This is a genomic window from Streptomyces sp. NPDC091280 (assembly GCF_044768565.1).
Lineage (GTDB): Bacteria > Actinomycetota > Actinomycetes > Streptomycetales > Streptomycetaceae > Streptomyces.
Map to the genome: position 1 here is coordinate 122007 of NZ_JBIVUZ010000021.1, position 44068 is coordinate 166074.

Genomic DNA, 44068 nt, shown 5'->3' on the forward strand with positions numbered 1-44068 from the left:
GTGGCCGGCCTGACCGCGGCGCTGCGCTGCGAGGCGGCGGGCCTGCGCACGGTCGTCGTCACCAAGGCCCGCCTCGACGACGGCTCCACCCGCTGGGCCCAGGGCGGTGTCGCCGCGGCCCTGGGGGAGGGCGACACCCCCGAACAGCACCTGGACGACACCCTGGTGGCGGGCGCGGGCCTGTGCGACGAGGAAGCCGTACGGATCCTCGTCACCGAGGGCCCCGACGCCGTACGGCGGCTCATCGAGACCGGCGCCCACTTCGACGAGTCCTCCGAAGGAGGACTGGAGCTGACCCGTGAGGGCGGCCACCACCGGCGCCGGATCGCGCACGCCGGCGGGGACGCGACCGGCGCCGAGATCTCCCGGGCACTCGTCGAGGCCGTACGCGCGCGCGGGCTGCGCACCATCGAGAACGCGCTCGTGCTGGACCTCCTGACGGACGCCGACGGGCGTACGGCGGGCGTGAGCCTGCACGTCATGGGCGAGGGGCAGCACGACGGGGTGGGCGCCGTGCACGCGCCCGCAGTGGTCCTCGCGACCGGCGGCATGGGGCAGGTCTTCTCCGCCACCACCAACCCGTCCGTGTCGACCGGCGACGGCGTCGCGCTCGCCCTCCGCGCGGGCGCCGAGGTCTCCGACCTGGAGTTCGTGCAGTTCCACCCGACCGTGCTGTTCCTGGGCGCCGACGCGGAGGGCCAGCAGCCCCTGGTCTCCGAGGCGGTGCGCGGCGAGGGCGCCCACCTGGTCGACGCCGACGGCGTGCGCTTCATGGTGGGCCAGCACGAACTGGCCGAGCTGGCGCCCCGGGACATCGTCGCCAAGGGCATCATGCGGCGCATGCAGGAGCAGGACGCCGAGCACATGTTCCTCGACGCCCGGCACTTCGGCGCCGACATGTGGGAGCACCGCTTCCCGACGATCCTCGCCGCCTGCCGCAGCCACGGCATCGACCCGGTCACCGAGCCCGTCCCGGTCGCCCCGGCCGCCCACTACGCCTCCGGAGGCGTCCGCACCGACTCCCGGGGCCGTACGACCGTCCCCGGCCTGTACGCGTGCGGCGAGGTCGCCTGCACCGGGGTGCACGGCGCGAACCGGCTCGCCTCCAACTCCCTCCTCGAAGGCCTCGTCTACGCCGAGCGGATCGTCGCCGACATCACCGCCGGCCAGGCCGAGAACACCCTCCACGCGCGCGTGCCCGAACCGGTCCCGCACCCCCAGAAGCCCGCGCACCCGCTGCTCGCCCCCGAGACCCGCTTCGCGATCCAGCGGATCATGACCGAGGGCGCGGGCGTCCTGCGCTCCGCCGACTCCCTCGCCAGGGCCGCCGGACAGCTCCAGCAGCTGCACACCGACGCCCGCGACGCGCTCGACGAGAACGGCAAGACCGCCGAGCCCGGCGTCGACACCTGGGAGGCCACCAACCTCCTGTGCGTGGCCCGCGTCCTGGTCACCGCCGCCGCCCGGCGCGAGGAGACCCGGGGCTGCCACTGGCGCGAGGACCACGCCGAGCGCGACGACAGCGTCTGGCGCCGCCACATCGTCGTACGGCTGAATCCCGACCGCTCGCTGGCCGTGCGCACCACGGACACCGCAGACTTCCCCCCGACCCGGCAGCACCGTCCCCAGGAGCAGTGACAGAAGTGAGCACCGACGACCTTCCCCTCGCCGACAGCGGCGGCTGCGGCGACGGCTGTGCCTGTGGCGCGGGCGCCGACGCGGAGTACCTGGAGTGCGGCCTGGACCCCGCGCTCGCCGAGCTCCTGGCCGACGCCGGCCTCGACCCCGTGGAGGTCGAGGACATCGCCAACGTCGCCCTCCAGGAGGACCTGGCCGGCGGTGTCGACGTGACGACCGTGGCGACCATCCCCGAAGGGGCCGTCGCCACCGCCGACTTCACCGCGCGGGAGGCCGGTGTGGTGGCGGGCCTCAGGGTCGCCGAGGCGGTGATCTCCGTGGTGTGCGCCGACGAGTTCGAGGTCGAGCGGCACGCCGAGGACGGCGACCGCGTGGAGGCCGGGCAGAAGCTCCTGTCGGTCACCACGCGCACGCGCGACCTGCTGACCGCCGAGCGCAGCGCGCTCAACCTCCTGTGCCGCCTCTCCGGCATCGCGACCGCCACGCGCGCGTGGGCGGACGCCCTGGAGGGCACGAGGACCAAGGTCCGCGACACGCGCAAGACGACGCCGGGCCTGCGCTCCCTGGAGAAGTACGCGGTCCGCTGCGGCGGCGGGGTCAACCACCGCATGTCCCTGTCGGACGCGGCCCTCGTCAAGGACAACCACGTGGTCGCCGCCGGCGGCGTCGCCCAGGCCTTCGAGGCCGTGCGGGAGGCCTTCCCGGACGTGGCGATCGAGGTCGAGGTCGACACCCTGCACCAGCTCCGCGAGGTCCTGGACGCGGGCGCCGACCTGATCCTGCTGGACAACTTCACACCCGGGGAGTGCGCCGAGGCCGTCGGCATCGTGCACGGCCGCGCCGCCCTGGAGGCCTCCGGACGGCTCACCCTGGACAACGCCAAGGTGTACGCCGACACCGGGGTCGACTACCTCGCCGTGGGCGCCCTGACCCACTCCGCGCCGATCCTGGACATCGGCCTCGACCTCCGTGAGGCGCAGTAGTCATGCTCCTCACGATCGACGTCGGCAACACGCACACCGTCTTGGGCCTGTTCGACGGCGAGGACATCGTCGAGCACTGGCGGATCTCCACCGACGCGCGCCGCACGGCCGACGAACTCGCCGTCCTCCTCCAGGGCCTGATGGGCATGCACCCGCTCCTCGGAGAGGAGCTGGGCGACGGCATCGACGGCATCGCGATCTGCGCCACCGTGCCGTCCGTCCTGCACGAACTGCGCGAGGTGACCCGCCGCTACTACGGAGACGTGCCCGCGGTCCTCGTCGAGCCCGGCGTCAAGACCGGCGTGCCGATCCTGACCGACAACCCCAAGGAGGTCGGCGCGGACCGCATCATCAACGCGGTCGCCGCCGTCGAGCTCTACGGCGGCCCCGCGATCGTCGTCGACTTCGGTACGGCGACCACGTTCGACGCGGTCTCCGCGCGCGGCGAGTACGTCGGCGGTGTCATCTCCCCCGGGATCGAGATCTCGGTCGAGGCGCTCGGCGTCAAGGGCGCCCAGCTGCGCAAGATCGAGGTGGCCCGGCCGCGCAGTGTGATCGGCAAGAACACCGTCGAGGCGATGCAGTCGGGCATCGTCTACGGGTTCGCGGGCCAGGTCGACGGAGTCGTCACCCGGATGGCCAAGGAACTGGCCGACGACCCGGAGGACGTGACGGTGATCGCGACCGGCGGCCTCGCCCCCATGGTCCTCGGCGAGGCGTCGGTGATCGACGAGCACGAGCCCTGGCTGACCCTGATCGGCCTGCGCCTGGTCTACGAACGCAACGTGTCGCGGATGTGACCGCACCCCCCCGTGCCGGGCCGAACCTCCCGGCACGGGTCCGCGTGCGCCGAAGCGGTCCGTGCCCGTGCCGCGTGGAAACCTCCGCGCCACACCCGTCCCCCTATGTCGAATTTGTCTGATTAGCGCGTATCGTCGCCGCATGCCCACGCCATACGGATCCCGCGGCGGCATGGCGTTCGGTGCGGAGGAGCTGCGTGTGCTCCGCCGCGCCCTCGCTCTCGCCCTCCAGCCCCGAACCGCCTCCGCCGAGGACGTCAAGGACTGCCTCCGGCTCGCCGAATCGCTCGACGAAGCGGTACGCGAGGGGGTCCGGCTGCGCGCCTTCCTGGTCGCCGACCTCGCCCGGTACCGCGCCGCCCTGCCCGGCACCACCGCCGGCTACCTCACGCTCCTGGAGGAGGCGCTCGGCGCCGGGTACCGCCCGGACGTCGACGACCTCTCGGCTCTGCGCGCGCTGCGCGGGAACCCGGCCGCCGCGACCCTCCTCGACCGCTGCCTCTCGCTCGCCGAACAGGACGTGCGCGCCCGCCTGGCCCGCCGTACGGCCGTCCGTCCCGCGCCGACCGTCCCCGCGTCCCGCACCCGCCTCCTGGCGCTCCCTGGAGGCCGCTCCGGCGGTGTTTGCGCGACGGGCGGAGATCCGGTCGGCGAGGACGCCAAGGAGCCCGTACGCAAGCCCGTGGAGCGTCCGGCGCCCACCCCCGCGCCCGCCGCCCCGAAGCCGTCGCGGCCGATCCCCACTCCGGGCGAGGTCTTCCCCCGGCGTAAACCGGCACCGCCCCCCGCGAACCCGCCCCAGCAGCTCGCCGCCGGCTGAACCGACCCCGCCCCCTCCGCTCCAGGGTCCGTGGCTACTCTGGGGGGCATGGACTATGTCTCCGCGCTCGTGCCCCCGGTCGTCATGGCCGTGTTCTTCATCGGACTGATCCGGGTCATCGTGAAGACCCAGGGCGGGGCCATGAAGGCCAAGGAGGACGCGGCCGTCGACGCCGCCATCGCGCGCGCGGAGAGCGCCCGCCAGGCCTCCTCCACGACCGACGCCTGAACCCACCGGTTCGCCCGGCGCCTTCAAGGGCGTACGACTCCCGCACGCGGCCGCGTGCTTTCCGAGTCGTACGCCCTTTTTGTTCCTTTTCCACTATGGTTCTGAGCTGTGCCTCGCCCATTGGGAGAACTCGAAGACTCGGTCATGACGCGGGTGTGGAAGTGGAACCGCCCGGTGACCGTTCGAGAAGTCCTGGAAGACCTTCAGCAGGAACGGTCGATCGCGTACACCACGGTGATGACCGTTTTGGACAATCTTCATCAGAAGGGCTGGGTGCGTCGCGAGGCGGAAGGCCGGGCGTATCGATATGAGGCCGTCTCCACACGCGCCGCCTACTCGGCGGCCCTGATGAACGACGCCTGGTCCCAGAGCGACAACCCCGCCGCCGCTCTCGTCGCCTTCTTCGGGATGATGAGCGACGAACAGCGCGAGGCCCTGCGCAGCGCCGTACGCATCGTCCAGGGACCGGAAACACCCGAACCCGCGGATCGCGTCGAGAACCCCGGCTCCGCGCCCTCGGGCGGCGGGCGATAGCGTCCGCTCATGTCAGCAGAGCACCCAGAAGTCACCGCGAAAGCCATCACCGTCCGGCGGGCCCGGACCGGTGATGTCCCGGCGGTGCGCCGACTCCTTGACGCCTACGTTCGCGGTCGCATCCTGCTCGACAAAGCGACCGTGACTCTTTACGAGGACATACAGGAGTTCTGGGTCGCCGAACGCGACGACAACGCGGAGGTCGTCGGCTGCGGTGCACTGCACGTCATGTGGGAAGACCTGGCGGAAGTCCGCACTCTCGCCGTGAAGCCCGGGTTGAAGGGCGCCGGCGTAGGTCATCAGTTGCTGGAGAAGTTGCTGCACACGGCCCGTTGGCTAGGTGTTCGTCGCGTTTTCTGTCTCACCTTCGAAGTGGACTTCTTCTCCAAGCACGGCTTCGTGGAGATCGGTGAGACACCCGTCGACACCGATGTCTACGCGGAGCTGTTGCGTTCCTATGACGAGGGTGTGGCGGAGTTCCTGGGTCTCGAACGAGTGAAACCGAACACCTTGGGCAACAGCCGGATGCTTCTGCATCTGTGATCGCCGCGCTCAATTCGGCCCGGACGCCCTGCCCAGGTTCCCTATGTCCGAAACGCGCATCTTTCCGGACCTGGCGGTCACTCGGTCTCTCCCAGGGGTTTGTGTTTTTCCAGCAAAAGCGGTTTGCTTTCCGACGTAGTGCAGTACTGCATATAACAGGGGACGGCGAAACGGCGGACGCCGCAGACCCCAGGCCCGCAAGTTATCGATGAAAGGAAATCCGGTGGCACAGAAGGTTCAGGTCCTTCTTGTCGACGACCTCGACGGCGGCGAGGCGGACGAGACGGTGACGTTCGCACTGGACGGCAAGACCTACGAGATCGATCTCACCACCGCGAATGCGGACAAGCTCCGTGGTCTTCTCGACGCTTACGTGAAGGGCGGACGCCGTACCGGTGGCCGTGCTTCGGGTGGCCGTGGAAAGGCGCGCGCCGCTACCGGTGGCAGCCAGGACACCGCGCAGATTCGCGCGTGGGCCAAGGAGAACGGCTACGAGGTCAACGACCGGGGCCGTGTTCCCGCGTCCATTCGCGAGGCCTACGAGAAGGCCAACGGCTGAGCGCACGAGCGCCGCAGCCGGACCCGGTGGCACTGTGTGGCCACCGTGTCCACCAGTCGTACGAGATCAGGGGCGCCCCCAACGCCCCCCACGGCCGACAGTGTCGGCAGCGAGGCCTCGACCTCGCATCCCGGCTCGGGGGGCCGCAGCCATACGGCGGCCCCCTGCACGGGATCCGGACGGCCCACGGGAAGCGACTTCCCCGGGTGCCCCTTCGCGGGCCCCGCGCCGGAGAGCGGTGGCACGTCCGACGGCCCCGCCCCGGGTACCGGCGGCGCCTCCATGTGCCCGCCCTCGCCGAGCGCCACCAGATCCAGCGCCGGCGCCAGAGCGCCCCACTCCAGCCAGTCCAGCAGTCCCGGCAGCTCCTCCGCGCTGCCCGCGGCCACCAGCAGCCGCATCCGGTCGCCCCGCACGGCCACCGGGGAATCCGGCCCCAGCCGCCACAGCGCCGCGACACCGGCCTCGACCGGCACGTCCAGGACGTCGAAACGCAGCCCCGTGACGAGCCGCAACGGCTCTCCGGGCACCGTCCGCCACCCGAGTTCGTTCTCGTACCAGTGCCGCCGCCGGTCGACCGGACCGGGCGGACGACGGGGGGAGGGGACCGTGGTGACCGGGGGGACTGTGCCAACCATGCCAAGCGCAACCGCCGAAACGGCCCGAGAGTTACGCTGGGCGTTCTGGCGATTGCGTAGGGTGCCGGAAATGGGGGCGTTCTGGGGCGCCGGACCGCGCAAGGTTGTTCGCCCGTAGCGGAGGGAACCGGTGCGCTCGGCATGGAGTGTCAGTCCGTACGGGTAAGACAATCCCTAGTGGGAGGGGGCGACACGCAGAAAAGGCCGTCTCACGTTCGCCATCGGCGTACTCATGGAGAGGGTAACTGCCTGGCCTGCGGGAACATCGTCTCGCACCATCAGGTTGGAGCAGATGTCGGCGTTCGGGTTCAGGAGGCAGTGTTGGTTCTCGGTCCGGTGTCGGCAGTTGGAATGAGCGGTCCCCGCTTGCGGGACTAAGCTGCGGAAGGACAGGGAGGGGAGCGTCCCCTTACTGCCTGACCGCTCTGAGGAGCGATTAACGATGTTCGAGAGGTTCACCGACCGCGCGCGGCGGGTTGTCGTCCTGGCTCAGGAAGAAGCCCGGATGCTCAACCACAACTACATCGGCACCGAGCACATCCTCCTGGGCCTGATCCACGAGGGTGAGGGTGTCGCCGCAAAGGCCCTGGAGAGCCTCGGCATTTCGCTTGAGGCGGTCCGCCAGCAGGTTGAGGAGATCATCGGACAGGGCCAGCAGGCGCCGTCCGGTCACATCCCCTTCACTCCCCGTGCCAAGAAGGTCCTGGAGCTGTCGCTCCGCGAGGCCCTTCAGCTGGGCCACAACTACATCGGCACGGAGCACATCCTGCTCGGCCTGATCCGTGAGGGCGAGGGCGTCGCCGCCCAGGTCCTGGTCAAGCTGGGCGCTGATCTCAACCGGGTGCGGCAGCAGGTGATCCAGCTGCTCTCCGGTTACCAGGGCAAGGAGACCGCCACCGCCGGCGGCCCTGCGGAGGGCACCCCCTCGACGTCCCTGGTCCTCGACCAGTTCGGCCGGAACCTCACCCAGGCCGCCCGCGAGTCCAAGCTCGACCCGGTCATCGGGCGCGAGAAGGAGATCGAGCGGGTCATGCAGGTGCTGTCCCGCCGCACCAAGAACAACCCGGTCCTGATCGGTGAGCCCGGCGTCGGCAAGACCGCCGTCGTCGAGGGCCTCGCCCAGGCCATCGTCAAGGGCGAGGTGCCCGAGACCCTCAAGGACAAGCACCTCTACACCCTGGACCTCGGCGCGCTGGTCGCCGGCTCCCGCTACCGCGGTGACTTCGAGGAGCGCCTGAAGAAGGTCCTCAAGGAGATCCGCACCCGCGGCGACATCATCCTGTTCATCGACGAGCTGCACACGCTGGTCGGTGCGGGTGCCGCCGAGGGCGCCATCGACGCCGCTTCGATCCTGAAGCCGATGCTGGCCCGCGGTGAGCTCCAGACCATCGGCGCCACCACCCTGGACGAGTACCGCAAGCACCTGGAGAAGGACGCGGCCCTGGAGCGCCGCTTCCAGCCCATCCAGGTCGCCGAGCCCTCGCTCCCGCACACCATCGAGATCCTCAAGGGTCTGCGCGACCGCTACGAGGCCCACCACCGTGTCTCCATCACGGACGAGGCCCTCGTGCAGGCCGCCACGCTGGCCGACCGGTACATCTCGGACCGCTTCCTCCCGGACAAGGCGATCGACCTGATCGACGAGGCCGGCTCCCGGATGCGCATCCGCCGGATGACCGCGCCGCCGGACCTCCGCGAGTTCGACGAGAAGATCGCCGGCGTCCGCCGCGACAAGGAGTCCGCGATCGACTCGCAGGACTTCGAGAAGGCCGCCTCCCTCCGCGACAAGGAGAAGCAGCTCCTGGCCGCCAAGGCCAAGCGGGAGAAGGAGTGGAAGGCCGGCGACATGGACGTCGTCGCCGAGGTCGACGGCGAGCTGATCGCCGAGGTCCTCGCGACCGCCACCGGCATCCCGGTCTTCAAGCTCACCGAGGAGGAGTCCAGCCGTCTCCTCCGCATGGAGGACGAGCTCCACAAGCGGGTCATCGGCCAGAAGGACGCCGTCAAGGCGCTCTCCAAGGCGATCCGTCGTACGCGTGCGGGCCTCAAGGACCCGAAGCGTCCCGGTGGTTCGTTCATCTTCGCCGGCCCGTCCGGTGTCGGTAAGACGGAGCTGTCCAAGGCGCTGGCGGAGTTCCTCTTCGGTGACGAGGACGCGCTGATCTCCCTCGACATGTCGGAGTTCAGCGAGAAGCACACGGTCTCCCGGCTCTTCGGTTCGCCCCCCGGATACGTGGGCTACGAAGAGGGCGGTCAGCTGACGGAGAAGGTCCGCCGCAAGCCGTTCTCGGTCGTCCTCTTCGACGAGGTCGAGAAGGCCCACCCGGACATCTTCAACAGCCTTCTCCAGATCCTGGAGGACGGTCGCCTGACCGACTCCCAGGGCCGGGTCGTGGACTTCAAGAACACGGTCATCATCATGACGACCAACCTCGGCACCCGGGACATCTCCAAGGGCTTCAACCTCGGCTTCGCGGCCACGGGTGACACGAAGTCCAACTACGAGCGCATGAAGAACAAGGTCTCGGACGAGCTCAAGCAGCACTTCCGCCCCGAGTTCCTCAACCGCGTGGACGACGTCGTCGTCTTCCCGCAGCTCACCCAGGACGACATCCTCCAGATCGTCGACCTGATGGTCGGCAAGGTGGACGAGCGCCTCAAGGACCGGGACATGGGCATCGAGCTCTCCCAGGCCGCCAAGGAGCTCCTCTCCAAGAAGGGTTACGACCCCGTCCTGGGCGCGCGTCCGCTGCGGCGCACGATCCAGCGCGAGATCGAGGACACCCTCTCGGAGAAGATCCTCTTCGGTGAGCTGCGTCCCGGTCACATCGTGGTCGTCGACACGGAGGGCGAGGGCGAGACCAAGACCTTCACCTTCCGGGGCGAGGAGAAGTCGGCACTGCCCGACGCCCCGCCGATCGAGGACGCGGCGGCCGGCGGTGCGGGCCCGAATCTGAGCAAGGAGGCGTAGCCCTTCGGGGATACGTCGGGGAAGGGGCCGGTGCGTGAAGGCATCGGCCCCTTCCGTGTGCTCAGGGCTGGTACAGGGTGACCCGCGCGCCGGGGAAGAGGTCGGCGTACATGTCGATGGGGAACTCGCCGTCGTTCGGGTTGACGGTCACCGTGCGCAGGCCGGGGAGTCGGGCACTGAGGGTGCGGACGTGGTGCTGGGCCATGTACCGGTCCGGGAGGCGGAGCGATGTGATGGAGGGCAGTTCCGGCATCGAGTCCAGGGCGTCGTAGGCGGGGAACGTGCTCAGAACGAGGTTTTGGAGGGCGGGCAGGCTGTTCACCTGCTGCCAGTCCGTGTCGTTCAGAGTGTCGCCGACCCCGTCGAGACTGAGTGTGGTGAGGGTCGGCCAATGCCCCAGACCTCGCAGGCCGGTGGCGGCCAGCGTCTCCGGGCCCAGGTACAGGTATTGCAGAGGCGAGTCCAGAGGCAGGTGATCGGGCAGGCTCCCGCCCGGGAACTGATGGTTCACGGAGAGTCGGCTCAGGCCGTGCAGAACCCGTAGGCCCGACGGGTCTTCGATCTCGCCGAACGACAGGTCGGTGAGAGGCAGTTCGGAGAGGCTGCCGAGGTCCCGGGCCTCGAAACAGTCGCGCAGCGACAGCCGGTTCAGGAACCGGAAGGCACGCAGGTCGTAGAGGCTCTTCACGTCATGGTTGCCTGCGAGCGTCAGGACTTCGAGCGAGTCCGGATCCACGACGGCGTCCACGATCCTGTTCAGCCCGTGCGACCCGGTGACCGACAGTCTGTGCCACGGGCGCATCACGCGCAGGGCGGCCAGTTGTTCCGGTGACGCGCACCCCAGGAACAGATCGTCCCGGAGCAGTTGGTCGAGCACCTCGACCGCGTACTCCTCGGTGTCGAACCGCTCCCAGGTGCCGGCGAGTTGACGCCGTACACCGAGGTCCGGATGGGCGCGGAAGCGGCGCAGTACGGCCAGTGCGCCCGCGGGTTCCTCGGCGCCCAGGACCGACGCGGTGACCGTGACGGCCCGCGCCTCCTCGTCCGTCAGCCCGTCCGGGCCCGGTAGCAACTCCAGGACCAGCGGGCCCGCCTCCGCCACCGCGTGCGCGTCCCGCGTCGAACGCGGCGGAATCAGCGCGGCTGCCCGTTCCTCCACCTCCGCCCGTACCCCCGGATCCAACGCGGTCGCGTGCTCCAGGCAGGCCAGTGCCAGCAGTGTCAGGCGGGGTTCGTCGCGGGACAGCAACTGCCTTAGCAGTACGACCCGTTCGCGTGGGCGGGCGTGGGCCACGCCCATGCGGATCACGTCCTCCCACTGGGTGTCGTCCGCGCGGCTGGTGAGGACGTCGAGGTGGCCCTCCTCGACGGCGTAGCGCGCGCCCAGGTAGTCCTGGAAGGTGCGGTGGACGAAGTCCAGTACGCCGTCGGCGGGTTGGCGCAGCAGGCCGCTTCTCAGGAGGAGGTCCCGCAGTACCGTCCGGGCGTCGCCCTGCCCCGCGACCGTGGGCAGGCATCGTTCGACGATCCCCTCGGCCGTCTCCTCGTCCATCTCTGTGCGACCGCTCAACACCAGGGCGTACGCGAGGCGTTGGAGGATCTCCAGCTGGGCCTCCTCGCCCAGTTCGGTGCCCTCCAGGGTGTCCATGCCCCGCTCCCGGTCCCGGCGGGTGAGCAGCATCGTGAGGGCGGCGTCGTACAACTCCTTGCGGCCCGTGGGGAGATAGCCGCGGCGTTCGCGGTGCAGGGCGCAGATCAGGCCGCACATCAGGGGGTTGGTGGCGAGGCGGGCCAGGTCGCGTTTGGTGCGGAGGGAGTCCAGGAGCGGGATCTCGTACTCCGGGGCCTGGGCCGCCGCGTGCCAGCGCTCGACGAAGGTCTTCACCTCGGGGCGGCGCATGGGGGCCAGGGTCAGTTCGTGGAAGCCCTCGGAGGCCAGCCAGTCGGGGCGTACGGCGGTGGGGCGGGAGGTGAGGAGCCAGCGGTTGCCGGGGAAGGCGCGGATCAGGGACAGCAGCCAGTCGCGGGTGCGGTGGCGGTCGGCGGACGGGATCTCGTCCAGGCCGTCGACCAGGACCAGGGCCCGGCCGGCGGTCAGGACGCGTTCGGTCCAGCCGTCCGGCGGGGACAACGGGCAGCCCACCGCCGTCAGGAAGGCCGCCGGGGCGGGGAGTTGGCCGGTGCGGATCAGTGTGCGCAGGGGGAGGACGTACGGGATGCGGTCGCCGTCCCGTGCCGCCGTCACCGCGAGCCACTGCACCAGCGTCGTCTTGCCGGAACCCGCGTCGCCGCGCAGGAGGACCCGGTCGTAGGCGAGCAGGGCTTCCTCGGCGGGGAGTTGGCGGGTGACGGCGGCCGTGTCCGCGCGGTCGTCGGGGAAGGCCCGGTCGTCCGTCGCCTCCAGGCTCAGATACGCCACTTCGAGCGGCCAGCGGTCCGGGGAGTCGCGCAGGTCGATGCCGTAGATGGTGATGTGGTTGTGGCGTTCGGCGACGTACGGGAGGTAGCGGCGTTCGAAGCTTCGGTCCTCGGCGCCGGGGCGTGGGCTGCGGGCGATCAACTCGTCGATCCGGGCGATGAGTTCGGCCTGGGCGCGGGTCTGCTCGACGAGGGTGCGGGCCACGAAGGTGGAGCGGCGGGTGAAGAACTCCAGGATCTGGAGGCAGGACCACTCGGTCGCCGAGTCGAGGAAGTAGCGGGCGTCGGTGGAGAGTCCGTCGGGGGCCGGGGCGTTGTGTCCCAACTGCCGTGCCAGTTCGCGGTGTCCGAGTCGTACGGCCTGGACGTCGTCCATGTCGAGGTCGCCGAGGGCGAGCAGGCGGCGGGCCAACGCGTCGGCCACGGCGGTCCGTTCGGCGGAGCGGAAGGGGTGCTCGCCGGGGGAGTCCATCGCCCGCTCGACGAAGTGCTCGGCGAGCTTGCGGACGTCCTTCTCGCCCAGCACGCGCTTCTCGCCCTTGAAGGAGACGAGGGAGGAGAGCCGGACCGGTCTGTCGGTCAGTCCCGCGCCGGGACCGTCCGCGACGAACAGCCGTTTCACCAGCGGTGCGATCAGGCTGGACGCCAGTTTGCCGCCGAGTACCGCGGGCTCCATCCGCCACCCTCCCCCGAGTTCCGTGAGCGGATGGAGCCTAACCGGTCGTCGGCCGGTCGCTCACCGGTCTCTACGACAACTGACCGTTGTAGTCCGGCAGTTTGAACGTCTTCTCGGCGTGGCCGCCCGACAGGTCGGTGGCGCTGTTGCCGATGTTCGCGATGATCGTGTAGCCCTTGTTCTCGATGTCGACCCGCTGGGCGGTCTTGTACGTGGCGACGTCCTTGAACAGGTCGAAGAGGCCGCGGACGTAGAGGCCGTCGACGTCGTAGCCGTCGTGTTCGAGGTTGTACTCGGTGGGGAGGTAGATGATCCCCGGGCGGGCCGTGACGAAGAACAGCGAAACCCCGTGCTCCTGGGCGTACTTGGCGACCGCGAGGACCGGCTTGTTGGCGGGCTGGGGCCAGCTGAAGCCGAAGTCGGTCTCCAGGGTGGTGTTGTCGATGTCGAAGACGATCGCCTGCTTCTCGCCGGGCTTCGTGGCCGCGATGCGCTGCTTGAGGTACGGCAGGGCCTGGTCCATGACCGCCTGGCAGTCGGTCTGCCAGGTCGCGTAGTCCACCGTGGCGCTCGCGGTGGCCGCGCTCGTCGTCGCGGCCTCGGCGGGGACGGTCAGCGCCGCGAGGGCGGCGGCGGTCACGGCGACGGTGGCGGTACGGCGGGCCCAGGGGCGTCGTCTCGTCATGGGGGTGGGGGTTCCTCTCACGTCGTCTGTGCGGTGCCGGTGCGGAAGGCATGCTCGCGGGCGAGGGTGGCGTGAGGGGAACCGTAAGGTTACTGGACGGTAGGTGTATAGGGGTCTGCGTCACATTCCCGCGGTCGGCGAGCGCCCCGCCCGGTGACAAGCCGCACAGGCGATTCCGGCCCTACTAGGGCGAGTAGTCGTACGCCGGAATTCGGGCAAATAGTGCTTTTCGTTTGGAACCAGATGGGCGATTTTGCCGTCAGGTGGGTGATTCATGGTGAACGGGCGCTCTGTCAAGAAGCGGGAAGTTTTGTGCTGAAGTACTAGCTTCCGTCGTAGAACGGGTGTTTGGGGGTTCGTGGGGGCCGGGGTTACCAATGGACGTGTCATCCGGTGGCCGTCCGTGCGCCGGGTGGCTTTTCTGTCCCCGTCCCCGTGAGGTTCCGATGTTCCAGCGCTCCACGTCCCGCTCTTCCCGTACGACTCCGCTCCGCACCCGGGTGGCCGTCCTGGCCGTCGGGCTGGGGGCCACCGCCGTGCTGGGCACCGGGGTCGCGAGCGCCGCCACCGCGAGTGTCGCGCCGAAGGCGGTCAGCGCCAAGACCGCCGCCTCCTGGGTCGACCCGGTCAAGAAGTACACGCTCTCCGCGAGCTTCGCCCAGGCCGGCGGCCTGTGGCAGTCCACCCACAGCGGGCAGGACTTCGCCGTGGCCAGCGGCACCGAGGTCGTGGCCGCGCACGGCGGCACCGTCGTCAAGGCCGGCGCCAACGGTGCCGGTGACGGGGCCGCGTACGGCAACGCCATCGTCATCAAGCACGGCAACGGCACCTACTCGCAGTACGCCCACCTCTCGCGCATAGACGTGAAGGTCGGCCAGGTCGTCAGCACCGGTCAGCACATCGCCCTGTCCGGCAACACCGGCAACTCCACGGGCCCGCACCTGCACTTCGAGATCCGTACGACCGCCAACTACGGCTCGGCCGTCGACCCGGTCGCGTTCCTGCGCGGCAAGGGCGTGACCGTCTAGGAGCCTTCCGGTACGGCTCTTTCCGGTACGGACCCTTCCGGAACGGACTCCTCCCGTGCGGGCCGCGCGCCCGCGTGGGCCTGGGTGATCATGTCGGTGGCGACCTCCAGGACGGCCTTGCGCTTGTCCTCGGGGTCGCCTTCGAGGTCCTGTACGGCGAACATGCCGGCGTGCAGCGTGAAGATCGCGCTGAGCGAGCGGACCTGGTCGACCAGGCTGGAGTCCGGGTCGATGACGATCTCCCGCAGACCGCGCATACGGTCCTTGAAGCGTTCGCCGATGCGCAGGTCCCGTACCGTCGCCTGGTTCTCCTGCATGAAGCGGAACAGCGGGGACGCGCCGTCCAGCGCGTCGCCGTAGCGCCGTACGATCTCCTGCTTGGTCTCCAGGGTGTGCGGCTGGTCGCGGCCCCACTCGATCAGGTCCTCGATGGGCTTGGTGAGGTCGTCGAAGATGCTGACCAGGATCTCTTCCTTGGTCTTGAAGTGGTAGTAGAGAGCCGCCTTGGTGACGTCCAGGTGCTCGGCGATCTCGCGCAGCGAGGTCTTCTCGTAGCCCTGCTCGGCGAAGAGTTCGAGCGCGACGTCCTGGATGCGCTGGCGGGTGTCTCCGCGACGTTGCCGCTTGGTGCCGTCCATGGTGCCGCCCATTCGTCTCATGCTCCAGCAAACTTACTTGACGCCCGGCTAGTTACGGGTCTACCTTCCCCAGTGTAGTCAACTAGCCGGGCGGCAAGTAAGTGGCCGGACGGTAGCGATATGCGGCGGGTTCTAGGGGAGTGGGAACGATGGCGGACACACAGAAGGTCGACACCGGGCCGGAGGAGACCGAGAAGCAGCCCAAGAGCGTGCGGGTCGTCCTGCTCGCCCTGATGATCACCATGATGCTCGCGATGCTCGACAACATGATCGTGGGCACGGCCATGCCGACGATCGTCGGCGAGCTGGGCGGGCTTGAGCACCTCTCGTGGGTCGTCACGGCCTACACGCTCGCCACCGCCAGCTCGACTCCCCTGTGGGGCAAGCTCGGTGACATGTACGGGCGCAAGGGCGCCTTCATGACCTCGATCGTGATCTTCCTCTTCGGTTCCGCGCTCAGCGGCATGGCCCAGAACATGGGGCAGCTGATCGGCTTCCGCGCCATCCAGGGCCTCGGCGCCGGCGGTCTGATGGTCGGCGTCATGGCGATCATCGGCGACCTCATCCCGCCGCGTGAGCGGGGCAAGTACCAGGGCATGATGGCCGGCGTCATGGCGCTCGCGATGATCGGCGGACCGCTGGTCGGCGGCACCATCACCGACAACTGGGGCTGGCGCTGGTCCTTCTACATCAACCTGCCGCTCGGTGTGATCGCGCTCGCCGCCATCAGCGCCGTACTGCACCTGCCGAAGAAGCGCTCGCAGGCGCGGATCGACTACCTGGGCGCCGGGCTGCTCACCGTCGGCATCACCTCCATCGTGCTCGTCACCACGTGGGGCGGCTCGCAGTACGCCTGGACCTCCGTACGGATCATGGAGCTGATCGCGCTCGGTGTGGCCGCGCTCATCGGGTTCGTGTTCTGGCAGACCAAGGCCACCGAGCCGGTCGTACCGCTGCACATCTTCCGCAGCCGCAACTTCACCCTGATGGCGCTCATCGGCTTCATCACCGGCTTCGTGATGTTCGGCGCGACCCTGTTCCTCCCGCTGTACCAGCAGTCCGTGCAGGGCGCGTCCGCGACCAACTCCGGGCTGCTGCTCCTGCCGATGCTCGGCGCGATGCTCGTGACCTCCATGGTCGCGGGGCGGGTGACCACCAACACCGGCCGCTACAAGGTGTTTCCGGTCACCGGAAGCGTGCTGATGGGCGTCGGTCTGTACCTGCTGTCGACCATGGACACCGACACGACCCGGTTCATGTCCGGTGTGTACATGGCCGTCGTCGGGCTCGGCATGGGCTGCCTGATGCAGATCACCATGCTGGTCGCGCAGAACAGCGTCGAGATGAAGGACATGGGCGTCGCGTCCTCCACGAGCACGCTGTCGCGGACGCTCGGTTCGTCGTTCGGTGTCGCGATCATGGGCGCGCTGTTCAACAACCGGGTGCAGGACGTCATGAGCCAGCGGGCCGGGGCGCTCGGCTCCAAGGTGACCGAGCAGTCCGCGCAGCTGGACGCGAAGAGCCTGGCGAAGCTGCCGGCGCTGGCGCGCGAGGCGTACCAGCACGCGGTGTCGGCCGGCATCCACTCCGCGTTCCTGCTGGGCGCCGTGGTGACGGTGCTGGCGCTGGTGGCGGCGGTGTTCGTCAAGGAGGTCCCGCTGAAGGGCGCGGGCCCGAAGGCCGAGGGTTCCGGCGAGGGCGTCGCGGAGAAGCTGCCGATCGTCGAGGCCGTCTGAACCGGCCGCAGTGAGCTGAAGGTCCCCCGGTGGGTGTCCGCCCCGGGGGGCCTTCGTGTTTTTCCGGTGTGGGGCGTGCGCGGTGTGGGGCGTGCGTGGGGTGCGCGGGGCGTGCGCGGTATGCGGGGTGTGGTCTGGGGTCTGGGGTACCTCGTCGTCTGTCGTCCGTCGCCGGCCGTGGGTCGTCGGCGGACCCGTTGTCAGTGGGCCGTGCCACCATCGGTCGCATGGACAAAATGCGGCAGTTGCGTCTCGCGAAGGACGCCATGGACCGCGACTGGGCCGAGCCGGAACTCGACCTGGGCGCGGTGGCCGCGCATGCCGGATATTCGCGGTACCACTTCATCCGCGCCTTCAAGGAGGCCTACGGCGAGACGCCGGGCCAGTATCTGATCCATCGCCGTATCGAGCGGGCCGAGGAGATGCTCCGCTGCGCCGATCTCTCGGTCACGGAGATCTGCCATCTCGTCGGCTTCAGCAGCCTCGGTACGTTCTCGGCCCGCTTCAAGGCACGGACCGGGCTGTCTCCGAGCGAGTACCGGAGCGAACACGTGGGCCGCGGGGCCGCCCTCATCCCCGGGTGCTACGCGATGCTCTGGGCCGGCGGTTTTCCCTCCGCAACTTCGAAGAAGCGTGCCGCCGCCCGCCCTGCCTACGGTGAGGAAGGGGCACCGGAATCCACTCCGATGCCGATCCCGATCCCGAACCCGATCCCGACCTCGACCTCGTCCGACAGGAGAGCGGAGCCATGATCCAAGGGCTGGGCATCACCACCGTGTGGACCTTCGACCAACAGCGCACCAGGGCCTTCTTCACCGAGAAACTGGACTTCGAGGTCCGGGACGACATCTCGATGGGGGACATGAAGTGGATCACCGTCGGAGCCAAGAACCAGCCGGGCGTCGAGCTCGCGCTGATGAGCCTCGACGGCCCCGGTCTCGACCCCGAGTCCGCCGAGGCGCTGAAGAAACTGGTCGGCAAGGGAGTGCTGGGCGCGGGGGCGTTCCGTACGGACGACTGCCGAGGGGACTACGCGACCTTCAAGGAGCGCGGGGTCGAGTTCATCCAGGAGCCCACGGAGCGGCCGTACGGCGTCGAGGCGATCTTCCGTGACGACAGCGGCAACTGGTACTCGCTGACCGAGCGCCGCGAGGAGCTCGACTTCTCCAAGGACTTCGCGTGAGCGGGGGCGGGGGCGGGGGGCCGGTGGTGGAGGAGGTCGAGCCGGATCACACGGCGGTGCGGGTCGCGCTGTGGCGGGCCCTGCATGTCCGCGTCGATCCGGCACCGCATGTCATCGAGGACGAGGTCGGGCTGCGGCTCGTCGATCCCGGGGACGACTGGCGGGAGCGTCCCGACATGGACGTCGAGGCGACCCGGCGGATCCGCGCGTCGATCGTGGCGCGGGCGCGCTTCGTCGAGGACGTGGTGGCGGAGCGGGCCGCGACGGGGGTGGACCAGTACGTCGTGCTCGGCGCGGGGCTGGACACGTTCGCCCAGCGGCGGCCCGAACTGGGCCGGAGAATAAGGGTGTTCGAGGTCGAACGGCCCGGCACCCAGGCCTGGAAACGACGGCGGCTGGCGGAGCTGGGGTACGAGGTGCCGGACTGGCTGCGGTTCGTGCCGGTGGACTTCGAAGGCGACTGGTGGGGACGGTTGGCCGCCTCCGGGCTCGACACCGGGCGGCCCGCGGTGGTCGCCGCGACCGGCGTCACCATGTACCTCACCCTGGACGCGATCACCACCATGTTCCGACACGTCGCCGGACTCGCCCCCGGCTCCACCCTGGTCACGACGTTCCTACGACCGGTCGACGACGTGGAACCGGAGCAGCGCGCACAGTTGGAGGTCGCGGTACGGGGGGCTCGTGCGGCGGGCACACCCTTCCTGAGCTTCTTCACACCGGAACAGATGCTGGAGCTGGGCCGCGAGTGCGGCTTCCGGGAGGTGCGGCACGTGTCCGCCGGGGATCTCGCGGAGCGGTACTTCGGGGGGAGTCAGGACGGGGCGGGGCCTTCTCGGGGGGAGGAGGTGATGGTGGCGAGTACCTGAAGGAAGGGGAGGGGAGGGGAGGGGGCCCCGAAACGAGCACCTACGGCAGCAACGAGCACCTACGGCAGCATCGGATAGCTCCCCGTGTTCGTCGGGGCGTGTTCCGGGAGCCAGAGGACTGCTACCGCGCCCTCTGCCGGGATGTGGTCCGGGGCGCCGGCCGGGCGGACGTTGCGGAAGGTCAGGCGGGCGCCGAGGACTCTGGCCTGGCCGGCCGCGATGGTCAGGCCGAGGCCGTGGCCGTGGCCCGCGCGGTCCTTGCTGCCGGTGCGGAAGCGGCTCGGGCCCTCCGCGAGGAGTTCCTCGGGGAAGCCGGGGCCGTGGTCGCGGACCCGGATGACCCGGCCCTCGACCGAGACCTCGATCGGCGGCTTGCCGTGCCGGGCGGCGTTGGCCAGCAGGTTGAACAGCACGCGCTCCAGGCGGCGCGGGTCGGTGGTGACGGCCGACTCGTGGACGACGTGCACCACCGCGTCCGGGTCCTTCGCGATCACCCGGCGGCTCACGAAGTCGCCCAGCATGATGTCCTGCAACTCGGCCCGCTCGGAGGCCCCGTCGAGGCGGGCGACCTCCAGGACGTCCTCGACGAGGGTGCGCATCGCCTTGGCGCGGTCCAGGACGAGTTCCGTGGGGCGGCCCGGCGGGAGGAGTTCGGCCGCCGTCAGCAGGCCCGTCACCGGGGTGCGCAACTCGTGCGCGATGTCCGCGGTGACCCGGCGTTCCGCTTCGAGCCGCTGTTGCAGCGCGTCCGTCATCGCGTCCACCGCGCGCGCGAGGTCGTCGGTCTCGTCCCGTACGACTCCGCCGATCGCGTCCCGTACCCGTACGTCCGTCTCGCCCTTGGCGACCTGGTTCGCCGCGACGGCCGCCTTGCGCAGCCGGCGCGAGAGCTGGCCGCCGATCAGGACGCCCAGCGCGCTGCCGCCGAGCACCGCCGCGATCGAGCCGATCACCAGGGCCTGGTCGAGGTCCTTGAGGATGTCCGTGCTGCGGTCGGTGAACGCGGTGTGCAGCGACATCACATGGCCGTCCTTGAGCGGTACGGCCGCCCAGATGTCGGGGATGCCGTGCGGCCGGTCGGTGACGTAGGTGGCCCGGCGGCCCTCCTGGACCTTCTGGCGCAGGGCCGACGGGAGGCTCGGGTCGTCGATCTTGATGCTGGGGAAGTTGGGCCGCCCGGACAGTTCGTAGTTGCGCTGGGCGATCTGGACCCGCTCGTCGGCGAGGTCGCGCGCGTTGTCCAGCATCGAGACGCGGGCCGCGTTGTGGACGACCAGGCTGAGCGCGATGGCGACCAGCGTGCCGACGAGCGCGATGGCCGCGCTGAGCTTCCATCTCAGGCCCGTACGGATGCCCGCTCTGTCCATTCTGTCCATGAACGACGGGACTCTGCGCCGTGAATTCCCCCGCATACCGCTGCTCAGGCCTTCAACTTGTAGCCGAAGCCGCGGACCGTCTCGATCCGGTCCTGGCCGATCTTCGTGCGCAGCCGCTGCACATGGACGTCCACGACCCGGGTGTCACCGCCCCAGCCGTAGTCCCAGACCCGTTCCAGGAGCTTGTCGCGGGAGAGGACCGTGCCCGGCGCCGAGGAGAACTCCAGGAGCAGGCGCATCTCGGTCGGGGTCAGCGCCACCTGCTGTCCGGCCCTGAGCACCTCCATGCCCTCGGTGTCGATCTCCAGGTCGCCGAAGGTGAGCACTCCGCCGTCGACCGGTGCCGGGTCCGCGTCCGTGCGGTCGGCGCCGCCCGCGTGGCCGAAGCGGCGCAGCACGGCTCGGATGCGGGCCACCAGGACGGCGCCGTCGAAGGGCTTGGTGACGTAGTCGTCCGCGCCCGCCTCCAGGCCGAGGACGACGTCGATGGAGTCGGCGCGCGCCGACAGCATGATCACCGGAACCGTCGAGTCGTCCCGGATGCGGCGGCACAGGCTCACGCCGTCCAGGCCGGGGACCATCACGTCCAGGAGCGCGATGTCGGGGCGGTTCGCCCGGAACGCCTCCAGGCCCGACAGCCCGTCGGGCATCGCCGTGACCGCGAAGCCGTCCCGCTCCAGGGCGAGTTGGGTGGCCTCACGGATGACGTCGTCGTCCTCGACGAACAGGACGTGGGTCTGGTCTGCCATCCCGGTGCTCTCAGTCCTCGTGTGGGTCGTTCTCAAGCATGGGACGCCTGGGACGGCGTCCGCGTTCACTCACGATCACTTGCAATCGATCGCGATCACTCGCAATCACTGAAGGATCGGATCGGAGGGGCCGATCGGTTCGCCCCCGCCCGGATTCCGTTCAGTTTCCGCTCGGGGCGGGTGACGCGTCGCCTCCGACCGCGTTGCTGTACTCGTTGTGGGTGCTGTACTCCTGGACGAAACGGCCCGCGGTCCACCGGTACGTGATCACGTTCTCGCCGGACGGGCTCGACACCGGGTCGCCCTTCTCGTACACCTGCTTGGTGACGACCAGATCACCGCGGTCGATCTCCGCGTAGACCGGGGGTTCCTCGGCCTTGAAGACATTCTCGTACGTCCCGCCGGTCGCGCGGTACACGTACGAGCCGATGCCGACCGCGTCGCCGCAGGTCATCACGTTGACGACGACGTCGTTGACGGTACCGCCGGTCAGCTCGCCGTACGACACGTCGACCGCGTACTCGTCGGCGACGCAGGGTTTCAGCTCGTGTTTGACCGCCGCCGACACCTTCGGATCGTCCTTGACGAGTTTCACCGCGTCGACATGGTCGTCGGCGGTCGCGGACGGCGAGGCGGAGGGCACCTCGGCCACGCCCACCGAGTCGGAGTGCGCCGGGCCCTCGTCCCGCGCGCCGGTGCCGCCCGTGGCGCAGCCGGACACCAACAGGGCCAGGGCGGCGAGCACGGCCATCGCCGTGAACGCCGCCTCGGAGCCGCCGTGTGCCCTGCCCGGCCCCAGGGTGTCGCCCGGGCCGGGCTCAGGGGTGTCGCCGCTCAGGCCGCGCAACGCTCCCGCTCCTCACGCTCCAGCGCGCGTGCGTCCAGATCGCGGGCTTCCAGCTCCTCCCGGAGCCGGGCGAGCGCCCGGTGCAGCGTGCTCTTGACCGTACCGGCCGACATGCCGAGGGCGGCGGCCGTCTCCTCCGTGGACATCTGCTCCCAGTGTCGCAGGACGACGACACTGCGCTGTTTCGGAGCGAGAACTTTCATGATGTCCATAAGAAGCGCCCGGTCCGCGTGCTGTTCGGTCGCGTCGTCGACGCTCGCGTCCGGAAGCTGCTCGGTGGGCACCTCTTCGAGCTTGCGGGCCCGCCACCACTCGGTGCGGGTGTTGATCATGACGCGGCGCAGATAGGCGTCCGCGAGGCGCTTGTCCTCGATGGTCTCCCAGCGGCCGTACGTCCGTACCAGCGCGGTCTGGAGCAGGTCCTGGGCGTCGACCGGGTCCGGCACCAGCCGGCGGGCGCTGCGCAGCAACGCGTCCTGCCGGGTGCGGACGTACTCCTCGAATTCGAGCACCTCGCCCTGCGCCATGATCAACCGCCTCCATCCCCGTTTCCGACCCGCCTGCTGCCGGTTGTCCTCTGCTGTGTCCCGCCGGTCTGCGGCACAGGAATGAAGCTACGGAGGGGTTGTCACGGCACTGTGCGGAGCAGCCTGCGGGGAGCGCTCGGCTGTCCGTCGGTTGTGTAACGGAAGTAGGTCCGGGGTAAGGGGGCGGAGTTTTTGGGGTGGATATGGGGCGGTTTGGGCGCCGTTCGAGTGCCGTGAGGGCTGGGTGGTGGCTGTGATGTGCCGTGGGGTGGTGCGTGAGGCTGTGAATTGACCCTGCGTCAGGCGCGGGTCGCGGGGAGTTGGTACAGGGCGTTCGGGAGCGGTTCCACGAGGCCGTCCGCGACCAGTCCGTCCAGTGCCCTGGCCCGCTGCACCGGTTCGTGCCACACGCGGTCGAGGGCGGACTGCGGGACGGGGGTGTGCGCGTCGCGGAGCACGGCCAGGAGTTTGCCGCGGACCTGGCGGTCCGTGCCGGCGTACGTCTGACCGCGCCGGGCCGGGCCCTCGTGGTCCGGTTTGCCGGCCAGGTTCCAGGCGCACTGGGCCGAGATCGGGCAGCGGTGGCAGGTCTCGTTCTTCGCCGTGCAGACCAGCGCGCCGAGTTCCATGGAGGCGGCGGCCCAGCGGGCGGCGGTCGGCTCGTCCTCGGGGAGCAGGGCGCGGGCGAGTTTGCGCTCGGCGGCCGTCGTGGCGTTCGGGGGGTACTGGACGCCGGTGACCGCGCGCGCGAAGACCCGGCGGACGTTGGTGTCGAGTACGGCGTGGCGCTGGCCGTAGGCGAAGGAGGCGACCGCGGCGGCCGTGTACTCGCCGATGCCGGGGAGGGCGAGCAGCTGCGCGTGGTCGGTGGGGACGTCGCCGCCGTGCCGTTCCGTTATGGCGGTCGCGGCGCCGTGCAGGCGCAGGGCGCGGCGGGGGTAGCCGAGGCGGCCCCAGGCGCGGACGGCTTCGCCGGGGGCGTCCTGGGCGAGGTCGGCGGGGCGGGGCCAGCGGGCCAGCCACTGTTCGTAGACCGGCAGGACGCGGGAGACCGGGGTCTGCTGGAGCATGAACTCGCTGACCATCACGCCCCAGGGGCCGGCGTCGGGGCGGCGCCAGGGGAGGTCGCGGGCGTTGTCTTCGAACCAGTCGATCACGGCGGCGTGCAGGTGCTCGCCGTTCGTGGACGTGGTGTGCGGGGGGTTCGTGGGCGCAGTCATGGCGGTTCCGATCCTGCCACGGCGGGTGGGGGTCGGGGGGTGTGGCGGTGCGGGGCGTGCTCCATTCCGCCTTGTTCCAGGCGGGGTTGCCGGGATGATGATCCGGAAAAGTTGGGGTCGGAGCGGCGGGTGGGGCGAGGTAACTCCCCGTTGTCTCGTAAGGTTTGAGCCGTGGGATCTCTGCGCAATCCGGTCGGGCCGCTTCCCTCCTCCATCTATTGGCGACGGAGGGTCCTCATGGTGTCCGTGGTCGCCCTGCTGGCGCTGCTGATCACCTGGATCGTCACCTCGGGTGGCGGGGGCAGCAAGAACGGCGCGGACGGGGGCAAGAACGGCCGGACTCCCGCGCCCACCATCACCGCCGGTCCGTCCGGCACCGGGCCCGCCATCAGCCAACACCCCGGCGGGCGCGACGAGTCGAGCAGCGGGAGCAGCGGCAGCGGTGACGGCAGCGGGTCCGGTTCCGGTGACGGGTCCTCGGGGGACAGCGGCTCCGCCGGGGGGACCGGGGACGGCGGCGGCAGCGCGGGGTCCAGTGGCGGGAGTGCTACGGGGACCACGGTTCCGGCCGATTCGACCCTGCCCAACTGCACTGCCGGCGCGGTGCAGTTGAGTCTGCGGAGTCTGCACAACTCGTACTCGCCGGACCAGACGCCGACGTTCGTGCTGACCGCCAAGAACTCGTCCAGCAGCGACTGCAAGATCGATCTCGGGCCCAAGAGCACGGTGTTGACGATCACCGAGGCGGGGGGTGCCGCCGACTACTGGTCCTCCGCGGACTGCCCGAAGGGTTCCGGGAGCGTGTACTACCGGGTGACCGCCGGGGGCAGCGTGAACTACACCCTGAAGTGGGACCGGAAGCCGAGCGCGCCCGAGTGCGCGACTCCCGCGGCCGGGTCCGCCGGTGCGGGGACCTATCTGGTGGAGGCGGCTGCCTCCGGGTTCGCCAAGGCGCAGACCTCGTTCGTCCTGGCCAGCGACTGACGACGCGGGTCCGCCCGCCGTCCCGCGGGCGCGGCGCTCCGGGGTCGTCTCAGACGTAGCGTTCCAGGATCGAGGACTCCGCCAGGCGGGAGAGGCCTTCTCGTACGCTTCTCGCCCTTGCCTCGCCGACGCCGTCGACGGTCTGGAGGTCGTCGACGCTGGCCGCCAGGAGCTTCTGGAGGCCGCCGAAGTGTTCCACCAGGCGGTCGATGATCGCGCCCGGGAGGCGCGGGACCTTCGCCAGGAGGCGGAAGCCTCGGGGGGAGACCGCCGAGTCGAGGGCCTCGGGGGAACCGGTGTAGCCCAAGGCGCGGGCCACGGTGGGGAGTTCGAGGAGTTCCGCGTGGGAGAGAGCGTCCAGTTCGGCCAGTGCCTCGTCCACCGTGCGGGAGCGTTTCGCGGTGGGCTCGGGGACGTAGTCGCGCACCACCAGTTCGCGTTCCGGGTGGACGCCCGCGATCAGCTCTTCGAGCTGGAGGGAGAGCAGGCGGCCGTCCGTGCCCAACTCGACCACGTACTCCGCGATTTCGGTCGCGATCAGGCGGACCATTTCGAGGCGCTGGACCACGGCCGAGACGTCCCGGACCGTCACCAGGTCCTCGATCTCCAGCGCCGACAGCGTGCCCGCCACCTCGTCCAGGCGCAGCTTGTAGCGCTCCAGGGTGGCCAGGGCCTGGTTGGCGCGGGACAGGATCGCCGCCGAGTCCTCCAGGACACGGCGCTGGCCGTCCACGTAGAGGGCGATCAGGCGCATCGACTGGGAGACGGAGACGACCGGGAAGCCGACCTGCTTGCTCACGCGGTCCGCCGTGCGGTGGCGGGTGCCCGTCTCCTCCGTGGGGATCGTGGGGTCGGGGACCAGCTGGACGCCGGCTCTGAGGATCTTGGAGAGGTCGGACGACACCACGATGCCGCCGTCCAGCTTGCAGAGTTCACGCAGGCGGGTGGCGGTGAACTCCACGTCCAGGACGAAACCGCCCGTGCACATGGCCTCGACGGTCTTGTCGGAGCCGAGCACGATGAGCCCGCCCGTGTTGCCGCGGAGGATCCGCTCCAGGCCGTCGCGCAGGGCCGTGCCGGGTGCCACGGCGCTCAGTGAGGCGCGCATCAGGCCATCGGCACCGGAGCTCCCGCCGGACTTTCCGGGAGCTGACGCCCGGTCGTTGGCTGCCACTGCACTCCTCGGGTCGCAGGTTTTTCAGGCGCTCCCGTTTCGCACAGTTGGTTCGTACGGACGGGCGAGACCAGGGCAAAGTCTACCGGCGGTCCTCGGCGTCCCGTGGGGCCTCTCGTTTTCGGGAGCGCGGAAGGACCTGGAGGGCGTCTCCTATGTCGGCCACTTCGAGGACCTTCATGCCGGGCGGGATCCTGCCCGGGTCGCTCGGGACGAGGGCGTGGGTGAAGCCCAGGCGGTGTGCCTCGGACAGTCTGCGCTGGACGCCCGTGACCCTTCTGACCTCGCCCGCCAGGCCCACTTCGCCGATCGCGACCAGGTTCTTGGGCAGGGGGGTGTCGCTCGCCGCGGAGGCCAGCGCCAGGGCGATGGCCAGATCCGCGGCCGGTTCCGAGAGCTTCACTCCGCCGACCGTCGCGGAGTAGATGTCCCGCTTGCCCAGAGCGCTGATCCGGCCGCGCTGTTCCAGGACCGCGAGCATCATCGAGACCCGGGACGTCTCCAGGCCCGACGTGGTACGGCGGGGGGAGGGGATCTGGGAGTCGACGGTGAGGGCCTGGACCTCGGCCACCAGGGGGCGGCGGCCCTCCAGGGTGACCGTGAGGCAGGTGCCGGGGACCGGCTCCGCGCGGCGGGTCAGGAACAGGCCGCTCGGGTCGGCCAGGCCCGTGATGCCCTCGTCGTGCAGCTCGAAGCAGCCGACCTCGTCCGTCGTGCCGTAGCGGTTCTTGACGCCCCGTACGAGACGCAGGCGGGCGTGCCGGTCGCCCTCGAAGGAGAGCACCACGTCCACCAGGTGCTCCAGGAGGCGGGGGCCCGCGATGGCGCCGTCCTTGGTGACATGGCCCACCAGGAGGGTGGACATGGCCCGCTCCTTGGAGGCGCGGATCAGGGCGCCGGCGACCTCGCGGACCTGGGCCATGCCCCCGGGGGCGCCGTCGATCTCCGGGGAGGCCACCGTCTGGACGGAGTCCAGGATCAGGAGTGAGGGCTTCACCGCGTCCAAGTGGCCCAGGATCGTGGCCAGATCGGTCTCGGCGGCGAGATACAGGTGGTCGTCGATCGCCTTGATGCGGTCGGCGCGCAGCCGGACCTGGCTCGCCGACTCCTCACCGGTGATGTAGAGCGTGCGGTGGTCCTCGCTCGCCGCCTTGGCCGCCACGTCCAGCAGGAGCGTCGACTTGCCGACCCCGGGCTCGCCCGCGACCAGCACGACCGCCCCGGGGACCAGTCCGCCGCCGAGCACCCGGTCCAGCTCGGGCACGCCGGTCGAGCGCGCGGTGGCCTGCCGGCCGTCGACCTGGCCGATCGGCAGCGCGGAGGTCGTGACCCGGCCGGGGGCCGTCGTACGGACGGCGGGCGCGCCGTACTCCTCGACCGTGCCCCAGGCCTGGCACTCGGAGCAGCGGCCGAGCCACTTGGCCGTCTGCCAGCCGCACTCGGTGCAGCGGTAGGACGGACGGTCCTTGGTCGTCTTCGTACGGGCAGCCATGTGTGAACCGTAGTCGTAGCCACTGACAACGAGGCCGGGGGACGGCGGGGGCGCCGGGGAATCCGGCCACCGGCGACGGGATCGAGCCAGGGGAGCGGGGGTTCCCGTCCCCTATTGAGGGATCGTTTCACCCGTACGGATTAAAAGAGCTCAAGGGGGCGGAAGGGGGCATCGCCCGACGCCTACGGTCGCACGGGTGATGAGCAGCAGCCCGGAGACCTCGACCCGCACCACCGGCGCGCACCGGGCGCACCGGGAGGCGCGCGACCGCGCTGCCGCGCGCACGCTGGCGCAGTGCCCGCCCGCGCGCTACGAGCCTTATCTGGACGGCCTGTTCACGTACTGCCTGTCCGTGCTGTGCGACCACGACGCGGCGACGGCGGCCCTGGGGGACGTGCTCGCGCTGGCCGAACGCCGGGGCGCGCGCGTGCCGGAGGCGGCCGGGGACCGCAGGGCCTGGCTGTACGCGCTGGCCCGCTGGGCCTGCCTGCGCAAGCTGGCCGAGGCCAAGCAGAAACGTCAGGGCACCCACGCGGCGGGCCGGGCGGCCGAGGCCGAGGAACCCGCCGGGTCCGAGGAACTGCGCGAGCGACGGCGGCGTGAACTGGCCCTGCTGGCCTGGCCGGAGGCCGCCGGGACCACCCCGGAGCAGCGCGAGGCGCTCGAACTCGCCGTACGCCACCGGCTCGCCGCCCACGAGGTCGCCGCCGTCCTCGGGATGGATCCCACCACCGCCCGCGAGCTGCTGGCCTCCGCCGCCTGCGAGGTGGAACGCACACGTGCCGCCCTCGCCGTCGTGGAGACCGGGACCTGCCCGAGCGTCGCCCGGCTCACCGGCGACCACCAGCTCGTGCTCAGCAGCGCGCTGCGCCGCGAACTGGTCCGGCACGTCGACGACTGCCCGCGCTGCCGCCGTACCGCCGAGCGCGCGGTGCCCGGCAGCTGGCCCGGCGCCGGTGTCACGCCCGCCGAACTGCCCGTCCTGGAGGCGCCCCGCGCGGCCCTGCATGTCGCCATGGCGCACCTCCCGCGCGCGCGGGGAGCCGCGGCACCGCGCTTCGACCGGCGCGGTTTCCCGCTCGACCCCAAGGACCGCGCGGCCCGGCGGGACCGGCTACGCGCGCGTGCCGTCACGACGACCGTCGTCGCCACCGTGATCGCGGCGCCCGTTCTCGCGCTGTGGGCCGCCTACCGCTCCACGCCGACCGGCGAGGGCGCCGACGGCCGGGCCGCCGCCGCGAGCGAGCAGCACGGCCCCGGGAGCCTGGAGGGCGAGGTCGCCAGCGGCGGCTACGAGAACACCGGCGACGCCAGTGCCGGGCCCCGCGCGCGGGTCGGCGGGAACGGCGGCGGAAGCGGCAAGAACGACGTCTCCGTAGAGGTCGTCAGCGTCGCCGGAACCGGCGGGAACGGGACCGGGCGGCTCACCGTGTCGGCCGCCAACAGCGCCGACACCACGCTCGTCACCCTCACCGCGTCCGGCGCGGCCCCGGTCCGCTGGTCCGCGACCACCACGGCGCCCTGGCTCTACCTCAGCCGGTCCTCGGGAACCCTCGCTCCGGGCGAGTCGTTGACGATCAAGGTGTACGTCGACCATCTGCGCGAGCCCTCCGGCCACTGGACCGCGCGCGTGGCCGTCTCACCGGCCGGCGCCGTCGTCTCGATCGAGGGCTACGGCAGCGCCCCGGCCCCGACCGGGCCGGGCGATCCGTCGTCTCCCGCGCACCCCTCGCAGCCCGGCGGCCGGCCCTCCTCCGGACCGGATCCGACGCCCACGGAGACGGCCCCCACCGATCCCACGCCGAGCGGCCCGCCGCCCTCGTCCGCGGATCCGGACCCCACACCGACGGACTCGTCCTCAACCACCCCGGGAAGCCCGGCGTCGCCGCCCGACGACGGCGGCGACCCGGGTTCGTCCTGACCGGGTCGGCAGACCGGGTCAGCAGGCGCGGTCAGCCGCCAGGGTCGGCGGACCGGGTCAGTGGACCGGGTCCGCCGGATGCGGTGCCAGCAGCGGGAGTCGCGAGGCCAGGCGCTCCTCGCACAGCTCGACGAGACGGTCGTAGCCCGCCTTGCCCATCAGCTCGGTCAGCTCCGGGCCGTAGGAGACGTAGACCGGGTCACCCGCGCCGTGCGCCGAGGTCGCCGACGTGCACCACCAGTGCAGGTCGTGACCCCCGGGGCCCCAGCCCCTGCGGTCGTACTCGCCGATCGACACCTGGAGCACCCGGGTGTCGTCGGGCCGGTCGATCCACTCGTACGTCCGCCGCACCGGCAGCTGCCAGCAGACGTCCGGCTTGGTCTCCAGGGGCTCGCGGCCCTCCCGCACGGCGAGGATGTGCAGCGAGCAGCCCGCGCCGCCCGCGAAGCCGGGGCGGTTCTGGAAGATGCACGAGCCCTTGTAGGGGCGGGTCTGGCGGTCGCCGTCCTCGTCCTGCGAGATCCAGCCGTTCGCCACGCCCTCGTCGTGGTGCTGCCAGATGTCCGGCGTGAGCCTCGCCACATGTCCGGCGACCCGCTTCTCGTCGTCCTCGTCGGAGAAGTGCGCGCCCAGGGTGCAGCAACCGTCGTCCGCGCGGCCCGCCTGGATGCCCTGGCAGCCGCTTCCGAAGACGCAGTTCCAGCGAGAGGTCAGCCATGTCAGATCGCAGCGGAAGAGCTGTTCCTCGTCCGCCGGATCCGGGAACTCCACCCACGCGCGCGCGAAGTCGAGCCCCTTCTCGTCGGCTTTCAGAGCCTTCTTCGACATCGTCGGCGTCTTCGGGGGCCCGGCCGACGTCACCGGCGAAGAATCGCCGGGTGATTTGGCCGCCTTGTCGGTCTTCGCCTTTTTCGTCTTTGGCACGCGTCCAGGGTAAGTCGCCCGGGGCGGGCCCAGAAACCGTTCCGAGGACGGAGATCGGTGCAGGTGGCAGTAGCGTTCCGTATATGAGACTCGGTGTCCTCGACGTGGGATCGAACACGGTGCATCTGCTGGTGGTGGACGCACACCCAGGCGCACGCCCCCTGCCCGCGCACTCGCACAAGGTGGAACTCCGCCTTGCCCAACTCCTCGACGAGGACGGCGCGATCGGCCCCGAAGGGGTCGACAAACTCATCGGCGTCGTCCACGAGGCGTTGCAGGCGGCCGAGGACAAGGGCGTCGAGGAACTCCTCCCGTTCGCCACCTCCGCCGTCCGCGAGGCCAGCAACGCGGACGAGGTCCTCGCGCGCGTGCAGAGCGAGACCGGCGTCGAACTCCAGGTCCTCACCGGCGCCGAGGAGGCCCGGCTGACCTTCCTGGCCGTCCGCCGCTGGTTCGGCTGGTCGGCCGGCAAGCTCCTCGTCCTCGACATCGGCGGCGGCTCCCTGGAGATCGCGTACGGCATCGACGAGGAACCCGACGCGGTCGTGTCCCTCCCCCTCGGCGCGGGCCGCCTCACCGCGGGCTGGCTGCCCGGGGACCCGCCGGAACCGGCCGCGATAAGGGCCCTGCGCCGCCATGTGCGCGCCCAGATCGCCCGTACGGTGGGGGAGTTCAGCCGCTTCGGCGCCCCCGACCACGTCGTCGCCACGTCGAAGACCTTCAAGCAGCTCGCCCGCCTCGCCGGCGCGGCCCGCTCCGCCGACGGCCTCTACGTCCAGCGCGAGCTCAAGCGCGGGTCCCTGGAGGCCTGGGTCCCCCGCCTCGGCGGCATGACCACGGCCCAGCGCGCCGTCCTCCCCGGCGTCTCCGAAGGCCGCGCGGAACAACTCCTGGCCGGCGCGATGGTCGCCGAGGGCGCGATGGACCTCTTCGGCGTGGAGACGCTGGAGGTCTGCCCCTGGGCACTGCGCGAGGGCGTGATCCTGCGACGACTGGATCAGTTGCCTTCGGTGTAGAGGACGACCGGATCAACTGCCGTCGGCGTGGAGGGGACGTAGGGCGGGGCGGAGGACACGGGCGGACGTCGGCCGGCTTGCGCGTGGCTGCCGGGTGTGTGCAGGCCACCTGGGGTATCCCGGCACCGGGCACCTCGGCACCGGACATCCGGGTGCCGGGCACCGGGGAGGGCCGTCGGCCCCCGGCCGACTGCGCCGCGACCCACGCGCGCGTGCCGCATCGTGTCGCATGCGCGTGCGGCACGGGGCCGAGGGGCGGGGCAGGCCTCCCGTTCACAGGTCTGTGCCGCGCGGATGTGTAACTCGGGGTCGCGCCGGGTCAGGCCTCCCGCCCGCCGGTGCGTGTCGCGCGCGCGTGTGCCTTGCGTGGCCGCCCGGGAGCTGGGTCACTCGCCTGTCCGTTTCGTGCCGCACGCGCGCGTGCCCTCCGTGCCGTACACACGAGTGCCTCCCCGTAGTGACCGTGCCCGGCGCAGCCGAACGGCCCCCACACGCACCCCCCGTGCCACACGCGCCCCGTCCACACCCCCGCGCCCCCGGAGCCCCATCCCGCCCGACCCCACTCCACCCCACCCCCCAACTGAACACCCACCCAGCACCCCACGTATCAGACCCGCATGAAGGATCGCCACAACTCCGTCCCGCGTCGGAGATGGCCGGTTGACGTACCCCGCACAGGGTGGGCACAGCAACCGGCTCCCCCGCGCAAAGCGCCGCCCCGTAGTCTGTCCTCCGTGGCAGAACCAGTCGTGCGCATCCCGGATGCGAAGGTCGCGCTGTCCACGGCGTCCGTGTATCCGGAGTCGACGGCGACGGCCTTCGAGATCGCCGCGCGCCTCGGTTACGACGGCGTCGAGGTCATGGTGTGGACCGACCCGGTCAGTCAGGACATCGAGGCGCTGCGCAGACTCAGCGACTACCACCAGGTCCCGATCCTCGCCGTGCACGCGCCGTGCCTGCTCATCACGCAGCGAGTGTGGTCGACCGACCCGTGGATCAAGCTCCAGCGCGCCCAGGCCGCCGCCGAGAAGCTCGGCGCGAGCACGGTCGTCGTGCATCCGCCGTTCCGCTGGCAGCGCCAGTACGCGCGGGACTTCGTCAGCGGGATCTGGCGGATGGCGAACGAGACGGATGTGCGGTTCGCCGTAGAGAACATGTACCCGTGGCGCTACCGCGACCGGGAGATGCTCGCCTACGCCCCCGAGTGGGACGTCACGCAGGACGACTACCGGCACTTCACGATCGACCTCAGCCACACCGCGACCGCCCGCACCGACGCGACCGAGATGATCGAGCGCATGGGCGACCGGCTCGGCCATGTCCACCTCGCCGACGGCAACGGCTCCAACAAGGACGAGCACCTGGTCCCCGGCCGCGGCACCCAGCCCTGCGCCGAGCTGCTGGAGCGGCTCGCGACGACCGGCTTCGACGGGCATGTCGTCATCGAGGTCAACACCCGGCGCGCGATGTCCGGCGCCGAACGCGAGGCCGATCTCGCCGAGGCGCTCGCCTTCACGCGGCTGCATCTGGCCTCGGCCGTGAAGGTGCCCCGGCGGTGACCGACGCCACCGCCAAGCGCCGGGGCCGACCCCCTCGTACGGAGTCCGCCGACACCCGCGACCGCATCCTGGCCGCGGCCCGCGAGGAGTTCTCCGAGCGGGGGTACGAGAAGACCTCCGTGCGCGGGATCGCGAAGGCCGCCGGGGTCGACCCGGCGCTCGTGCACCACTACTTCGGTACCAAGGAGCAGGTTTTCGAGGCGTCGATCGAGGTCGCCTTCGCCCCGGCGGCGCACGCGCCCGAGGCGGTCGCCGAAGGGCCGCTGGACGGCGTCGGCGAGCGGCTGACCCGCTTCATCTTCGGCGTCTGGGAGAACCCGGCCACCCGCAAGCCGCTGCTGGCGGTCGTCCGCTCGGCCGTCAACAACGACGCCGCCGCGGCCGTCTTCCGCCGGCTCGTGGTCTCCCAGGTGCTGGGCCGGGTCGCCGCGCAGCTGGACCTCCCGGACGCGGAACTCCGCGCCGAACTGGCCGCCGCCCAACTCGTCGGTACGGCGATGCTGCGCTACGTGATCAAGGTCGAACCGCTGGCCTCGGCCGACCTGGAGCAGATCATCGCGCGGATCGCGCCCGTGGTGCAGGGGCATCTGACAGGGCCCTGAGGCCGTCGCGCGGCGAGACGGTCATCCCGCGATACGGACACCGTGTCCGACCCCTGGATGACGGGCGTACGCTCAATAGCAGCCCTATCTGTCTGAAGGAGCGAGCGACGATGCCCGAGCTGAGGTCCCGCACAGTCACCCACGGCCGCAACATGGCGGGCGCACGCGCCCTTATGCGCGCCTCCGGTGTACCCGGTGCGGACATCGGACGGAAGCCGATCATCGCGGTCGCCAACTCCTTCACGGAGTTCGTGCCGGGCCACACCCACCTCCAGCCGGTCGGCCGGATCGTCAGCGAGGCGATCACCGCGGCTGGCGGCATCCCGCGCGAGTTCAACACCATCGCGGTCGACGACGGCATCGCGATGGGGCACGGCGGGATGCTGTACTCCCTGCCCTCCCGCGACCTGATCGCGGACAGCGTGGAGTACATGGTCGAGGCGCACTGCGCCGACGCCCTGATCTGCATCTCCAACTGCGACAAGATCACCCCGGGCATGCTCAACGCGGCCCTGCGGCTGAACATCCCGACGGTCTTCGTCTCCGGCGGCCCGATGGAGTCCGGCCGCGCCACGCTCGTCGACGGCACGGTCCGCACCCTGGACCTCGTCGACGCGATCTCGGACGCGGTGAACGACAAGATCTCGGACGAGGACATCCTCCGTATCGAGGAGAACGCCTGTCCGACCTGCGGTTCCTGTTCCGGCATGTTCACCGCCAACTCGATGAACTGCCTGACCGAGGCCATCGGCCTGTCCCTGCCGGGCAACGGCTCGGTCCTCGCCACGCACACCGCCCGCAAGGGCCTGTACGAGGACGCGGCCCGCACGGTGATGGACATCACCCGCCGCTACTACGAGCAGGACGACGAGACGGTCCTGCCGCGCAACGTCGCCACCTTCGCGGCCTTCGAGAACGCCATGGCCCTCGACATCGCGATGGGCGGCTCCACCAACACGATCCTGCACCTGCTGGCCGCGGCGCAGGAGGCGGGCGTCTCCTTCGGCCTGGACGAGATCAACGCGGTCTCGCGCCGCGTCCCGTGCCTCGCCAAGGTCGCCCCGAACGTCGCGAAGAACCGCACGTACTACATGGAGGACGTGCACCGCGCCGGCGGCATCCCCGCCCTGCTCGGCGAGCTGCACCGCGCGGGCCTGCTCAACGAGGACGTCCACTCCGTCCACAGCCCGTCCCTCGCGGACTGGCTGAAGACCTGGGACGTGCGCGGCGGCTCCCCGTCCCCCGAGGCCGTCGAACTGTGGCACGCGGCCCCCGGCTGCGTCCGCTCCGCCGAGGCCTTCTCCCAGTCCGAGCGCTGGGAGGCGCTGGACGAGGACGCGGCCGAGGGCTGCATCCGCTCCGCCGAGCACGCCTACTCCAAGGACGGCGGCCTCGCGGTCCTCAAGGGCAACCTCGCGGTCGACGGCTGTGTGGTGAAGACGGCGGGCGTGGACGAGTCCATCTGGACCTTCGAGGGCCCGGCCGTCGTCTGCGAGTCGCAGGAAGAGGCCGTCGAGAAGATCCTCAACAAACAGGTGAAGCACGGCGATGTCGTCGTCATCCGCTACGAGGGCCCCAAGGGCGGCCCCGGCATGCAGGAGATGCTCTACCCGACGTCCTTCCTCAAGGGCCGCGGCCTCGGCAAGACCTGCGCCCTGATCACCGACGGCCGCTTCTCCGGCGGCACTTCGGGCCTGTCGATCGGCCACGCGTCCCCCGAGGCGGCGTCCGGCGGCACCATCGCCCTCGTCGAGGACGGCGACCGCATCCGCATCGACATCCCGAACCGCTCCATCGAACTCCTCGTCGACGAGCCCGAGTTGGCCCGCCGCGAGGCCGCGCTGCAAGGCCGCTACGCCCCGAAGAACCGCGAACGCAAGGTCTCGGCCGCGCTGCGCGCCTACGCCGCGATGGCCACCAGCGCGGACCGAGGCGCCGTCCGGGACGTCAGCAAGCTCGGCTGAGCCCTCCCCGGTCCCAACCCCCGCCCGAGGCCGTCTCCTTCACCCACCGACGGAGACGGCCTCCCGCGTACCGCCTCCCGTCACCCAGGTGCCTACCAAGTCCCAGGTGTAAGCGAGTTGACGGCGAAGACCGTGCCGTCGGGGGCGGCGGCGTAGACGCGGTTGTCGGCCACGACGGGTTCCGGCAGGGTCGCGCTGATGCGGTCCGAGCCGGAGTCGAGGCGGGCGGGGGTCTGGCCGACGAGGCGGCCGGCGCGGGCGTCGACGGCCAGCAGGCGTCCGTCCGCCGCCGTGACGTAGACCTGTCTGCCGTCCGTGACCGGTGTGGAGCTCCGTAGCACGGCCGTTTCCAGGCCCCACAGCCGCTTGCGGGTGTTCATGTCCACGGCGGTCATCGAGCCCCCGGTCCCCATGAGGTAGACGACGTTCCCGCGCACGGTCGCGTGGGCCTGGTCGAGCCGCACGGGCAGTGTGAAGCGCCGCGTGGCCCCGGTCTCGGGGGTGTAGCGGACCACGGCCTGCGTGGCGCCGTAGACCGTGTCGACGGACAGGAGGAAGACCGAGCCGCCCGCCGTGCCGATCGGCTGCACCGACCCCTTCAGTCCCTCGTCCCAGCGCACCTCGCCCGTCTCCGGGTCGAGTGCCGTCACGCGGGTGCTCGACCCGTCCGCCGACGTGCTCGCCGCGTACGCCAGCGTGTCCCCGGTGAACGAGACGAAGTGGGGCGTCAGTTGGCCCGGAATCCGGTGGCTCCACTTCTCGACGCCCGACGCGCCGTCCACCCCCGTGACCGTGCCGTCCGCGTGGGTGAGCAGCAGCATGTCGCCGGCCGCCGCCAGCCCGGTCTGGGCGGGCACGGTTCGCTGCCAACGTGCCTTGCCCGAGGCGGGATCGAGGCCCTCCAGACGCCGGCCGTCGTCCAGCGCGGGATGCACGAGCCCGCCCGACAGGACCGGTGGCCCGCCGGTCCGGGTCGTGGGCACGGCGTGCCGCCACAGCAGCCGGCCGTCGGACGGGTCCAGCGCGAACACGACACCTGGCTGCGCGCAGAACAACTTCCCCGCCCCGTAAGAGCATTGAGGGGTGCTCTCGGCGGAGACGGGGACGGACTTCCAGCCGCTGAACACGGCGCTGGGCGTGGTGTGCGGAACGGCGCTCTTCGGTGCCGGTTCGGCGTCGTCGGACAACTGGAGCGCGGCGAGCGTGCCGATCGCGGCCAGCCCGAGCGCACCCGCCCCGAGCACGACCCGCTTGCGCGACAACAACCGTCTCCCGCGCTGCCGTTCGGGCCGCTCACGCTGCTCGGGCCACTCGGGCCGCTTGGACTCCTCCTCCGCGAGGGATTCCGGCAGCGGCGTGACGCCCTCGCGCTGTGCCGGTATGTAGGCCTGCGTGTCGTACGAGGCCGACACCGACCGCAGTTCACGCATCAGCTCGTCGGGTGTGGGCCGGTCCTCGGGCTCCTTGGCGAGGCAACGCAGCACCAGCGGCGCGATGTTCTCCGGCAGCCCGGTCAAGTCCGGCTCGTCATGCACGACTTGGTAGGCCACGACATAGGGACTGTCGGAGTCGAACGGCCCGCGCCCGGTCGCCGCGTGCACGAGCACGGACCCGAGCGCGAAGACGTCGGCGGCCGGTCCGACCTCCCTCGGGCGCCGGAACTGCTCGGGCGCCATGAACGGCGGGGTGCCGATCAACTTGCCCGTCTCGGTGCGCAGTTCGCTGTCCTTTGGCCGAGAAATGCCGAAGTCGATGACCTTCGGCCCGTCCTCGGCGAGGAGTACGTTGCTGGGTTTCAGGTCCCGGTGCACGACCCCCACCCGGTGGATGTCACGCAGCGCCTCGGCCAGGCCCGCCATCAGCCGGCGCAACTCACCCGGCGCCATCGGCCCGTTCCGCTTCACATGCTCGGAGAGGGTCGGCCCGGGGATGAACGACGTGGCCATCCACGGCCGTTCGGCCTCCGGGTCGGCATCGACGACCGGCGCGGTGAAGGCCCCGCTCACCCTCCGCGCGGCGGCCACCTCCTGCCGGAACCGCCCCCTGAACTCGGGGTCCTGCGCGAACTCCGCGTGCACGACCTTGACGGCGACCTTCATCCCGGAGGTGCTCTGCGCCAGATGCACCACACCCATGCCACCGGAGCCGAGGCAGGACTCCAGGCGGTAGTGACCGGCGTACTCGGGAAGTTCCGCTTCCGCGCCCGCTCCGGTGTTGCGCTGTGGCGCCATGGGTACACCCCCGTGCTGATCGTTCGCGCGCGCGACGGACGGAGCCTAGTCGATGACCCGTACGCGACAGAGGCGGCTTGCTGACCTCCGTGTACGAATCGCGCACATGTGTTTCGTGGCGCGATCTGAGGGAATCATCGTTGCCCCATGGCAGTCATGGGGTCCAACGGGGGAGGTTTTTCATGTCTGTCGACCGCGCACCAGAAGCAGACGCAGCGGCCGGTACGGAGGCCACGGCGGAAGCCGTCACAGCGTCCCTGCACTACTACTCCATCGCACCCGGCACCCGCGTCAACGTCCGCAGCGGCCCCGGCACCGGCTACACCATCGTCCGGGTCCTGGCCGAGGGCTCCCAGGTCCCGATCTACTGCCAGACACCCGGCACCACGGTGACGGGCTACTACGGCACGACCAACATCTGGGACAACATCGACGACGGCGAGTACGTCTCCGACGCCTATGTGAACACCGGCAGCGACGGCTATGTCCGCCCCCGCTGCTCCTGATCCCACCGAGGTGAACACGCGCCGCACGCGCGCGTGAGCACCACTGGCACCGACGGCGCCGGCCACACCGCCGCGCGCCGCGGCTGAACCCAGAAGGAGCCCGTGTCGGCCCCGGAGCCATAATCGTCCCGTGAGCGACGAAAACGGCACCCAGGACACCGACGCGGGCTCCCCGGGCAAGGAGACAGGCTCTCCGGCCAAGGACACGGCCACTCCGGGCAAGGACGCGGGCGTTGCCGCGGGCCCCCGCCCCGAGCCCCTCCGCTTCTTCGGCACCACCTGGGTGAACCACGACGACGGCTACACCCCGCGCCGTATCGCCGCCGCGGTCGGTTCCCTCGCCGCGGCCGTCGCCTCCTGCCTGATCCTCCGCTTCGCCTACCAGGGCCTCCAGATCGCGGACGTCGGCAGCTTCGTCACCCTCCTCGTCATCGTGATGTTCGCGGTGTGCAGCGCGCTCGCCTTCGGCCACACCTGGGAGAGCTTCAAGAAGCGCCCCGACCCCGACCGCCAGGCATCCCTCCGCGGCCTCCTCGGCATCGGCTTCGTCGGCTCGCTCCTCGCCTACTTCTTCCGCACCTTCACCGAGGCCCCCGGCGAGAACCTGCGCCGCCAGGAGTACGAGGCGGCACTGACCCAGCACAAGAAGCGCACCACCCGCCGCACGGGCAACCCGGCGAAGAAGCGCCGCGAGAAGTAGGCAGGCACACACAGAGGGGCTGACCCGGCCGGTCCGGCAGGCGCCCCCCATCTCTCACCAAAATCCACCTGCACCCTGCACCCACCCCGGCAACCATGGCCGTATGACCACTTCGTCGAAGCCGCCCTCGCACACCGCGCGAGCCCACTCCTTCAACGCCGCCGCGGCCCAGTACGCCGAGAACCGCCCCTCCTACCCGCCCGCCCTCCTCGACGCCGTCGAGGAACTGGCCGGCCGCCCGTTCGCCGGCGCCCGTGTCGCGGACGTGGGGGCGGGCACCGGCATCGCGACCGCCGTCCTGCACGCGCGTGGCGCCGACGTGATCGCGATCGAACCCGGCGAGGGCATGGCGGCCCAGTTCCGCCGCACCCTCCCCGACGTCCCGATCGTCAGGGGCTCCGGCGACGCCCTCCCCCTCACCGACAACTGCGCCGACTTCCTCACGTACGCGCAGGCCTGGCACTGGACCGACACCACCAAGTCGGTCCCGGAAGCCCTGCGCGTACTGCGTCCGGGCGGCGCGCTCGCCCTGTGGTGGAACACCAGCGCCGTCGACGTCCCGTGGATCGCCGAGCAGTCGGAACGCATCAAGACCCACTTCGGCATCGACCGCGTGGTCGAACAGAACGGCAGCGGCCTGCGCGCCGCCCTCGCCGACCCCTCCGGCCGACTCGACTTCACCCACCGAAGGGTCCGCTGGAGCCGCCAGGTCCCGGTCGACACCCACCTCGCCAACATCGGCAGCCACTCGGTCTTCCTGGTCCAGAACGCCGAGGCCACCAACACCTTCCTCACCAAGGAACGCGACCACCTGCTCACCGCGTTCCCGAACGGAATGGTGGAGGAGACCTACGTCGTGGAACTCGTCGTGGCCCTCACCCCGTAACACCTCATGACCCCTATCACCCCTATGAACCCCCATGGCACCGCGTGACACCCCGTGACGCCCTGAGCGCCCCGGCCCCGAGATCACCGCTCGCTTGAGCGACAAGCGACAAGCGACAAGCGACAGGGGCCGGGGCGCTCCACTCCGGCCCCTGCATCACGCGCCATCACCCGCCATCGCGCCCGCACCACCCTCCCCTCCTCCCGCATGCCCGCGCGCCCCCGCGTACGCCCAGGTGCCCGCGTACGCCCGCGCGCCCCCGCTCCGTCGAGCCCGCGCGACCGCTTGACGACCCCGCCCCGCGAGAGCATTATTCATCGCATGATGAATTACGTCGCCGATCCACCCGACGCGACCCCCGAACCCGCCGTCCGGGCCGAAGGCCTCACCGTCGTCCGAGGCCCCCGCACCGTCCTGCGCGGCATCGGCTTCACCGTCCCGCGCGGCCAGATCACCGGCCTGCTCGGTCCCTCCGGCTGCGGCAAGTCGACCCTCATGCGCTCGATCGTCGGCACCCAGGCCAAGGTCACCGGCACGCTGGACGTCCTCGGCCGCCCCGCCGGCCATCCCACCCTCCGTTCCCGCATCGGCTACGTCACCCAAGCCCCCTCCGTCTACGACGACTTGACGGTCCGTCAGAACCTCGACTACTTCGCCGCGATCCTCGACCCCGGCCGCCCCGCCGCCGCCCGCCGCCACGAGGTCGACCGCGTCCTCACCGACGTCGACCTCGCCACCCACGCCGACGCCCTCGCCGGGAACCTCTCCGGCGGCCAGCGCAGCCGGGTCTCCCTGGCCGTCGCGCTCCTCGGCACCCCCGAACTCCTCGTCCTCGACGAGCCCACGGTCGGCCTCGACCCCGTCCTCCGCCGCGACCTGTGGGCCCTCTTCCACCACATCGCCGACTCCCGCGGCGCCACCCTCCTCATCTCCTCCCACGTCATGGACGAGGCCGAGCGCTGCCACCGCCTCCTCCTGATGCGCGAGGGCGAGGTCCTCGCCGACGACACCCCCGACGCCCTCCGTACCCGTACCGGCTCCGACACCGTCGAAGCCGCCTTCCTGCACCTGGTCGACGAGGCCGTGGCCGCCGGCCGCCAGAAGGAGACGACCCGATGAGCACGCCGACCACCGCAGCCGCCCCGACGACCCCCGCGCCCGTAACCGCCCGCGCCCTCAGCGTCCCCCGCACCACCGCCACCGCGGCCCGCGTCCTGCGCCAGCTGCGCCACGACCCCCGCACGATCGCGCTGCTGATCCTCATCCCGTGCGTGATGCTCGTCCTGCTGCGCTACGTCTTCGACGCCAGCCCGCGCACCTTCGACAGCATCGGCGCCTCGCTGCTCGGGATCTTCCCGCTCATCACGATGTTCCTGGTCACCTCCATCGCCACCCTGCGCGAACGCACCTCCGGCACCCTGGAACGCCTCCTCTCCATGCCCCTGGGCAAGGGCGACCTCATCGCGGGCTACGCCCTCGCCTTCGGCTTCCTCGCGATCATCCAGTCCGCGCTGGCCACCGGCCTCGCCGTCTGGTTCCTGGGCCTCGACGTCACCGGCAGCCCCTGGCTCCTCCTCCTGGTCGCCCTCCTCGACGCCCTGCTCGGCACCGCGCTCGGCCTCTTCGTCTCGGCCTTCGCCGCCTCGGAGTACCAGGCCGTCCAGTTCATGCCGGCGGTGATCTTCCCCCAGCTCCTCCTGTGCGGCCTCTTCACCCCGCGCTCCGACATGCACCCCGTCCTGGAGGCGATCTCCGACGTCCTGCCGATGTCGTACGCCGTCGACGGCATGAACGAGGTGCTCAAGCACACGGACATGACCGCCACCTTCGTCCGCGACGCCCTGATCGTGGCCGGCTGCGCCCTGCTGGTCCTGTGCCTGGGCGCGGCCACCTTGAGGAGGCGTACGGCATAGCAGCCCGACAGAGCGACCGGGCACAGCGGCCCGGCGCGGTGACCTTCCGTCCGGCACCGCGCACCCGGGCGCCGTTCCGCCAAGCGGACAGCCCCCACCCCGCCCCACCGCCGGTGCGAGGATGACCCCATGACGCAGAAAGTCGCAGTCCTCGGCACCGGCAAGATCGGCGAAGCCCTGCTCAGCGGAATGATCCGAGCGGGCTGGGCCCCGGCCGACCTCCTGGTCACCGCCCGCCGCCCCGAGCGCGCCGAGGAACTCCGCGCCCGCCACGGCGTCACCCCGGTCACCAACGCCGAGGCCGCGAAGAGCGCCGACACCCTGATCCTCACGGTCAAGCCGCAGGACATGGGCACCCTCCTCGACGAACTCGCCCCGCACCTCCCCGCCGACCGCCTGGTCATCAGCGGCGCGGCGGGCATCCCCACCGCCTTCATCGAGGAACGGCTGGCCGAAGGCACCCCGGTCGTCCGCGTCATGACGAACACCCCGGCCCTCGTCGACGAGGCCATGTCCGTCATCTCCGCCGGCAGCCACGCCACCGAGGCCCACCTCGCGCACGCCGACGGGATCTTCGGCGCCGTCGGCAAGACGCTCCGCGTCCCCGAGTCCCAGCAGGACGCCTGCACCGCCCTCTCCGGCTCCGGCCCGGCGTACTTCTTCTACCTGGTCGAAGCCATGACGGACGCGGGCATCCTGCTCGGCCTGCCCCGCGACAAGGCCCACGACCTCATCGTCCAGTCCGCGATCGGCGCCGCCGTCATGCTCCGCGACAGCGGCGAACACCCGGTCAAGCTCCGCGAGAACGTCACCTCGCCGGCCGGTACGACGATCAACGCCATCCGCGAACTGGAGAACCACGGCGTACGCGCCGCGCTCATCGCCGCCCTGGAGGCGGCCCGCGACCGCAGCCGCGAACTGGCCTCCGGCAACAGCTAGATCGGCTGCGAAGACGGAAGGCCGGAAGGCCGGAAGGGCACAGGACCACAGGACCGTAGAGCCGTACGGCCGTCGGGCCGTCGGGCTACGCGGGCAGGAGTCCGATGGCCCGATACACGGTGTCGACCATCGGCTTCGCCATCCCTCTCGCCTTCTCCGCGCCGTCCCGCAACACCCCCTCCACATAGGCGGGATCCGCGCACAACGCCTTGTGTCGCTCCTGCAACGGCCTGAGCAGTTCGACCACCGCCTCCGCGGTGTCCTTCTTCAACGCTCCGTACGACTCGTACACCCCGCTCAGGTCCTCGGGGTCCCGGCCTTCGCAAGCGGCCAGGATCTCCAGCAGATTGGCGACCCCCGGCCGTTCCTCCCGGTCGTAGACGACGTCGGCCGCGCTGTCGGTCACGGCTCGCATGACCTTCTTCCGTACGGCGTCCGGCTCGTCCAGCAGGTAGACGATGCCCGGCCCGGAGTCGTCCGACTTCCCCATCTTCGAGGCCGGCTCCTGAAGGTTCATCACCCGGGCCGCCACCCCCGGCCGGGTGGCCCGGGGCACCACGAACGTATGGCCGTACCGCTGGTTGAACCTGACCGCCAGATCCCGGGCCAGTTCCACATGCTGCGCCTGGTCGTCCCCGACCGGCACCTCGTCCGTTCCGTACGCGAGGATGTCCGCCGCCATCAGCACGGGATACGTCAGCAACGACAGCCGCACACTCCCGCCCCGCTCCCGCTCGCGCGCGGCCTTCTCCTTGTACTGGATCATCCGCCGCATCTCGCCGTCGTTGGCCACACACTCCATGACGTACGACAGCCGGGTGTGTTCGTCCACATGACTCTGCACGAACACGGTGCACAGCTCGGGATCAAGCCCCGCCGCCAGCAACAGCGTCGCCGCCTGCCGGGTCAGCCTGCGCACCCGCGCCGGGTCGTGGTCCACGGTCAGCGCGTGCAGATCGACCACACAGAACAACGCGTCGCTCTGCCGCTGGTCCAGGTCGGCCCACCGCCGGACGGCACCCAGATAGTTCCCCAGCGTCAGGTGCCCGGTCGGCTTGACCCCACTGAAGACCCGTGTCATCTCTCCACCTCCTGGTCGAGACCGCCGCACCGACCGGCCGACCCTCTGGAGGGAGAAACGAGAACGGCCGCCGAGGCGGCGGCCGTTGAGTACATACGTGTGTACGGCCGCCGTCAGGCGGCCCACCACTGCTGGGTGCACGTATGCGTAGTCACGTCACACAGCGTACGCCGCTACGAGGCTCTCCGGAGCGGAGTTGACACGCCCCGACCGGCTACGTAGTGTTCTCCGAGTTGTCCGACGTGAGCGCCGACTCCGGTCGGTCCCCGGACAGCCATTCCGCAAGTACCTACAGACAATCGACGATCCGTCGTCGCGTTGTATTGGCATGCGTATTTGCGAAATGAGGAATCCGCGTTCGAAAGGACGCACCCCCCGATTCGCTCGGGACTCGGGATTCCGCTAAAGTCTCACTCGTCGGAACGGCCCAACGGCCGGGAAGGCAGCCCCCGCTGACTGGGAGTCAGGCCCGAAAGGATCTGATAGAGTCGGACTCGCCGGAAAGGGAAA

Annotated in this window: 40 protein-coding genes (1 of these 40 running past the window's edge); 26 read left to right on the plus strand and 14 right to left on the minus strand. The window is 70.7% G+C overall.

What is annotated here, in order from left to right:
- The 8 genes from ACIQPR_RS44660 to ACIQPR_RS44695 all read left to right on the plus strand — a co-directional run.
- Positions 1-1638, plus strand: the 3' portion of a protein-coding gene (locus ACIQPR_RS44660; RefSeq protein WP_403661937.1) for an L-aspartate oxidase. The gene continues 81 nt to the left of window position 1, outside the view; only the last 1638 of its 1719 coding nucleotides appear in the window; the start codon falls outside the window, past its left edge; the stop codon is at positions 1636-1638.
- 5 nt (positions 1639-1643) lie between these two features.
- On the plus strand, positions 1644-2621 hold the full coding sequence (gene nadC / locus ACIQPR_RS44665; protein WP_403661940.1) for a carboxylating nicotinate-nucleotide diphosphorylase: 978 nt from the start codon (positions 1644-1646) through the stop codon (positions 2619-2621).
- Positions 2622-2623: 2 nt separating this feature from the next.
- Positions 2624-3421 (plus strand): type III pantothenate kinase, encoded by a 798-nt coding sequence (locus ACIQPR_RS44670; RefSeq protein ID WP_403661943.1) that lies wholly within the window; start codon positions 2624-2626, stop codon positions 3419-3421.
- A gap of 172 nt (positions 3422-3593) precedes the next feature.
- Positions 3594-4241, plus strand: coding sequence for a hypothetical protein (locus ACIQPR_RS44675; protein ID WP_403662052.1), 648 nt, complete (start codon positions 3594-3596; stop codon positions 4239-4241).
- Positions 4242-4289: 48 nt separating this feature from the next.
- Positions 4290-4469, plus strand: coding sequence for a hypothetical protein (locus ACIQPR_RS44680; protein ID WP_355907926.1), 180 nt, complete (start codon positions 4290-4292; stop codon positions 4467-4469).
- Positions 4470-4589: 120 nt separating this feature from the next.
- Positions 4590-5003: a BlaI/MecI/CopY family transcriptional regulator gene (locus ACIQPR_RS44685; RefSeq protein ID WP_403661946.1), complete on the plus strand. Its 414-nt coding sequence runs from the start codon at positions 4590-4592 to the stop codon at positions 5001-5003.
- A 9-nt stretch (positions 5004-5012) separates the two neighbouring features.
- Positions 5013-5546, plus strand: a complete 534-nt coding sequence (locus tag ACIQPR_RS44690; protein WP_200715432.1) for an amino-acid N-acetyltransferase — start codon at positions 5013-5015, stop codon at positions 5544-5546.
- A gap of 223 nt (positions 5547-5769) precedes the next feature.
- Complete coding sequence (locus ACIQPR_RS44695) at positions 5770-6105, plus strand: Lsr2 family protein (RefSeq protein WP_019075461.1); 336 nt, start codon at positions 5770-5772, stop codon at positions 6103-6105.
- Here ACIQPR_RS44695 and ACIQPR_RS44700 read toward each other — a convergent pair.
- Positions 6084-6743, minus strand: a complete 660-nt coding sequence (locus ACIQPR_RS44700) for an SCO3374 family protein (RefSeq protein ID WP_403661950.1) — start codon at positions 6741-6743, stop codon at positions 6084-6086. The two genes, ACIQPR_RS44695 and ACIQPR_RS44700, sit on opposite strands and share 22 nt — an antisense overlap.
- Positions 6744-7185: 442 nt before the next feature.
- Between ACIQPR_RS44700 and ACIQPR_RS44705 the strand changes: the two genes are divergently transcribed.
- Complete coding sequence (locus ACIQPR_RS44705; protein WP_403661953.1) at positions 7186-9714, plus strand: ATP-dependent Clp protease ATP-binding subunit; 2529 nt, start codon at positions 7186-7188, stop codon at positions 9712-9714.
- 61 nt (positions 9715-9775) lie between these two features.
- Here ACIQPR_RS44705 and ACIQPR_RS44710 read toward each other — a convergent pair whose 3' ends face one another.
- Together ACIQPR_RS44710 and ACIQPR_RS44715 are read right to left on the minus strand one after the other, a co-directional pair.
- The gene (locus ACIQPR_RS44710) at positions 9776-12808 is read right to left on the minus strand and encodes an NACHT domain-containing protein (RefSeq protein ID WP_403661956.1); all 3033 of its coding nucleotides are present in this window, start codon (positions 12806-12808) and stop codon (positions 9776-9778) included.
- A 70-nt stretch (positions 12809-12878) separates the two neighbouring features.
- Positions 12879-13493: an HAD family acid phosphatase gene (locus ACIQPR_RS44715; protein WP_403661959.1), complete on the minus strand. Its 615-nt coding sequence runs from the start codon at positions 13491-13493 to the stop codon at positions 12879-12881.
- 446 nt (positions 13494-13939) lie between these two features.
- Here ACIQPR_RS44715 and ACIQPR_RS44720 point away from each other — a divergent pair, with 446 nt between their 5' ends.
- Positions 13940-14521 carry a M23 family metallopeptidase gene (locus tag ACIQPR_RS44720; protein WP_403661962.1) on the plus strand — a complete coding sequence of 194 codons (582 nt, stop codon included), beginning with the start codon at positions 13940-13942 and terminating at the stop codon, positions 14519-14521.
- On the opposite strand, the gene ACIQPR_RS44725 is transcribed toward ACIQPR_RS44720, so the two are convergent.
- On the minus strand, positions 14518-15171 hold the full coding sequence (locus ACIQPR_RS44725) for a TetR/AcrR family transcriptional regulator (protein ID WP_403662055.1): 654 nt from the start codon (positions 15169-15171) through the stop codon (positions 14518-14520). The two genes, ACIQPR_RS44720 and ACIQPR_RS44725, sit on opposite strands and share 4 nt — an antisense overlap.
- Before the next feature lie 137 nt (positions 15172-15308).
- Here ACIQPR_RS44725 and ACIQPR_RS44730 point away from each other — a divergent pair, with 137 nt between their 5' ends.
- From ACIQPR_RS44730 to ACIQPR_RS44745, 4 genes are all read left to right on the plus strand, one after another.
- On the plus strand, positions 15309-16895 hold the full coding sequence (locus tag ACIQPR_RS44730; RefSeq protein ID WP_403661965.1) for an MDR family MFS transporter: 1587 nt from the start codon (positions 15309-15311) through the stop codon (positions 16893-16895).
- Between the two features lie 236 nt (positions 16896-17131).
- The gene (locus ACIQPR_RS44735; RefSeq protein ID WP_403662058.1) at positions 17132-17647 is read left to right on the plus strand and encodes a helix-turn-helix transcriptional regulator; all 516 of its coding nucleotides are present in this window, start codon (positions 17132-17134) and stop codon (positions 17645-17647) included.
- On the plus strand, positions 17644-18078 hold the full coding sequence (locus tag ACIQPR_RS44740; protein WP_403661968.1) for a VOC family protein: 435 nt from the start codon (positions 17644-17646) through the stop codon (positions 18076-18078). The genes ACIQPR_RS44735 and ACIQPR_RS44740 overlap by 4 nt, the downstream gene beginning before the upstream one ends.
- Positions 18075-18947: a class I SAM-dependent methyltransferase gene (locus tag ACIQPR_RS44745; protein WP_403661971.1), complete on the plus strand. Its 873-nt coding sequence runs from the start codon at positions 18075-18077 to the stop codon at positions 18945-18947. The genes ACIQPR_RS44740 and ACIQPR_RS44745 overlap by 4 nt, the downstream gene beginning before the upstream one ends.
- A gap of 59 nt (positions 18948-19006) precedes the next feature.
- On the opposite strand, the gene cseC is transcribed toward ACIQPR_RS44745, so the two are convergent.
- The 5 genes from cseC to ACIQPR_RS44770 all read right to left on the minus strand — a co-directional run bounded on the left by cseC (position 19007) and on the right by ACIQPR_RS44770 (position 23666).
- Positions 19007-20359 carry a two-component system sensor histidine kinase CseC gene (gene cseC / locus ACIQPR_RS44750; protein ID WP_403661974.1) on the minus strand — a complete coding sequence of 451 codons (1353 nt, stop codon included), beginning with the start codon at positions 20357-20359 and terminating at the stop codon, positions 19007-19009.
- Positions 20360-20367: 8 nt separating this feature from the next.
- The gene (cseB, locus tag ACIQPR_RS44755; RefSeq protein ID WP_403661977.1) at positions 20368-21072 is read right to left on the minus strand and encodes a two-component system response regulator CseB; all 705 of its coding nucleotides are present in this window, start codon (positions 21070-21072) and stop codon (positions 20368-20370) included.
- A 160-nt stretch (positions 21073-21232) separates the two neighbouring features.
- Positions 21233-21919 (minus strand): hypothetical protein, encoded by a 687-nt coding sequence (locus ACIQPR_RS44760; RefSeq protein ID WP_403661979.1) that lies wholly within the window; start codon positions 21917-21919, stop codon positions 21233-21235.
- Positions 21907-22446 carry a SigE family RNA polymerase sigma factor gene (locus tag ACIQPR_RS44765; protein WP_019064956.1) on the minus strand — a complete coding sequence of 180 codons (540 nt, stop codon included), beginning with the start codon at positions 22444-22446 and terminating at the stop codon, positions 21907-21909. Before ACIQPR_RS44765 ends, ACIQPR_RS44760 begins: the two co-directional genes overlap by 13 nt.
- A gap of 299 nt (positions 22447-22745) precedes the next feature.
- On the minus strand, positions 22746-23666 hold the full coding sequence (locus tag ACIQPR_RS44770; protein WP_403661982.1) for an A/G-specific adenine glycosylase: 921 nt from the start codon (positions 23664-23666) through the stop codon (positions 22746-22748).
- A 171-nt stretch (positions 23667-23837) separates the two neighbouring features.
- Between ACIQPR_RS44770 and ACIQPR_RS44775 the strand changes: the two genes are divergently transcribed.
- Positions 23838-24650, plus strand: coding sequence for a hypothetical protein (locus tag ACIQPR_RS44775; RefSeq protein ID WP_403661985.1), 813 nt, complete (start codon positions 23838-23840; stop codon positions 24648-24650).
- Between the two features lie 49 nt (positions 24651-24699).
- Here ACIQPR_RS44775 and disA read toward each other — a convergent pair whose 3' ends face one another.
- Positions 24700-25824: a DNA integrity scanning diadenylate cyclase DisA gene (gene disA / locus ACIQPR_RS44780; RefSeq protein WP_403661988.1), complete on the minus strand. Its 1125-nt coding sequence runs from the start codon at positions 25822-25824 to the stop codon at positions 24700-24702.
- Positions 25825-25906: 82 nt separating this feature from the next.
- Positions 25907-27316 carry a DNA repair protein RadA gene (radA, locus tag ACIQPR_RS44785; protein WP_403661991.1) on the minus strand — a complete coding sequence of 470 codons (1410 nt, stop codon included), beginning with the start codon at positions 27314-27316 and terminating at the stop codon, positions 25907-25909.
- 199 nt (positions 27317-27515) lie between these two features.
- On the opposite strand from radA, the gene ACIQPR_RS44790 reads away from it, so the two are divergent.
- Complete coding sequence (locus tag ACIQPR_RS44790; protein WP_403661994.1) at positions 27516-29237, plus strand: hypothetical protein; 1722 nt, start codon at positions 27516-27518, stop codon at positions 29235-29237.
- A 57-nt stretch (positions 29238-29294) separates the two neighbouring features.
- Here ACIQPR_RS44790 and ACIQPR_RS44795 read toward each other — a convergent pair whose 3' ends face one another.
- On the minus strand, positions 29295-30161 hold the full coding sequence (locus ACIQPR_RS44795) for a hypothetical protein (RefSeq protein WP_403661997.1): 867 nt from the start codon (positions 30159-30161) through the stop codon (positions 29295-29297).
- An 83-nt stretch (positions 30162-30244) separates the two neighbouring features.
- On the opposite strand from ACIQPR_RS44795, the gene ACIQPR_RS44800 reads away from it, so the two are divergent.
- From ACIQPR_RS44800 to ilvD, 4 genes are all read left to right on the plus strand, one after another.
- Positions 30245-31177 (plus strand): Ppx/GppA family phosphatase, encoded by a 933-nt coding sequence (locus ACIQPR_RS44800; RefSeq protein WP_403662000.1) that lies wholly within the window; start codon positions 30245-30247, stop codon positions 31175-31177.
- 734 nt (positions 31178-31911) lie between these two features.
- Positions 31912-32736: a sugar phosphate isomerase/epimerase gene (locus ACIQPR_RS44805; RefSeq protein ID WP_200716958.1), complete on the plus strand. Its 825-nt coding sequence runs from the start codon at positions 31912-31914 to the stop codon at positions 32734-32736.
- Entirely contained in the window at positions 32733-33338 is a 606-nt protein-coding gene (locus ACIQPR_RS44810) for a TetR family transcriptional regulator (protein ID WP_403662003.1), read from the plus strand. The genes ACIQPR_RS44805 and ACIQPR_RS44810 overlap by 4 nt, the downstream gene beginning before the upstream one ends.
- A 110-nt stretch (positions 33339-33448) precedes the next feature.
- Entirely contained in the window at positions 33449-35302 is a 1854-nt protein-coding gene (gene ilvD / locus ACIQPR_RS44815) for a dihydroxy-acid dehydratase (RefSeq protein ID WP_403662006.1), read from the plus strand.
- A 92-nt stretch (positions 35303-35394) separates the two neighbouring features.
- On the opposite strand, the gene ACIQPR_RS44820 is transcribed toward ilvD, so the two are convergent.
- The gene (locus ACIQPR_RS44820; protein WP_403662009.1) at positions 35395-37533 is read right to left on the minus strand and encodes a serine/threonine-protein kinase; all 2139 of its coding nucleotides are present in this window, start codon (positions 37531-37533) and stop codon (positions 35395-35397) included.
- Between the two features lie 182 nt (positions 37534-37715).
- Here ACIQPR_RS44820 and ACIQPR_RS44825 point away from each other — a divergent pair, with 182 nt between their 5' ends.
- The 6 genes from ACIQPR_RS44825 to proC all read left to right on the plus strand — a co-directional run bounded on the left by ACIQPR_RS44825 (position 37716) and on the right by proC (position 42477).
- Positions 37716-38039: an SH3 domain-containing protein gene (locus ACIQPR_RS44825; RefSeq protein ID WP_403662012.1), complete on the plus strand. Its 324-nt coding sequence runs from the start codon at positions 37716-37718 to the stop codon at positions 38037-38039.
- Positions 38040-38169: 130 nt separating this feature from the next.
- Positions 38170-38739, plus strand: a complete 570-nt coding sequence (locus ACIQPR_RS44830) for an EamA/RhaT family transporter (protein WP_403662015.1) — start codon at positions 38170-38172, stop codon at positions 38737-38739.
- Between the two features lie 103 nt (positions 38740-38842).
- The gene (locus ACIQPR_RS44835) at positions 38843-39625 is read left to right on the plus strand and encodes a class I SAM-dependent methyltransferase (protein ID WP_403662018.1); all 783 of its coding nucleotides are present in this window, start codon (positions 38843-38845) and stop codon (positions 39623-39625) included.
- 321 nt (positions 39626-39946) lie between these two features.
- Positions 39947-40744 (plus strand): ABC transporter ATP-binding protein, encoded by a 798-nt coding sequence (locus ACIQPR_RS44840; RefSeq protein ID WP_403662021.1) that lies wholly within the window; start codon positions 39947-39949, stop codon positions 40742-40744.
- Positions 40741-41538 carry an ABC transporter permease gene (locus ACIQPR_RS44845; protein WP_403662024.1) on the plus strand — a complete coding sequence of 266 codons (798 nt, stop codon included), beginning with the start codon at positions 40741-40743 and terminating at the stop codon, positions 41536-41538. Before ACIQPR_RS44840 ends, ACIQPR_RS44845 begins: the two co-directional genes overlap by 4 nt.
- A 129-nt stretch (positions 41539-41667) precedes the next feature.
- Positions 41668-42477, plus strand: coding sequence for a pyrroline-5-carboxylate reductase (gene proC / locus ACIQPR_RS44850; protein ID WP_403662027.1), 810 nt, complete (start codon positions 41668-41670; stop codon positions 42475-42477).
- Between the two features lie 85 nt (positions 42478-42562).
- Here the strand turns inward: proC and trpS are convergent, their stop codons facing one another.
- Positions 42563-43558, minus strand: a complete 996-nt coding sequence (trpS, locus tag ACIQPR_RS44855; RefSeq protein WP_403662030.1) for a tryptophan--tRNA ligase — start codon at positions 43556-43558, stop codon at positions 42563-42565.
- Positions 43559-44068 lie beyond the last annotated feature (510 nt).

Bases quoted from the DNA above. Each gene is read 5' to 3' on its own strand.
- ACIQPR_RS44670 (WP_403661943.1), top strand. From the start codon at position 2,624: ATGCTCCTCACGATCGACGTCGGCAACACGCACACCGTCTTGGGCCTG.
- ACIQPR_RS44675 (WP_403662052.1), top strand. From the start codon at position 3,594: ATGGCGTTCGGTGCGGAGGAGCTGCGTGTGCTCCGCCGCGCCCTCGCT.
- ACIQPR_RS44680 (WP_355907926.1), top strand. From the start codon at position 4,290: ATGGACTATGTCTCCGCGCTCGTGCCCCCGGTCGTCATGGCCGTGTTC.
- ACIQPR_RS44690 (WP_200715432.1), top strand. From the start codon at position 5,013: ATGTCAGCAGAGCACCCAGAAGTCACCGCGAAAGCCATCACCGTCCGG.
- ACIQPR_RS44700 (WP_403661950.1), bottom strand. From the start codon at position 6,743: ATGGTTGGCACAGTCCCCCCGGTCACCACGGTCCCCTCCCCCCGTCGT.
- ACIQPR_RS44705 (WP_403661953.1), top strand. From the start codon at position 7,186: ATGTTCGAGAGGTTCACCGACCGCGCGCGGCGGGTTGTCGTCCTGGCT.
- ACIQPR_RS44710 (WP_403661956.1), bottom strand. From the start codon at position 12,808: ATGGAGCCCGCGGTACTCGGCGGCAAACTGGCGTCCAGCCTGATCGCA.
- ACIQPR_RS44715 (WP_403661959.1), bottom strand. From the start codon at position 13,493: ATGACGAGACGACGCCCCTGGGCCCGCCGTACCGCCACCGTCGCCGTG.
- ACIQPR_RS44720 (WP_403661962.1), top strand. From the start codon at position 13,940: ATGTTCCAGCGCTCCACGTCCCGCTCTTCCCGTACGACTCCGCTCCGC.
- ACIQPR_RS44725 (WP_403662055.1), bottom strand. From the start codon at position 15,171: ATGGGCGGCACCATGGACGGCACCAAGCGGCAACGTCGCGGAGACACC.
- ACIQPR_RS44730 (WP_403661965.1), top strand. From the start codon at position 15,309: ATGGCGGACACACAGAAGGTCGACACCGGGCCGGAGGAGACCGAGAAG.
- ACIQPR_RS44735 (WP_403662058.1), top strand. From the start codon at position 17,132: ATGCGGCAGTTGCGTCTCGCGAAGGACGCCATGGACCGCGACTGGGCC.
- ACIQPR_RS44740 (WP_403661968.1), top strand. From the start codon at position 17,644: ATGATCCAAGGGCTGGGCATCACCACCGTGTGGACCTTCGACCAACAG.
- cseC (WP_403661974.1), bottom strand. From the start codon at position 20,359: ATGCGGGGGAATTCACGGCGCAGAGTCCCGTCGTTCATGGACAGAATG.
- cseB (WP_403661977.1), bottom strand. From the start codon at position 21,072: ATGGCAGACCAGACCCACGTCCTGTTCGTCGAGGACGACGACGTCATC.
- ACIQPR_RS44765 (WP_019064956.1), bottom strand. From the start codon at position 22,446: ATGGCGCAGGGCGAGGTGCTCGAATTCGAGGAGTACGTCCGCACCCGG.
- ACIQPR_RS44770 (WP_403661982.1), bottom strand. From the start codon at position 23,666: ATGACTGCGCCCACGAACCCCCCGCACACCACGTCCACGAACGGCGAG.
- radA (WP_403661991.1), bottom strand. From the start codon at position 27,316: ATGGCTGCCCGTACGAAGACGACCAAGGACCGTCCGTCCTACCGCTGC.
- ACIQPR_RS44790 (WP_403661994.1), top strand. From the start codon at position 27,516: ATGAGCAGCAGCCCGGAGACCTCGACCCGCACCACCGGCGCGCACCGG.
- ACIQPR_RS44800 (WP_403662000.1), top strand. From the start codon at position 30,245: ATGAGACTCGGTGTCCTCGACGTGGGATCGAACACGGTGCATCTGCTG.
- ilvD (WP_403662006.1), top strand. From the start codon at position 33,449: ATGCCCGAGCTGAGGTCCCGCACAGTCACCCACGGCCGCAACATGGCG.
- ACIQPR_RS44820 (WP_403662009.1), bottom strand. From the start codon at position 37,533: ATGGCGCCACAGCGCAACACCGGAGCGGGCGCGGAAGCGGAACTTCCC.
- ACIQPR_RS44825 (WP_403662012.1), top strand. From the start codon at position 37,716: ATGTCTGTCGACCGCGCACCAGAAGCAGACGCAGCGGCCGGTACGGAG.
- ACIQPR_RS44835 (WP_403662018.1), top strand. From the start codon at position 38,843: ATGACCACTTCGTCGAAGCCGCCCTCGCACACCGCGCGAGCCCACTCC.
- ACIQPR_RS44840 (WP_403662021.1), top strand. From the start codon at position 39,947: ATGATGAATTACGTCGCCGATCCACCCGACGCGACCCCCGAACCCGCC.
- ACIQPR_RS44845 (WP_403662024.1), top strand. From the start codon at position 40,741: ATGAGCACGCCGACCACCGCAGCCGCCCCGACGACCCCCGCGCCCGTA.
- proC (WP_403662027.1), top strand. From the start codon at position 41,668: ATGACGCAGAAAGTCGCAGTCCTCGGCACCGGCAAGATCGGCGAAGCC.
- trpS (WP_403662030.1), bottom strand. From the start codon at position 43,558: ATGACACGGGTCTTCAGTGGGGTCAAGCCGACCGGGCACCTGACGCTG.